Here is a 46,846-nt window from a genome sequence, read left to right on the forward strand (position 1 = left end):
TCACTCGCCGACTACCTCGCTAAACTCGCCCTCCGACCGCAAAACAAGCCAGTTACTTAAGATCGTAATTTTCGGCGCAGGATACTAGGATGCCTGAGTCCATGAAGCTAAGCAGCGGCCAGCTTGGATGGTGTCCCGCCACTACGCCCTCGGACCGGTCGCGTACTCATCGGTACCAGTCCCGCCACGTCCTCTCGCACGAGTCGCACTGAAAGCGGCGTACCCGCACCAGCAGGGTCGTGGGGCGGTGCACCGAGGTAAGATCACTCCGTTGATCTGGGGTTTTTGCGCTGGTTGGCATTGAAGCGCGCTTTCTTCTGACGATTCCCGCACGTGTTCATGTCACACCATTTGCGAGTGCGACTTTGGCTGGTGTCGAAGAAGGCGGCTTGGCAGGTTGGTGATGCACACAAGGCCAATTTTCCGTCTCGTTCGCCTGCGATGATGCTGATCGCGTCCGCGGCGATCACGCTGAGGGCATCTTCCACGCAGGAAGCCGAGCTGAGCCGCCAGCGCCGCTTGCCCTCGGGCGTCAGGATCGCTGCGGCCCGACCCTGAGCGCTGCAGTCATTGATGACTTGGACAGCAGATGCAGGGAGAGCTTCCTGGATCGCGGCCGCTGTCGCGACGGCGTGAATCGACTCCCTCAGTTCCCGAGCGAGGTCGAGCTGGGCAGTGGTGCAGGAGTCCACGGCGAGGCCGTTCACTGCCAGCCAGTCGACGAGTCGGTGCGGCGTGGGAATGCGCTCCACAGTGTTGCCATGACGCTCCGACAGGGTCCCCGTGAAGCTGGTCGCCAGCACGTTGCCAAGGCGGAAGTCAGGGAACGCAGCACGCATGGAACCACCTTAGCCGGTTGCAGCGTCGCTCGGAGAACTGCTAGAACCGTCTTAGCCGGTTCGCGATAGGTCGTAGCCGGTTCCACGATGGCCAGGAGGTCTCATGCCCCGTCCAACCAGCGACGTGCAAGCCTTTGAAGCCCAGGCGACTGACGCTGACCTCGGCGATCTGCGCGCGCGACTGGCCGCGGCGCGGCTACCGGAGGCTGAGACGGTCTATCGCGCCGCGCCCGACCCTCGCCGATGGGAACAGGGCGTTCCTCTCGCCGACCTCGTCGATGTCGTGAACTACTGGCGCACCGGGTACAACTGGCGGTCGTTCGAAGAGCGCCTCAACCGGATCGGCCAGTTCCGCACGACCATTGATGATCTGGGAATCCACTTCCTGCACCGCCGATCCGCGCGCGCAGATGCCACTCCTCTGATCTTGACGCACGGCTGGCCAGACAGCATTGCTCGGTTCATCGATGTAGTAGACGAGCTGGCAGATCCGAAAGATGCAGACGCGCCGGCGTTCCACGTCGTGGTCCCGTCGCTACCAGGCTTTGGTTACAGCGACAAGCCGGCCACCACCGGGTGGGGAACCGAAAAGATCGCGGCCGCATGGGTGGAACTGATGGGAAGGCTCGGCTACAGCAAGTTCGCAGCCCACGGCGGCGACTGGGGAGGGAACATCACCACGGTTCTCGGCGGCAGGTTCCCGGCGCACGTTCTCGGCATCCACACAACGTTCGCGGAGGGACCGCCCGGGTTGACAACGGACGGGCTGACGGCGGTCGAGCGCAAGTGGACCGAGGAAACCCGCGATTTCTGGCGCCACCGCGCGGCGTACGCGAAGCAGCAGGCGACCCGACCGCAGACCATCGGCTACTCGCTCGTCGACTCACCGGTCGGGCTTCTTGCCTGGATCCTTGACAAGTTCGCCGAGTGGTCAGATACCGAAGACAGCCCGTTCGAGACGATTTCCAGAGACCGCGTTCTTGACGACGTCACCCTGTATTGGCTGACGCGGACCGGCGCATCGGCGGCCCGCATCTACTACGAAAGCCACAACTCGCTGGACCCCGAACTTCGGGTCGACGTCCCGTCAGCACTCACTATGTATCCCCGCGACGTCGAGAAGTGTCCGCGCCCCTGGGCACAGGAGCGGTACCGGCACATCGTCCGATGGAGGTCCCCCGAAACCGGGGGACATTTCCCGTCGCTGGAGGTTCCCGAGTATTTCGTCAAAGATCTGCAAGAAGGCCTCGCCGCAGTGCTGGCCGCTAATCGGTGAACGCGGCTCGGCGACCCGGCACTCGATCACCGCCTGACCCGGCTCAAGGCGTTGCCCAACGGCTTCCAGACCGAGTTCATCGAGACGGCAGAACGTGGTCGGACAGGGCGCGGCGAAGATGGCGTGGAGCATGTCGAGGTCTTTCGGATGGGCGAACCCGACGAACGTCGAGGAAGTTTTTATGTCCTCCCAGTGGTTGCCGACCCATTGGCCCCACGCTGGAGCTCGGTTGCCGAAGATGCCGTCTTTCTTGCGACGTTCGGCTTCTGCGGCCTTGGCTCGGGCGATGGCCTGGGCCTTGGCTCGTGCTTCGGCCTGCGCTATGGCTCCGGCGACGGCACCGTCACCGACGCCTCCGGTACGGCCAGCAGCGTCCCCTGGAGCGGAGTCACTCACCGGGGTGACTGGACCGGAGACGGCTACGAGGACCTCATCGCCCCGCGCGACGACACCACGGCGTACACCGACCGGCTGTGGTCCACCCCAACAATGGTTACGGCTTGGCCTGCGGTGACTGCCGCTCGTCGCGGCCTCCCCTGCATCGCTGCACGCGGGGGAGCCCCCTTACTGCCCACGTGTCCTGACGAGCTTGAGTTCCTTCCCTCTCAACGCTCGCATGGTGGACTCCGCGCCCCCGCGCCGGGACCGCCCGGTAGGCTGATCGCGGGCCGTGACTGGCGTGCTGGGATGGGAGCGACCATCGGGGAGCGGCCCCTGGACCCTCTGTCCAGCGACGCCGGGCCTCGCGTCCGGCACCGAGTGCCGTGCGCCTGGGCCGTACCGTGAACGCTGAACGCAACGTCCGGAGGTCCGTTTCCATGTCAGCCGAGCCCCTGTCCACCGCTTCCACCGCCTACCGTGCCGCCCTCGACGTGATCCGCGCCGTCGAGCCGCGCGTGGCCGACGCCATCGGCCAGGAGGTCGCCGACCAGCGCGAGATGCTCAAGCTGATCGCCTCCGAGAACTACGCCTCCCCGGCCACGCTCCTGGCCATGGGCAACTGGTTCAGCGACAAGTACGCCGAGGGCACCATCGGCCGCCGCTTCTACGCCGGCTGCCGCAACGTCGACACCGTCGAGTCGCTGGCCGCGGAGCACGCCAAGGAGCTCTTCGGCGCCCGCCACGCCTACGTCCAGCCGCACTCCGGCATCGACGCCAACCTCGTCGCCTTCTGGTCCGTCCTCGCCCAGCGCGTCGAGGCCCCCGCCCTGGAGAAGGCCGGTGTCCGCCAGGTCAACGACCTCTCCGAGGCCGACTGGGCCGAGCTGCGCCGCGCCTTCGGCAACCAGCGGATGCTCGGCATGTCCCTGGACGCCGGCGGCCACCTCACCCACGGCTTCCGCCCGAACATCTCCGGCAAGATGTTCGACCAGCGCTCCTACGGCACCGACCCGGCCACGGGCCTGATCGACTACGAGGCCCTGCGCGCCTCCGCCCGCGAGTTCAAGCCGCTGATCATCGTCGCCGGCTACTCGGCGTACCCCCGTCTGGTGAACTTCCGGATCATGCGCGAGATTGCCGACGAGGTCGGGGCGACCTTGATGGTGGACATGGCGCACTTCGCCGGCCTGGTGGCCGGCAAGGTCCTCACCGGCGACTTCGACCCGGTCCCGCACGCCCAGATCGTCACGACCACCACCCACAAGTCGCTGCGCGGCCCGCGCGGCGGCATGGTCCTGTGCGACGACTCCCTCAAGGACCAGGTCGACCGCGGCTGCCCGATGGTCCTCGGCGGTCCCCTCCCGCACGTCATGGCCGCCAAGGCCGTCGCCCTGGCCGAGGCCCGGCAGCCCGCCTTCCAGGACTACGCCCAGCGCATCGTCGACAACTCCCGTGCCCTCGCCGAGGGCCTGACGCGCCGCGGCGCCACCCTGGTCACCGGCGGCACCGACAACCACCTCAACCTGATCGACGTCGCCACCTCCTACGGCCTCACCGGCCGCCAGGCCGAGGCCGCCCTGCTGGACTCCGGCATCGTCACCAACCGCAACGCCATCCCGGCCGACCCCAACGGCGCCTGGTACACCTCCGGCATCCGCATCGGCACCCCCGCCCTGACCACCCGGGGCCTGGGCACCGCCGAGATGGACGAGATCGCCGCCCTCATCGACCGCGTCCTGACCACCGCCGAGCCCGGCACCACCAGCAAGGGCACCAAGTCCAAGGCCCAGCACGTCCTGGATGCGAAGATCGCCGACGAGATCGCCCACCGCGCCACCGACCTCCTCCAGGGCTTCCCGCTCTACCCGGAGATCGACCTGGGCTGACGCTCCCCTCGCCGAGCGGGCCTACGGCCCGATCAGTTCCTGCCGTGGCGGCCCGGTTCCTCGTCGGGCCGCCACGCGCAGGAGGCCCTGGCTCCGAGAGCAGCCGAACCCCTGTTACACCGCCGGAGACGGATCGGTTCCCACCTGTTTCCGACTCGTTCCGGAGCGGTCCGGGGGACCTGAGAGAATGGGCAGCATGGCCTCTGACCGCCCACCCGTCGCCCACCACCGCCCTCAGGGGAATGGCTCCGCCATGCAGCGTCGTCCGCGCGTGCTCTCCGGCATCCAGCCCACCGCCGGCTCGTTCCACCTCGGCAACTACCTCGGCGCCGTCCGCCAGTGGGTGGCCCTGCAGGAGACCCACGACGCGTTCTACATGGTCGTCGACCTGCACGCGATCACGCTGCCGCAGGACCCGACGGACCTGCGCGCCAACACCCGCCTGGCCGCCGCCCAGCTGCTGGCCGCCGGCCTCGACCCGGAGCGCTGCACGCTCTTCGTCCAGAGCCACGTCCCCGAGCACGCCCAGCTCGCCTGGGTCATGAACTGCCTCACCGGCTTCGGCGAGGCCTCCCGCATGACCCAGTTCAAGGACAAGTCCGCCAAGCAGGGTGCGGACCGGGCCTCCGTCGGCCTGTTCACGTACCCGATCCTCCAGGTCGCGGACATCCTGCTCTACCAGGCCAACGAGGTCCCGGTGGGCGAGGACCAGCGCCAGCACATCGAGCTGACCCGCGACCTCGCCGAGCGCTTCAACGGCCGCTTCGGCCAGACCTTCACCGTCCCGAAGCCGTACATCCTCAGGGAGACGGCGAAGATCTACGACCTCCAGGACCCGTCGATCAAGATGAGCAAGTCGGCGTCCACGCCGAAGGGCCTCATCAACCTCCTCGACGATCCCAAGGCCACCGCGAAGAAGGTCAAGAGCGCGGTCACCGACACCGAGACCGTCATCCGCTACGACGTCGAGAACAAGCCCGGCGTCAGCAACCTGCTCACCATCTACTCCACCCTCACCGGGGCAGGTGTCGCCGAGCTGGAGCAGAAGTACGACGGCAAGGGCTACGGTGCGCTCAAGACGGACCTCGCCGAGGTCATGGTCGAGTTCGTGACGCCCTTCCGGGAGCGCACCCAGCAGTACCTGGACGACCCGGAGACGCTGGACTCGATCCTGGCCAAGGGCGCGGAGAAGGCGCGTGCCGTCGCCGCGGAGACCCTCTCCCAGGCGTACGAGAGGGTGGGCTTCCTGCCCGCCAAGCACTGACCCCGGGCCACGGCGACGGGCCGTACCACCACACAGCGCTGCACATCACTCCGGTTGCGCCTGCCCGCAGCAGGGCCGTGGCCGTACAGTCGATAACCGGGTGGCCGCAACCGCGGCCACTCCTGATCACCAACCGGACGAGCTTCACCAACTGAAACGACAGGAGACGACGTGGGGACCGTAACGATCGGTGTCTCGATCGCGGTCCCGGAGCCTCACGGCAGCGAGCTCCAGCAGCTGCGCGCGGGCTTCGGCGACGCCGCGGCACACGGCATCCCCACCCACGTCACCCTGCTGCCACCGACCGAGCTCGACGACGCGGCGCTGGCGGCCGTCGAGGCGCACCTGACCGAGGTGGCCGCGGCCGGCCGGCCGTTCCCGATGCGGCTGCGCGGCAGCGGCACCTTCCGGCCGCTGTCGCCGGTGGTTTTCGTGCAGGTCGTCGAGGGCGCCGAGGCCTGCACCTGGCTGCAGAAGGAGGTCCGCGACGCCTCCGGGCCCGTCGCACGCGAACTGCAGTTCCCCTACCACCCGCACGTCACCGTGGCGCACGGCATCGACGAGGCGGCGATGGACCGCGCGTACGAGGAGCTCGCCGACTACGAGGCGGACTGGTCCTGCACCGGCTTCGCCCTCTACGAGCAGGGTGCTGACGGAGTGTGGCGCAAGCTGCGGGAGTTCCCGTTCGGCAGCGCGGTGGTGCCGCCGCAGGCGGGGCATGCGGAGCGCGGGTCGCTGCCGGCGCGGTGAGCGCACGCCCCGGTGATCACAGGGGCAGCCGCCGGAACACCCCTCGCGGCAGGTGCCGCAGCGCCGACATCACCATGCGCAGCGCGCCGGGCACCCACACGGTCTCCGAGCGGCGGCGCAGGCCCAGTTCGACGGCCGTGGCGACCGCTTCCGGGGTCGTGGCGAAGGGGGATCCGTCCAGGCCGGCGGTCATCTTGGAGCGGACGAAGCCGGGGCGTACGACCATGACGTGGACGCCGGTGCCGTGCAGTGCGTCGCCCAGGCCCTGGGCGAAGGCGTCCAGGCCGGCCTTGCTGGAGCCGTAGATGAAGTCGGCGCGGCGGGCCCGCTCGCCGGCGACGGAGGACAGCACGACCAGGGAGCCGTGGCCCTGGGACTGGAGCGCGCGGGCGCAGACCAGGCCCGCCGAAACCGCGCCGGTGTAGTTGGTCTGCGCGACCCGTACGGCGGCCTGCGGCTCCCGCTCGTCGTGGGCCTGGTCGCCGAGGATGCCGAAGGCGAGCAGCACCATGTCGATGTCGCCCTCCGCGAAGACCTTGCCGAGCACCGCCTCGTGGGACGCGGCGTCGAGGGCGTCGAAGGCGACGGTGTGCACCTCGGCGCCCAGTCCGCGCAGGTGCCCGGCCGCCTCGTCCAGGGCGGGGGAGGGGCGGCCCGCGAGCCAGACGGTGCGGGTGCGGCGCGCGATCAGGCGGCGCGTGGTGGCCAGCGCGATCTCGGACGTACCGCCGAGGACGAGCAGGGACTGGGGGAGGCCGAAGGCGTCCTTCACGACAGCTCCTTGAGGGTGGGGCGACAAGGTCTGGAGTCCGAGGTCACCGTCAGAGTCCGAGGCGCCGGGACAGGTCGGACGTGAACACCCCGCGTGGGTCCAGTTCCGCGCGCAGCGCGCGGAAGTCGTCCAGCCGGGGGTACATCGCGGCGAGCAGGTCCGGGCGCAGGCGGGAGTCCTTGGCGAGGGACACGCGGCCGCCGGCCGTGGCGACCTCCTCGTCCAGTTCGTCGAGGAAGGCGCCGAGACCGGGCAGGTTCGCCGGGACGTCCAGAGCCAGGCTCCAGCCGGGCACGGGGAAGGACAGCCAGCCCGGGTCGGCCTCCCCGAGCCGTTTGAGGACGGCCAGGAACGACGGGCAGCGGCGTTCGGAGACGCGCCGCACGATCCGGCGCAGGGCGTCCTCCCGGCCGTGTCCGACGACGAACTGGTACTGCACGAAGCCGCCGCGGCCGTAGACGCGGTTCCAGTGGGGCACGCCGTCCAGGGGGTGGAAGAACCTGGCCAGCTTCTGGAGTTCGCCGGTACGCGCGCGTGGTGCCTTGCGGTACCAGAGCTCGTTGAACAGGCCCACGGTCGTGCGGGTCAGCAGGCCCTCCGGTACGAACGCGGGGGCGGCCGGGAGGCGGGAGGTACGGAAGGCCAGCGGGTCCCTACGCGCGCGCGTGCCGTCGGGCAGGCCCTGAAGGGGTGCGTGGTCGCCGCGGGTCAGGACCGCGCGGCCGGTCGCCGCGCCGCGCGCGAGCAGGTCGATCCAGGCGACCGAGTAGCGGTAGCGGTGGTCGGTGGCCGCGAGGCGGGCCAGCAGGTCGTCGAGGTCCGTGGTGCGTTCGGTGTCGACCGACATCAGGGACGTCTCGACCGGCAGCAGCCGGATCGTGGCGGTGAGGATCACGCCGGTCAGGCCCAGGCCGCCGGTGGTCGCGTCGAACAGGGGCGTGCCGGGGCGTACGGTGCGGATCTCGCCGTCGGCGGTGAGCAGTTCGAACGACAGCACGTGCCGGGAGAACGAGCCGGACACATGGTGGTTCTTGCCGTGGATGTCCGCGCCGATCGCCCCGCCGACGGTCACCTGGTTCGTGCCGGGCGTCACCGGCAGGAACCAGCCGAGCGGCAGCAGCACCTCCGTCAGCCGGTGCAGCGAGATCCCCGCGTCGCACAGCACCGTGCCGCCGTCGGCGTCGATGGCGTGCACCCGGTCCAGGCCGGTCATGTCGAACACGGCACCGCCTGCGTTCTGCGCCGCGTCCCCGTACGCCCGTCCCAGGCCTCTGGGGATGCCGCCGCGCGCCCCGCACTCCCGGACGGCGGCCAGTGCCTCCTCGTACGTGCGCGGGCGGATCAGCCGGGCGGCGGTGGGGGCGGTGCGGCCCCAGCCGGTGACGGAAACGGTGTCGGCAGACATGGCGGTGACCGTATCGCCGTTATGTGGGCGATTCATTATGAAACATTCGATTACTCACCGAAACGGGTGATTAGTGGGATGTCGCTCTATAGTGCCGGGTGTCGACGGTGGCCACACTCTGCTCTTCCGGGGCACTCGGACATGGGTCTTCCATAGCGAGGGCAGGGACGGATCATGGACTGGCTGAAAAAGCTCCCTGTCGTAGGGCCGGCGCTCGCGCGGCTGATGGCCACGCACGCGTGGCGGTCGTACGAGCGGCTGGACCGCGTGAAGTGGACGCGGCTGGCCGCCGCGATGACCTTCACCAGCTTTGTCGCGCTGTTCCCGCTGCTGACCATGGCCACCGCGATCGCCGCCGCGACGCTCAGCACCGAGCGGCAGAACGAGCTGCAGGACAAGATCGCCGAGCAGGTGCCCGGCATCTCCGACCAGCTGAACATCGACGGCCTGGTGCAGAACGCCGGCACTGTCGGCCTCATCGCGGGCGCTGTCCTGCTGGTCACCGGCATCGGCTGGGCCGGCGCCACGCGCGAGTGCCTGCGCGCGGTGTGGGAGCTGCCGGACGACGAGGGCAACCCCGTCCTGCGCAAGGTCAAGGACGCGGGCATCCTCGTCGGCCTCGGCGGCGCCGTCCTGGTCACGATCGCCGCCTCCGCCGTCGCCTCCGCGATGGTCGGCTGGATCACCCGGCAGCTCGGCATCAGCGAGGGCGGCTGGGGCGGCGCCCTGCTGTACGTCGCCGCGTTCACCATCGCTGCCCTCGCGGACTTCCTGCTCCTGCTGTACGTCCTGACCCTGCTGCCCGGCGTCGAGCCGCCGCGCCGGCGCCTGGTCGTCGCGGCGCTGACCGGCGCGGTCGGCTTCGAACTGCTCAAACTGCTGCTCAGCGGCTATATACAGGGTGTGGCCGCGAAGAGCATGTACGGCGCGTTCGGTGTCCCCGTCGCCCTGCTGCTGTGGATCAACTTCACCGCGAAGCTGGTCCTGTTCTGCGCCGCGTGGACGGCGACGGGGAGCAAGGCGGCCGAGCTCACGGACGAGTCCGGCGGCGCACCAGATCGGGCAGCGGCCAGCGACGGTTGACCAGGAACGCACCGGCCCCGAGCAGCACCAGCACCCCGCCGGTGATGCCGAGCGCGACCCCGATGCCGCTGGCGCCGTCCCCGGCCGCCGAGCTGGCCACCGGCTTCGACCCGGTCTCCGCACCGCCGCTGCCCCCGGCGCCCCCGGCCTCGCCCGAGGCGTTCGAACCCGGCTGGGAGCCCGCCTCCTCGGCGCCCTTCGGCGGCACCAGGTCGCCCACCGGCTGCGCCTTCCCGGCCGCCTTGAATCCCCAGTCGAACAGCCGCGCGGTCTCCTTGTAGACCTCGTTGTGCTCCTTCTTCTCCGGGTGCATGACCGTGACGAGCAGCACCCTGCCGTTCCGCTCGGCCACGCCGGTGAAGGTCGCGCCCGCGTTGGTGGTGTTGCCGTTCTTGACGCCCGCGATGCCCTGGTAGACCGGCAGGTCGGAGTCGCCGGACAGCAGCCGGTTGGTGTTCTGGATCTCGAAGGACTTACGGACCGTCTTGCCCTTCTTGTCCTTCTTCGTCCCGCCCGGGAACTTGGCCGTGACCGTCGAGCAGTACTCGCGGAAGTCCTTCTTCTGCAGCCCGGACCGGGCGATCAGCGTCAGGTCGTACGCGGACGACACCTGCCCCGCGGCGTCGTAGCCGTCGGGGCTGACCGCGTGCGTGTCGAGGGCCTGGAGTTCCTCGGCGTGCTCGTTCATCTCCTTGACGGTGGCCTCGGCGCCGCCGTTCATCGCGGACAGCACGCGCACGGCGTCGTTGCCGGAGCGCAGGAAGACCCCGAGCCACAGGTCGTGCACGGTGTACGTCTCGTCCTCCTTTATCCCGACCAGGCTGGAGCCGGAACCGAGGCCGGCCAGGTCGGAGGGGACCACCTTGTGCTTGAGGGTCCTGGGGAACTTCGGCAGCACCGTGTCCGCGAACAGCATCTTCAGCGTGCTCGCCGGGGCCAGCCGCCAGTGCGCGTTGTGCGCGGCGATCACCTCGCCGGACTCGGCGTCGGCGACGACCCACGAGCGGGCGGTGACGTCCTTGGGCAGCACCGGCACGCCGCCGGCGAGATTGACCTGCGTGCCCGGCAGTCCGAGCCGGGCGCCGCCCACGGTCGACATCTTCGCCGGGGGCGTGGCCGGCGGACTGGCCGGCGGGCTCGGCTTGGCGGCGGCGACGGGCGCGGTCAGCGCGAGGGACGAGACGACGGCGGATGCGACCAGCAGGGATCGCCTGGAGAGCTTCTGAGGTGCGGGCACGATCGAGAACGTACATGCCGTTCGGTCGGAATGCTCGCCTCCGCCCCCACCCCGGACACGGAACCAGAGAGGTGGCGGTGATACTGAACCTATGAAACTCAGCCGCCCCCTCTCCTGGTTCCTGCTCGCCTTCGGGGTGTGGAGCTGGGTCATCTGGATCACTTTCGTCAAGAACCTCGTCAAGGACAGCAGCGGGCTCGCGTTCGACGACGGACACCCCACCGCGTACTTCTGGGTGCACCTGCTGCTCGCCGTCGTTTCCTTCGTATTGGGGACGGTCATCGGGGCCATCGGGTTGCGCGGACTGCGCGCACTGCGCCGGACGTCATAACACCAACCAGGGGGACCCTCATCGTGGCCATCGTCTTCGTGCTCGTCGCCCTGCTCGCCGTGGGCGTGCTGGTGGTGAGCAACTGGTACGTCTGGCGCCGGCTGTTCCGGGACACGACCCGGGGCCCGGGCCTCGCGCGGCGCGCGGGGGCGGTGCTCATCGCCGGCGGCTGGGCGCTCGCGGTCGGCGCGCTGGTCGCCGAACGGACCGGTGCGCCCTTCTGGCTCCAGCAGGTGCTGGCCTGGCCGGGCTTCATGTGGCTGGCCGTGTCGATCTACCTGCTCATGGCCGTGGCGGCGGGCGAGGTCGTACGACCGCTGCTGCTGCGGTTCCTGCGGCGGCGCGGGTCCGCCGAGGAGCCCGTGGCGGAGCCGGCGCCGATACCGGCGGCGGCCGGGGCGGCGAAGGGAGCGGGGACGGAGCCGGCGATGCCCGGAACGCCCCAGGAGCCGTCCGCCGCGGAGGAGCCGCAGCGGCCGCTCCAGGAACCCTCCCGCCGCCTGTTCGTCTCCCGCGTCGTCGCGGGTGCCGCCGCCGCGGCAGCCGTCGGGACCGTCGGCTACGGCACGTACGGCGTGCTGCGCGGCCCGCAGGTGAAGGGGGTCACCGTGCCGCTGGCCAAGCTCCCGCGCGCGGCGCACGGCTACCGCATCGCGGTGGTCAGCGACATCCACCTCGGGCCGGTCCTCGGCCGGGGCTTCACGCAGAAGGTCGTCGACACGATCAACTCGACGCAGCCCGACCTCATCGCCGTCGTCGGCGACCTGGTGGACGGCAGCGTGCAGGACCTGCGCCCGGCGGTGGCGCCCCTGGCCCAGCTGAAGGCCCGGCAGGGCTCCTTCTTCGTCACCGGCAACCACGAGTACTTCTCCGGCGCCGAGCAGTGGGTCGAGGAGGTGCGCCGCCTGGGGCTGCGCCCGCTGGAGAACGCCCGCACGGAACTGGCGCACTTCGACCTGGCCGGCGTGAACGACGTGTCCGGCGAGGACCAGGGCGAGGGCCCCGACTATGCCAGGGCACTCGGGGACCGGGACCCGGCACGCGCGTGCGTGCTCCTCGCCCACCAGCCGGTCCAGATTCACGAGGCGGTCGACTACGACGTCGACCTCCAGCTCTCCGGCCACACCCACGGTGGCCAGATGTTCCCGTTCAACTTCATCGCGGGGGCGGCCAACCCGACCCTCGCGGGCCTGGAGCGCTACGGCGACACCCAGCTGTACGTCAGCCGCGGCGCCGGCGCCTGGGGGCCGCCCACGCGGGTGGGCGCACCGTCGGACATCACGGTGATCGAACTGGCGTCACGGCAGGCGTGAGCGGATCGCGACACCGTACGGCCCTCGTACGCCCCGCCTGACCGTGGCGGACGGGCCGCTGGTGTACGACGTCGAGCTGGCGGAGAGCAGCGAGGTGGGACGCGGTCAACTGACCGGACTGTCCCAGGACTTCCTGCCGGGATCCGGCAACACGTTCGTCATCCCCGGCAGGAAGTCCGTGAACAGCTCGTGCACCTCCCGTACGAGGGGCCGCAGCACCCGGAACCGGGCCAGCGCGACCCCGCGCGCGGTGAGTCGGGCGCCCCGCTCGGCCAGCCGGTAACTGCGCTCGCGGCCCTCCGTGCGGTCGAAGATCCAGTACAGGACGAGCCCCATCTGGGCCAGCCACATCAACTCGGGCAGGATGTCCCGCAGTTCCTCCGGCACCTTGGTCTTCACGCCGGCCAGCACCTGCCGCTGGATGCCGATGGCCTCCACGCGCGCGTGTTCCGACTCGGGCGAGAAGGGGCTGAGCGGGCTGTCCGGGTCGGCGGCGTTCTTGAAGAACTGCACCGCGAACTCGTGGTACGGCGCGGCGATGTCCAGCCACGTCGTGAGCACCCCCGCGAGCCGCGCCTCCAGGTCGGTCTCGCGGGCCAGGACCTCGCGGACCGCCACCTGGTGCTCGGCGGCGATCCGGTCGTAGAAGCCCTGGATCAGGTGCTCCTTGCCGTCGAAGTAGTAGTACGCGTTGCCGACGGAGACCCCGGCCTCCTTGGCGATGGCCCGCATCGTGGTCTTGTCGTAGCCGCGTTCCTGGAACAGCCGCATGGCGGTCTCCAGGATCAGTGCGCGGGTCTGCTCGGACTTGCTGGGAGGGGCGCCGTCGCCGGGGCCGTCGTTCTTCGCGGGCACGGAAAGAGAGCCTAACGAGTGGCGCAGGCGCCGCCGTCACAGCCCGGCGGGCTGTAGGTCCAGCCGAGGCTGGGGCCGTAGGACCACCCGTCGGAGCTCCGGTAGACCCGCCCGCTCCACCCCGGCGACCCGGCCTGCTGCGCCCCGCGCCACTTGGCGGCGGCCAGCACCGCGCCCTTGGCGAGCTTCGCGCCGGCCGGGGTGCTCAGGCGATGGGCGAGCGGCCGGTGTTCACGCAGGGCCCACAGGGTGACGACCCAGGCGGCGGAGCCCCGGTAGACCTGCCCGGCGTCCCCGACGACCGTGATCTCGTCGAGTGTGGCGCTGTGGTCCAGGGCTCGGAAGCGGCGCCGGGCCTCCTCTGAGGCGGCCGGGACCAGGTCCAGCGGCACCAGCTGGCGTTGGCGCAGCAGCCAGTCGCGCAGGAAGGTGCACAGCGAGCACTCGGCGTCGTACAGGACGGTGAGCCCGCGGACCGGGACGCGCTCGGCGTCCCGGTCCGCACGCGTGCGCGTGCCCGTCACGTCGCTCACGCCCCGGCCGACGGGGCGACCCAGTCCTGCGGCGCGACCGGCGGCAGCTGCTCCCGCTCCATCGCCCCGCGCCGCCGGATCCGGCTGAGCACGTACACGTTGCCCAGGTGCATCACGCCGAGCACCAGCAGCACGACGCCGAGCTTGGTCGACAGGGCCTCGAAGACCCCGCGCGTGTCGGCGATCGTGTCGTCGCCGCTCAGGTACAGCGCGACGAAGCCGAGGTTGACGAGGTAGAAGCCGACCACCAGGAGGTGGTTCACGGCGTCCGCGAGCTTCTCGTTGCCGTGCAGCACGTCGGCGAGGAAGATCCGGCCGTTCTGGCTGAGCGTGCGGGCCACCCAGACGGTCAGGGCGATGCTGACGACCAGATAGATGACGTAGGCGATGACCGTGCGGTCCATGCCCCACCCCTTCTTTGAACGCGTTCAAAACGCTGACAGGGAAGACTCTAGACCTGTTTTTGAACGCGTTCAAGCAGGGGGTGTGGGGCGTGCGTCACGTACGCCGGCCGAGCTCCGGCCGTTTGGAGTAGTCCGTGAGGCCGAGGACGTTGCCCCACGGGTCGGTCAGCTCGACGGTCCAGCCGGTGGCCACGGGGAAGGGCTCGTCGAGCGGCTCGATGCCCGCCCGGCGCAGCGCACCGGCCGCGGCCCGCGCGTCCGGCACCTCCAGCCAGACGCGCGGGGAGGGCCACGGCGGGGGACGGTGGCCCAGTTCCTCCTCCTGGCGCAGGAGGAGGCCGGGAGTCTCGCCGCCGACCTCCAGCAGCGCGATCCCGGCCTCGTCGAGCCGGAAGGCCAGCGGGAATCCGGCCCTGTCGTAGAAGCGCACGGCCTCGTCGAGGTCGCCGACGGGCAGCAGTACGTTGTCGAACCCGAGCAGTTCGTAGGACTCGTCATCTGACATACCGTCAGAGTAGGTCGATCGTCGGCCGCAGCCGGTGATTGTCAGCTCCCGCAGCCGAGCACTTGGGCCCCGCCCCGGCGCGAGACCGGGAAACGGGGCCCTCAGTGACGTACCGACGCGACCGTCAGTAGCGGCGCGTGATCAGCGCGCGCTTCACCTCGGCGATGGCCTTCGTGACCTCGATACCGCGCGGGCAGGCGTCCGTGCAGTTGAAGGTCGTACGGCAGCGCCAGACGCCGTCGCGGTCGTTGAGGATCTCCAGGCGCTGCTCGCCCGCCTCGTCACGCGAGTCGAAGATGAAGCGGTGCGCGTTCACGATGGCCGCCGGGCCGAAGTACTGGCCGTCGTTCCAGAACACCGGGCACGAGGACGTGCACGCGGCGCACAGGATGCACTTCGTCGTGTCGTCGAAGCGCTCGCGGTCCTCGGCCGACTGCAGCCGCTCGCGCGTGGGCTCGTTCGTGTCCTTCGTGATCAGGAAGGGCATGACGTCCCGGTACGCCTGGAAGAACGGCTCCATGTCCACGACGAGGTCCTTCAGGACCGTCATGCCCTTGATGGGCTCGACCGTGATCGGCTTCTCGGGGCTGATGTCCTTGATCAGCGTCTTGCACGCCAGGCGGTTCTTGCCGTTGATCCGCATGGCGTCGGAGCCGCAGATGCCGTGGGCGCAGGAGCGGCGGAAGGTCAGCGTGCCGTCCAGATCCCACTTGATCTTGTGCAGGGCGTCGAGGACGCGCTCCTTGGGGTCGATCTCCAGCTGGAAGTCTTCCCAGGTCGCCTCCGCCGAGACCTCCGGGTTGAAGCGGCGGACGCGGAACGTGGCCGTGATGTACGGGGAGTCGGCGAAGCCGGGCTCCGGCTTCGCGTCCGCCTTGTCCAGGGTCGGGGTAGCCATCAGTACTTTCGCTCCATCGGCTGGTAGCGGGTCTGGACGACCGGCTTGTAGTCGAGACGGACGGACTCGGTGCCGTCGGCGCCGACCTCGCGGTACGCCATGGTGTGGCGCATGAAGTTGACGTCGTCGCGGTTCGGGTAGTCCTCGCGGTAGTGACCGCCGCGGGACTCCTTGCGGGCCAGCGCGGAGACGGCCATGACCTCGGCCAGGTCGAGCAGGTTGCCCAGCTCGATGGCCTCCAGCAGGTCGGTGTTGAACCGCTTGCCCTTGTCCTGGATCGCGACGTTCTTGAAGCGCTCGCGCAGCTCGCTGATCTTCTCGACGGCCGTCTTGATCGTCTGCTCGGTGCGGAACACCATGACGTTCGCGTCCATGGTCTCCTGCAGCTCGCGCCGCAGGGTCGAGACCCGCTCGGTACCGGTGGAGTCGCGCAGCCGCTCCACCTCGTCGATCACGAACTGCGCCGGGTTCTCCGGCAGCTCGACGAAGTCCGCCGACTGCGCGTACCCGGCCGCCGCGATGCCGGCCCGCTTGCCGAACACGTTGATGTCCAGCAGGGAGTTCGTGCCGAGACGGTTCGCACCGTGCACCGACACGCACGCGACCTCGCCGGCCGCGTACAGGCCCGGGACGACCGTGGTGTTGTCGGCGAGGACCTCGCCCTCGACGTTCGTCGGGATGCCGCCCATCGCGTAGTGCGCGGTCGGCTGGATCGGGATCGGGTCCGTGTACGGCTCGATGCCGAGGTACGTACGCGCGAACTCGGTGATGTCCGGGAGCTTGGCGTCCAGCTGCTCCGGCGGCAGGTGGGTCAGGTCCAGGTAGACGTGGTCGCCCTCGGGACCGCAGCCGCGGCCCTCGCGGATCTCCGTGTAGATGGACCGGGAGACGACGTCACGCGATGCCAGGTCCTTCATGACCGGCGCGTACTTCTCCATGAAGCGCTCGCCGTCCTTGTTGCGGAGGATGCCGCCCTCACCGCGGGCGCCCTCCGTCAGCAGGATGCCCATGCGCCAGATGCCGGTCGGGTGGAACTGGAAGAACTCCATGTCCTCCAGCGGCAGACCCCGGCGGAATACGGCGGCCTGGCCGTCGCCCGTCAGCGTGTGCGCGTTCGACGTCACCTTGAAGAACTTGCCGCAGCCGCCGGAGGCGTATATCACGGACTTCGCCTGGAAGACGTGGATCTCACCGGTCGCCAGCTCGAACGCCACGACACCGGCCGACTTCTTGACGCCGTCGACCTCGGTGATCAGCTGGTCCAGGACGTAGAACTCGTTGAAGAACTCCACGCCGTGCTTGACGCAGTTCTGGTACAGCGTCTGCAGGATCATGTGGCCGGTGCGGTCGGCCGCGTAGCAGGACCGGCGGACCGGGGCCTCGCCGTGGTTGCGGCTGTGGCCGCCGAAGCGGCGCTGGTCGATCGTGCCGTTCGGGGTGCGGTTGAACGGCAGGCCCATCTTCTCCAGGTCGAGGACCGAGTCGATGGCCTCCTTCGCCAGGATCTCGGCGGCGTCCTGGTCGACCAGGTAGTCACCGCCCTTGACCGTGTCGAAGGTGTGCCACTCCCAGTTGTCCTCCTCCACGTTGGCCAGCGCGGCGGCCATGCCACCCTGCGCGGCGCCCGTGTGGGAGCGGGTGGGGTAGAGCTTGGTGAGCACGGCGGTGCGGCTGCGCTTCGTGGACTCGATGGCCGCGCGCATGCCCGCGCCACCGGCGCCGACGATGACGGTGTCGTACTTGTGGATCTTCATGATTCTCGCAGCCCCGTGCCTAGCGGATGTTCGGGTCGAAGGTGAAGATCACCAGCGTGCCCAGCAGGATGGTGAACACCGTGGCGGTGTAGAGCAGGCCCTTGAGCCACAGCCGGGTGTTCGCGCGCTCCGCGTAGTCGTTGATGACCGTGCGCAGGCCGTTGGCGCCGTGCAGCATGGCGAGCCACAGCATGAGCAGGTCCCAGACCTGCCAGAACGGCGAGGCCCAGCGGCCCGCCACGAACGCGAAGCCGATCTTGGAGACGCCGCCGTCGAGGACGAGCTGGATCAGCAGGTGGCCGATCACCAGCACGACCAGCACGATGCCGGACAGGCGCATGAACAGCCACGCGGCCATCTCGAAGTTGCCCCGGGTGGTCTTCGGGGTCTTCTTGGTGCGCTGGCGCGGGGGCTCGATGAAGGGCGCCGGGTTGTCGACGGAGTAGCCGGTCTCGCCCTCGACGGGGCCGATACCGGCAGCGGTCTTTTCAGTCGTGGACATGTGCGTCAGCTCCCGAACAGTTCACGAGCGGCGTGGCCGAGGACGGGGTAGACCGCCCCGAGCATCAGCACGGCCCACAGGGCGACGACGGTCCACAGCATCTGCTTCTGGTACCGGGCGCCCTTGATCCAGAAGTCGACGGCGATGACACGCAGACCGTTGAGCGCGTGGAAGAGGATGGCGGCGACGAGGCCGTACTCCAGCAGCGCGACGATCGGCGTCTTGTACGTGGCCACGACGTTGTCGTAGGCCTCGGGGGAGACCCGCACGAGGGCGGTGTCCAGTACGTGAACGAACAGGAAGAAGAAGATGAGGACGCCGGTGACTCGGTGAGCCACCCAGGACCACATTCCTTCCCGGCCGCGGTACAGCGTTCCAGCCGGCACGGAAGTTTCCTCCGGGAGCGGGGATTGGGGCCGCGCCGGCTTGTCGTGTCGGTCGGGCCCGGCCGGGTACGGTCCACCGGCCCCCAGCATCGTAGCGAGACGCGTGCGGTGGCCTTCGGCCGGGTCCGGGGGTGTGATCAAACTGGCATGTTGAAAGGCACGGGTGGGCTATTGCGGCTGGTGGGGTGGGGGGTTTGTGCTGTTTGCCGGGTTCGGGTGGTCAGTGGCTTGTCGCGCCCACGCGGCGGAGCCGCGAATTGTTACAGCCCCGCGCCCCTGAGGTGGGCCACCAACCGTCCCCTTGCAAGGCGGCGGAGTTGTTCGGCCGCGACGAGGCGTTCCTCTTCCGGATCGTTTGTCAATCGTGACCGGATGGCTTCCAGGGCGTGGTCCAGGGCCTCTTCCGGAGGGACGTCGTCCAGGCAGATGACGAAGAGGTGGCCGAAGCGGGACTCGTAGGCCGCGTGGGCCGCGCTTAACGCTGTGTGGGCGGCGCCGTATGTGTCCGGGGGCAGGGAGGGCAGCGTTTCGCTCGCCAAGGCCTCGGTCAGGTCCCCCGGTGTCAGGTCGTACGCCGCCTCGTCGGCTGCCGCGAGGAGGGCTGCCAGGTCTGGGTACGGGCGGTGGGCGGCCACTCGTTCGGCCCAGCGGTGGCTGTGGAGGCAGGAGAGGAGCGTGAGTTCTGTCTCATCGGCGGAGGCCGTGTTGAAGTGCTCCACCGGTATGGCGTGGTGGCCGGAGAGATCGGGGAGGGGATGCGCAGGCAGCGTGGGTCCTCGTGGGCGTCACGTGTGTGTCGGCAGGGGATGCTGTGAGAGGCGTCGTCACGTTATCGAGTGAAGCCCGGATGCGTCCGGCGGATGCCCGAATTTCACACGGACGAGAGAGTTTCGGAGTGTGCGATGGACAGCGGACTTCATCCTTGGGCCTTAGGTTGGCGGCGTGAGTGGGCACAGGCGCCGGGCGCCGGCGACGAAGGTGAAGCAGAAACGAGCGCTGGCCGTCGGGGCGGCGTTCGCCGTGACGGTCGCGCTCGGAGTGAGCCTCGGGCTGTGGGCCTCGGCCGGGGACGGCGAGTCCGCGGGGTCGGCGCAGAGCGCGTCGGGCGACCGGTCCGCGGTCCGGCCCACGGAGCCGGACGCGGGGCGCGGGACCCCCAGTCCCAGCCGCTCCTACCCGCTGTCCAAGGCCCCCCGCACGATTCCCGCGGTGCGTGAGCACACCCCGGCGCGCGGGCCCGGCTGGCGCCCCGAGCGCGGCGACCGCGTGGTGGTGAACGACGCCGAGCTCGCCGACGAGGGGCGGCTGATCGCCGGTGAGCTGGGGCTGACGTACGCGGGGGAGAAGAACGACGTGCGGGCCGGGGACGTGCGGCTGGCGCTGAGCGGGGACGAGGGGGCGGATCCCGAGTCGTACGCCATGACCGTGCGCGGCGGGCGGGTGAACATCAGCGGGCCCGCCGACGCGGGGGTCTTCTACGGCACCCGCACGCTCAAGCAGGAGGTGCGCGGCGACGGTGCGGCGCCCGAGGGCGTGGTGCGGGACGAGCCGGCCAAGCCGGTGCGCGGGTTCATGCTGGACATCGCGCGCAAGCCCTTCACGGCGGGCTGGATCGAGGACCGGGTGCGGGAGCTGGGGGATCTCAAGTACAACCAGCTCGGGCTGCACTTCTCCGACGACCAGGGGTTCCGGATCGAGTCCGACACCCATCCGGAGATCGTGTCCAAGGATCACCTGACCAAGGCGCAGGTGAAGAAGATCGTCGATCTTGCCGCCAGCCGGCACATCACCGTCGTGCCGGAGATCGACTCGCCCGGCCATCTGGGCGCGGTGATCGCCGCGCATCCCGACCTCCAGCTGCGCAGCGCGCGGGGTACGGCGGTGCGCGGGGCCATCGACATCTCCAAGGCCGAGTCGGGGAAGATCGTCGACGATTTGCTGAACGAGTACGCCGGACTGTTCCCCGGCGGGCAGTGGCACCTGGGCGGCGACGAGTACCAGGCGCTTACGTACTCCGACCCGCAGGCCTCCTTCCCGCAACTGGCCGCCGCCGCGCGGGAGAGGTACGGCTCCGGGGCCGGCGTCGCCGACCTCGCCACCGGGTGGCTCAACGACCGCGCCGACACGGTCCGCGCCCACGACCGCACGCCGCGCGCCTGGAACGACGGCTTCTTCCGGGGCGCGTCCGTGCAGCCCGCCAAGGACATCCAGGTCGCCTACTGGACCGGCAAGGAGATCGGCGCACGGCAGCCGGTGGAGTACCTGAAGGCCGGCCGGCAGGTGATCAACTACAACGACGAGTTCCTGTACTACGTCCTCGGCGAGCCGCAGACCTTCGTCTACCCGACGGGGCAGCGGATCTACGAGCAGTGGACGCCGCGCGTGCTGCGCGGGACCACGGCCGTGCCGTCGCAGTACGACGGCCAGATCCTCGGCGGCTCCTTCGCGGTGTGGTGCGACCTCGCGAACTCCCAGACCCAGGACCAGGTCGCGGCCGGGATCCGGATGCCGCTGCGGGCCACGGTCCAGAAGCTGTGGGACCCGGAGCGGCCGCAGCTGTCCTGGGCGCAGTTCAGGGCGCTGGCGCACGAGCTGGACTGATCACACCGTACGCGCGCCCGTTTCACGGGTCTGATGCTGCGGGCGTCGGCGCCGGGCGGGTGGCAGCTGTGGGAGTACCCGAGCAGCGACGGCGACGTCGGGAGCAGGCACGCCCGCGCCCGGGAGACCGGGGCGCCCGCCCTCTTCGGATACGTCATGGACAGCGACTGCGTGGTCTTGGAGGCGGCGGCGCCCGAGAACGGGGCGTGGACGACGTGCCTGGCGCGGGCCGCGATGGCCGGGCACACCGTGAACGCCGGTGACCTGCTGGACGTACTGAACGCAGACCCCGGCCAGGTGGCCGAAAACTTGTTCTTCCGGTTCCTCGACCGGCTGGGCGTGGTGCCTCTGTGACACTCCGGCACCGTCGCACGCAGTAAGGGGAAGTGCGGGTTCCGTGACTGCGGACGGGCCGAAGCGGCACGAACAGGGAGGCGTGGATGAGCCTGGTGGAACTGATCGCGCAGGCCGACGAGCGCGGGCTGGCCGCGAGCGGTTTGGCTTGTCTGGATCGGTGCGTACCCCTGCTGGGCGGTGACGACGAGATCCTGCGCCCCCTGTGGGCGAGCCTCGCGGACGACCCCGCTGACTGGGGCCCGCGCCTCGAGCAGGCGCGCGGCACGCTCACCGGGCCGGAGATGGCGGACGAGTCCGTCGAGGACGGGGCCGCGCTGCTGGCCCGCCGGATGCTGGCCGCCGCTCCGGCCGACCGGTCCCCCGGCGAGGTGCGGGTGTGGGCCGACGCCTGCTCGGTCGCCTCCCTCCAGATCCACCGGTTCCTGGATCCGGCCGAGGACGAGGCCGCCGATGTCGACACTCGCCGCGAGGGCCGTACGGACGGCATGTCGCCGCTCGTCGCCGCCGAGCTGCGCCGCCAGATCACCGTGCTGGAACTGCTCGCCGGGCACGGACCGGCCGGGCTGCGCGGGGCGCTGGAGGTGTCGACCGAGGGGCGGCGCGTGCTGCGGGCGGTGGTGTCGCGGCGGGCGCGCGGGCGGGTGTGAGCCGGGACCTGTCGCGCCGGGCGGGGGTGCGCGGCACCAGGGGTTCAGGACACCAGCCACTTCACGACGGCGTCCCCGTAGTGCGCCGTCTGCGCGTAGAACGCGGTCAGGTCCCGGTGCGTCGCCGCGAAGACGCCGCGGGCTTCCGGCTCCGCGTCCTCGCCGCCGTACTGCGGCAGCACCTCGTCGCGTGCGCGCCGCCACAGTGAGTCGAAGTCGGCCGAGGTGAGGAACGCGGCGACCTGGGTGACCTGGGCGGCGGTCAGCAGGAGGAAGGGCGGCTCGTCGGGGTCGGGCGGGTCCACCGGGCGGCCACCGCGCACCACGTCGGCGCCAGTGTCCTGCCCCGCGGGGTGCGGGCAAGGGCCGCCGGTGTAGAGCAGCTCGTAGCGGAGATAGCCCGGGTCCAGCACCTCCTCCCGGTGCCGGCCGATCCGTTCCCGCACCGTGGTCCAGTCGTCCTGGAACAGGCGGTGCAGCCAGGTCGTGCTGTTGCGCAGCGCCGAGGGCGGCACCGCGCGGAGATGAAAGTACGGGGTCATCAGTGAAAGGAGCGCACGGGAGCGGCCGATCGTCACTCCCGGGTGGATGCCTGCACGTGGGACGGTCCTGTGACCGCCGTGGGGCGGAGCTGGGGTAGTCCTGCGCCGGTTGCGGAAAGGCTCCCGGTCGCCGGTGACGAAACGCTTCGCCTGAGCGCTGTTCCGGATGTGACGACGACTCAGCAGCAGACCAGGCCCTCGGCTGCGGCGAAGCCGGTGCGGTGGGCGGCGGACGCGGTGGCGGCGATGCGGGAGGGGGCGCGGCTGCGGCTCGACTACACGGCGCAGAGCCTGTGGAGCGTCGACCGGATGATCGAGGAAGTACGGCGGGAGGGGACGCCGTATCCGGCCGTGGAGGTGCTGCTGCGGGGGTTCGGGGCGTACGCCGGTGAGGTGATCGCCCGTCAGACGGGCGCGGAGTGGTGGCTGACCGGCGGTGACCACTGGATCCGTACGCCCGACGGGCGGTTGTGGGATCCGCTCGACGAGGCCCGCCGGTGCTTCACCGGGGACGGGTCGCTGCGGTTGCTGTGCCGGGATGCGACCAGGAAGTAGCCGGTGTCCGGGGCTTGCGGTTGGGTTTGGCGCCGCCGGGCTCCGCCGTCGTGGTTGTTCGCCGTTGCGGCGGACAGACACGGTGCGGCGGAGCCCGGCGAGAGGGTTCAGGTCGGGTTACGGCGTCAGGGTCTGGCCCAGGTGGGCGTCCGTCGGGGTGCCCAGGGTGGACTTGCTGTAGATGACCGAGTCGGCGAAGCCGAGACCCGTGCTGTTGCTCGGGAGGTGCACGAGTATGCCGTCGGTGCCGTTCTCGCCCTCCGCGCCGAAGGTGAGATCGGCGCGGCCGTAGCCGGACAGGTCCGTCAGAGACACCGCCGAGCCCATGAGGTCGCCGCTCTCGCCGGCGCCGGGGACGCCGGAGGTGTCCTGTGAGACGCCGACCGAGCCGGAGCCGGTGAGGCCGGAGGAGGTGCCCTTGAGCAGGGTCGCGTTACCGGCGTTGACGCGGTTCACGCCGCCGGTGGGCCAGTCCTCGCCGGGGACGCCCACGAGGGCGTCCGCGTAGCCGTCGGCGTTGTAGTCGCCGACCGAGACCGAGGAGCCGAAGGCGTCGCCGGACTCGTTGGCGCCGGGGACGTACGCCGTGTTCTGGTGGACGACCCTCATGCCGGTCGTGGTGAACCCGGTGGACGTGCCCAGGAGCATGGTGACCTGGCCGGCGCTCGTGCCGCCGGACTCGGAGGCGTACGGCTGGCCGATGACGATGTCGTCGTAGCCGTTGCCGTTGATGTCGCCCGCGGCGATCGACCGGCCGCCCTTGACCGAGATGACCCCGGCCTTGGTCAGGCCGCTCGCCGAGCCCGCGAAGCGGACCACGCGGGCGATGCCGCCGGCGTCGCGGTAGTTGAGGGCGACGTCCGCGTAGCCGTCCCGGTTGAAGTCGCCGGTCGCGGCGTCCAGGTAGGCGATCGAACCGGTGGCGCCGGTCAGCGTGCCGTACTTTGTGGTGCCGTCGGTGTGCCGGGCGTTCCAGTTGCCGCCCCGGCCGGTGCCGGCCGAGAAGACGTCCGCCTTGCTGTCACCGTTGAAGTCGCCGACGGCGACGGTGGAGCCGAGCCGTGCTCCGGACGCCGTGACGCCCGAGGTGGTGTACATGACGCCGGAGTTGAGGCCGGGCCCGTACAGCACCGTCACCGCGCCGCGGTTGGAGTAGCCGGAGAGGTCCTCGCCGGGGGAGCCGATGGCGAGGTCCGCGTAGCCGTCGCCGTTGACGTCGCCCCACGCGGTGGACGCGCCGAAGTTGTCGCCGGACTCGTTGCCGCCGGGGACGCCGGCGCTGTTCTGGTTGAGCGAGCGCCTCGCGGAGGTGACCGGCCCGTCCATGCCGCCCGGTACGACGGTGAGGCTGCCGGCGCCGCTCAGTGTCCGGGGCGTGCCCGCGACCAGGTCGCTGATGCCGTCGCGGTTGTAGTCCGAGGTGGCCAGGGCGTGCGAGATGCCCGGGGTCTTGGCGAGCGAGGCGATCTGCGGCAGCTTCGGGTAGAGGTTCTTGCCGGGGCAGGCCGTGGCGTTGGTGTCGCGGTGCCCGAAGACGCGCGGCAGCGTGATCGACGTGCCCTTCTCGACGAGGTTGCCGTCCTGGCCCTTCGGGCTGCCGGAGGTCATCGTCACCTTGCCGGTCGGGTCGATGCCGTACATCCCGAACTTCCAGGCGACGATCCGCGCCATCGCGTCGAGCGCGGCGCGGCTCGGCTGGACCTTCTCGAAGTTGCCCAGGTAGGAGATGCCGACCGTGTCGGTGTTGAAGCCGATGTCGTGCGCGCCGACCACCGGCAGGTCCATGCCGCCGCTGCGGCCCTCGAAGATCTGGCCGCAGCGGTCGACGAGGAAGTTGTAGCCGATGTCGTAGTAGCCGCGGGCGAAGTGCTCCTGCTGGATGGAACGCAGCCGGGCCCGGGACTGGGCGCAGGAGACCGCGTTGTCGCTGTCGATGCCGGTGTGGTGGATGACGGCGGCCTTGATCTCGGTGCCGTAGCTCGGCGTGCCGTCGTAGTCCGTCGAGGCGCCCCACTCGGCCTGCGTGATGACCGGCGGCTTCACGACCGTGGAGGGGCGGGGCGCGGGGACGGTGGGGGTGGGGGAGGCCGACTGGCTGGGCGACTCGGTCGGCGTGGGCGACTCGGTGGGCGTCGCGGGCTCGGTCGTGGTCGGCGTCGTCGGCTCCGTCGTGGCGGGGGCCGTGGCCGGGTCGGTCGTCACAGCCGGGTCGGTCGTCGCGGCCGGGTCCGTGGTCTCCGCCGCGTACGCTGCCGGCTGGACGGCGGTGCCCTTCGGGTCCGTGCCCGGGTCGAGCAGCCGGACGTCCATGCCGGCCGGCTGGCCGCCCGCCTCGGTGCCGTTCGCGGTCACGAACCGGACCTCGACGCCGTCGGAGTCGCCGGTCCACACCGAGGCGGTGCCGCCGCGCAGGGCGGAGCGCTCGGCCTCGGCGCCGTCGGCCTGCTGCGGCTCGGCCTCAAGCGGCTGCCAGCCGGACCACTTGCCGGTCGTCAGGTCCCGGGCCCGTACCTCGGGTGTGCCCTTCGCCTTGGCGTCGGGGTCGTTCCAGGTCACCAGCACCGCACTGAAGCGGTCCGTGTCCCGCTTGGCCAGGCCCTTGCGGCCGCCGCCCCTGTCCTGGAGCTTCAGCGTGTGGACGGCCGGCTTGCGGCTCTGCCCCTTGCCGGCGGACTGCGCCGACGGATCGGCCATCGCGTACGTCACAATGCCCGCGGCGCTCAGGACGACGGCGCCGGTCGTCAGCCACGCTCTGCGTCTGAGGCTCAGCGGTCTGTACGTCCGGGACATACGGGACGCACGGGTCTTGCGAGGACTCAACTACCCCACCCCTGAAATGGTCACGGAAGCACCACCTGTCACACAGGTAGTACTCACTCAGCGCACAGGTGTGGCCAGACGTCACCCGTAACCGCCCTGTGACGTGGGACGACGCACGAGACGCGAAAAGGTTGTACTGGGGCTGCGCGAAGTATGTGTGGCAATCGACACGCCGTCGGCACGTGATGTCCATGGCAGTGCGCGCGCTGAATCAGCCGGGGCGGCGTGTACCGGAGGACTCGTCCCGGCCGAGTGAAGGGGTGGGGCGGCATGGAGAAGGCGGACGCGCAGGTGCCGTGCGCGAGGGGGATGCGTGCCGCTGCGGCGGCGTTCGTGGCCCGCGTCACCGCCCGCAACCGGCTGCCGCTCGACTACTCCGTGGCCAGCCTGCGGGTCGTCGACTTCCTGATCGACGGGCTGCGCAAGGGCGGCGCGGACCGGGAGCGGGCGCAGGGCACGCTGCTGGCGCTCGGCGCGTACGTCGGTGAGGTGCTCGTGCGGCGCGCCGGGGCGGAGTGGGTGGACCTGGACGCCGGCCAGCGCGCGTGTTTCGGCCAGCCGTCCGGTGTACGGATGCCGGACGGGCGGGTCTGGAACCCGCTCGGCAAGGTCGTCAACCGGTTCGAGTCCGGGGCGCCGGAGGAGTCGCTGTGGACGTTCTATCTGACGCTGCACGGGAGGGCGCGGCGGGTGGTGGCGTGAGGGGCGCGGTGGCGATGCGCGGCGATGCTCGGCGGGGGTGACCGACGGCCGGCCCTGTGGGTGACTGACGTGCTGTGACACTTCTGCGCGGCGCGGCGCTGATGACGGTGGGGGACGAGGGCGCCGACGGTGGCGTCGCCCACCGTGGATTCACTATGGATCGCTACGGAACGCTACGAACTCGGTACGGACGAGGACTGTTCTTGGGCCAGCGAGGGGAACCCCGCCGCGTGCAGGCGTACGACGGGGAATTGGGCGCGGCCGTCGAGGGGGCCCAGGAGGGGGACGACGCGGCGTTCGCGGTCGCCTACCGGCTCGTGCAGCCCGGGCTGCTGGGCTATCTGCGCGGGCTGGTCGGGGACGACGCGGAGGACGTGGCGTCGGACGCGTGGCTGGAGATCGCGCGGGATCTGGGGCGGTTCAAGGGCGACGGGGCGGGGTTCCGGGGCTGGACGGCGACCATCGCCCGGCACCGGGCGCTGGACCATCTGCGCCGGCAGCGGGTGCGGCCGCGGTCGTCGGCGCTCGAACAGGACGTACTGGACCTGCCAGGACCGCACAGCACCCACGACCAGGCCCTGGAGTCCATCTCCACGGGCCAGGCCCTGAAACTGGTCCGCGCCCTGCCCCGCGATCAGGCCGAGGCGGTCCTGCTGCGGGTGGTCGTCGGCCTGGACGGCCCCGCCGCGGCCCGTGTCCTCGGCAAGCGCGCGGGCGCGGTACGCACCGCCGCGTACCGGGGCCTGAAGCGCCTGGCCAGGCAACTGGGCGCCGAGGGTGTGACGGATGACGCCCACCGGACGCTGGGGGAGTCGAAATGAACGGATCCGGCCCCCACGGCGTAGATGAACATGGGGCGCCTGGCGAGCAGAGCTACGGATGGCTTGGCCGTCCGGGGCGGCTGGGCTGGTCGGGCCGATCGGGCTGGCACGATCGGCCGGGTCGCACGGTCGTGGTCGGAGCGGCCCAACCGGGCGGTTCGAGTGTGCCGGCCGGATCGGCGGGCTGGTCGGGTCGGCCGGAACGGCTGAGTCGGGCGGGCCGGTGAGGGTCGTCGGAGCGGCCGGGTCGGTCGGATATGGCGGATCGGCTGGGCCTGACGGGTCTGCTGGGTCGGTCGGACTCGTGGTTCGGCAGGGCCCGGCGGGTCGGCTGGATTGGTCGGTTCGATGGGATCAGGCAGGTCGGCTGGAACGGTCGGTTCGAGTGGTCCGGTCGGGCCGGTAGGTATGGGTCGGGAACCGGAGAGGTTCCATGGGCCGGGGTGGTTCGCTGGGGCGGGCCGGTTCGGCGGGTCGGACAGGGCGAGCAGGGACGGAAGCGGACATGGGTGAACGGCAGAGCGGCGGCGGGTTTCCCGGCCGTCGGCGTGTGCACCCTGAGGGCACCGCGTCCGGCGCCGACGGGCCGGTCGGCCCCGACAGGGCGGTCTCCGGTCACAACTCGTTCTCCGGTCACGGGTCCGGCTCCGAATCCGGCGCGCCGGCCGGTCACTCCTCGTTCCCCGAATCCGGATCGGCGGCCGGACACGGCTCCGCAACCGGGCGCGTGCTCGACGGCGCCCGGCTGGAGGCGCTGCTCGCGGCCTCGCTGCGTGTGGACGGTGTAGATGCCGAGGGGGAGCGGCGGGCCGTGGCCGCGTTCCGGGCCGCTCGGGAGGCGGGCGCCCACCGGGCGCGTACCCGGCGCCGCGACGACTGGCGGCCCCGTGAGCAGCGGCGTGCCGGACGTCCGGTGAAGGTCACGTTCTCCGTGGTGTTCGCGAGCCTCACTCTGGGCGGTGTCGCCGTAGCGGCGATCGGCGTGGGCGATTCGTCCCCGGACCGGTCCGGGGAGGGCGGCGGGGGACGGCCGCAGGTGTCGGCCACCGCCCCCGGCGCGTCGGCCGGGAATTCCTCCGCGCCGCAGTCCGGCCCCGGCTCCGCTGCGGCGGACCGACCTGGCACCGCCCGGGACACCGAGGCCCACTGCCGCGCCTACGAGAAGGTCGAGAAGCGCGGCCGGGCCCTGGACGGGACGGCCTGGCAGCGCCTCGTCAAGGAGGCGGGCGGCGCGGCGAACGTCCCCGCGTACTGCGCCGAGCAGCTGGACCGGGCGACCGACGGGCCCGCCAAACCCGCCAAGCCGAGCAACCCCGACAACTCGGGTGGCTCCAGCAGCTCTGGCGGGACGGAGAAGGGCTCCTCGGGTTCTCGCGGTTCCGCCGGCGACACGGGGGACACGGGGAATTCCGACAACACCGTCGGCTCCGGGGGCACCGTCAGCGGTAGCGGCCAGGGCCAGAGCAGCCGGGCCAACGGCAAGACTCGCTGATCGCAGCAGCTGTAACGGCAGGGCAGGGTTCGTTGGTCGCAGCAGCCGTAACGGCAGGATTCGTTGATCGCTCGCGCCCAACGGCACGGCCCTCGCAGCAAAAAACGGCAACGGCCGGGGCCGCCACCCCCCACAGGAGAGGCCCCGGCCGCCGCGCGGCACGGGCCGCGTGGCGGCCCGTACTACCTACAGCGCCAAGGGTGCGTTTTCTGTCACACCCCACCGTGTCACGGCTTAGCTGCATCCTGGACGGACATGGACGAGGAGAGGTTTCAGGTCGTAACGTGCCTTTCGCGCCAGACCGCGGAGGACAGATGACTACAGCAACCACCCGCGGCCCGGAGACCGCAACCATCCATTGAGCAACCACGACGGCGAGTAACCCGGTCCGCGAGAGCGGCGCCGGCTTAGGCGCAAAGAAAGGCGCGCGCGGTGCTGGGGGACGACGCGGAGCTGACGGCCGCGGTGTGTGCGGCACAGGACGGAGACGAGACCGCGTTCCGGACGGTGTACCGCACGGTGCACCCGCGGCTGCTCGGCTATGTGCGGACGCTGGTCGGTGACCCCGACGCCGAGGACGTGACGTCGGAGGCCTGGCTGCAGATAGCCCGCGACCTGGAACGGTTCAGCGGGGACGCCGACCGGTTCCGGGGCTGGGCCGCCCGTATCGCCCGCAACCGCGCGCTCGACCACATACGGATGCGCGGGCGCCGGCCCATGATCGGCGGAGACGAGACCGAGCTGACCGGCCGGGCCGCCGAGTCGGACACCGCCGGCGAGGCCATCGAGGCGCTGGCCACCGACGGCACGTTCTCCCTCATCTCCCGGCTGCCGCAGGACCAGGCCGAGGCCGTCGTACTGCGCGTGGTCGTGGGCCTGGACGCCAAGACCGCCGCCGAGACGCTCGGCAAGCGTCCGGGCGCCGTACGTACCGCCGCCCACCGGGGCCTGAAGCGGCTCGCGGAACTGCTCGGCGAGGATCCGGAATCGGCCGGTGTGCTCGACGCCCTGCCGCCCCAGAGAGAACCGCGTGGTCGCGCGGTGACGTCCGCCACTGTGACGCATACGCGCGCGCGGACGCAGAAGGACATGTGATGGCCGACGAGCAGTACAGGTGGCTGGACCGTGAAACGGCGGAGTGTTTGCTGCGCGGAGAGTCACTGAATGCTGTCGACCCCGCTGCCCGGGACCAAGCGGAACGGCTCGCCGAGACGCTCGGCGCGCTGACCGAGCCGGCCCCGCTGACCAGCGATGAACTGCCCGGCGAGGCCGCCGCGTTGGCCGCCTTCCGCAAGGCGCGCGAGGAGCGGGCCGGTGCCCCGGCCGCCTCCGCCCGCCGCGCCGACGGTGCTGCCTCCAACGCCGGTCTGGTCCGTATCGGCCGCCGCGGCGTCAGACCGGGTCGCCCCCGCTGGGCCCGCCCGGTGCGCCTCGGACTCGCCGCCGCCCTGACCGTCGGCATGGTCGGCGGCGTCGCGGTCGCGGCCGGAACCGGAGTCCTGCGGACACCGTTCGGCGGCGGCGAACCGGAACCGGGCGCCTCGGTCCCGGCCCCCGAGACCCCCAACCGCCCGCTGATCACGCCCTCTCCGGACGCCCCCACACCCGACGGCTCCGCAGGGAACACCACGAGGGGTGCCAAGGGCGCCGCGGGAGGCCCGAACGGCACCGGACACGGCGCCGGCAAGGACAGCGGCTCCGCCGCGAAGCCCGGCGCCGGACGCGACGAGTCCGGCGGCTCCCGGAAGGGCTCCGACGCCTGGCGCAAGGGCGTCGCCTCGGCCTGCCGCGACATGCACGCCGGCAAGGCGCTGACCGCCGACCGCAAGCGCGTCCTGGAGGGCGCGGCCGGCGGTTCCGCCCGCGTGTGGACGTACTGCAAGAACGTCCTGACCTCGGCCGACGGCGGCACCAGGAGCGACGGGCAGGACACGGACGGCGCCGGCGGCCAGAGCGAGCGGACCGGCCAGGGCGACCAGGGCAGCAGCAAGAGCGGCGACGACGACAGCGGAAACAAGGGCGGCGCCGACGAGGGCACAGGCAAGAGCCGCGACGACGAGAGCGGTCGCACGGACCGCGGCGGCGCGGACACAGGCAGGGCCCGCGCCGACCGCCAGACCCCCGCCGCCGCACCCCACACGTCCCGCGGGCCGGCCACGTCTCCGGAGCTGGTGCCCGGCCCCACGTATAGCGCGCCCTGAGCACACTGCGCGGCGTGCGGTCTGCCCGGGCACCTCACGTGCCCCGCAGGTGCCCGCCATGCCCCCGAAGCTGTCGCCCGGCGCCACCCACAGCGCGCCCTGAGCACACCGTGCGGCCTGCCCAGCCACTCGCCCCCTTCAGGGGCGTCCCCTGCGCCTGGTAGGGGCCGAGCGCCTCCAGTTCGTGGCCGGGGTGCTCGGCCCTCGGCCACCCTGCTCGCCCCACGCGCCCCGCAGGACGATTGCGTCCCCCGGCCCCCGACAGCGCGCCGTGAGCCCGCCAAGCGGCACACCGCCCGCCCACGCCCCCCACACGTCCCGCGGGCCGGCCACGTTTCCTGAGCTGTCGCCCCGCCCCACCCGCAGCGCGCCGAGAGCACGCCGCGCCGCATACCGTCGTACCGCCTCTGACCTGCTCTTTCGCTGCCCGGGGAAATTTCTTCGCGGAGGGTGTGACGTTTTCGCGGGCCCAGCCGCAGTACTGAGTGAGCCGACTGGTCATCGGCCGTCGCACAGAGCCGGGGTTCCCCCCGTACCCACGGCTCGTGCATATGGCGCGGGTGGGACACGTTCCCCCGGTCCCACCCGCGCCCCATCTCCCTCCGGCGCTCGTCCTCACCAGTGCACGACGACCTTGTCGCCGTTCTTCACCTGGGCGTACAGCGCAGCGATCGCCGCCTCGTCCCGGACGTTGACACAGCCGTGCGAGGCCCCGGCGTACCCGCGGGCCGCGAAGTCCGACGAGAAGTGCACGGCCTGGCCTCCGCTGAAGAACATCGCGTACGGCATGGGCACGTCGTAGAGGGTCGACCAGTGGTGGCGGGACTTCCAGTAGACGCGGAAGGCGCCCTCCCGCGTGGGCGTGTACCGCGAGCCGAACCGCACCTCCGTCGTCGACACCGTCCGCCCGTCGACCATCCAGCGCAACGTCCGGCTCGACTTGTCGATACACAGCACCCGCCCGGTCAGGCAGCGCGGATCCGGCGCGGCGGGCGGCTGGCCGCCCATCAGGTACAGCTCCCACTTGCCCGGCTCACGCGTCATGTTCCGCAGCCGCTGCCAGGTGACGGTGTCGGTCTGCCCGGTCCGCGGCAGCCCGCGCTTGCCCTGGAAGCCCCGGACGGCCTTCTCCGTCAGGTCGTCGTACGCCCCCGTCGGCCCGTCGTACAGCCATGCCACCTGCCGCAGCCGGGCCTGGAGTTCGCGCACGGCGAGCCCGGAGTCGCCGCGGGACCACAGCACGGCGGGGCGGGGTGCGGACGGGGTGGCCGGCCGGTCATCGGCGTCCGGCTCCGAGGGGCCGGCGGCCTTCGGCGTACCGCTCGGGATCTCGATGTGAACCGGCGAGCGGCGCTTCCCGTCCGGGCCGGCGGGCTGCACCGTACAGCCCGTCACCGCGGCCAGCGCCACGAGAACGGCGATCGACCTCCCCCTGCGCATCGGTCTCCCCATGCCCGTAGTACGCATCACGCCCCCCGTCGTCTCACCACCGGAGCCCCTCACCGGCTCCCGTGCGCCTTGGCGCCCTTCGATATGTCTCCCCCCGGATGACGGGGCCGGAACGGCGCGGCATCGTTGTGACCGGGACCGCAAAAGGGCTGTGAGCAAGGTCCCAGCGTGCTCCCCTCCACCGGGTGCACGCCCACCGCTACAGTCCGTCGAAGGGTCGGTCCGTACCAGCTGGTAACTGGCGAAGAACTGCTCAGCGGGAGGCATCACACCATGGCGCGCGAGTCGGAGTCCGGTCTGCCCATCGACCCGGTCTACGGTCCCGAGGCTCTTGCGGGCTGGGACCCGGCGGTGCAGCTGGGTGAGCCGGGTGCGTACCCGTTCACGCGGGGCGTGTACCCGACGATGTACACGGGCCGTCCCTGGACGATGCGCCAGTACGCCGGCTTCGGCACCGCGACGGAGTCCAACGCCCGCTACAAGGAGCTCATCGCGCACGGCACGATGGGCCTGTCGGTCGCCTTCGACCTGCCCACCCAGATGGGCCACGACTCGGACGCCCCGATCGCGCACGGCGAGGTGGGCAAGGTGGGCGTGGCGATCGACTCGGTCGAGGACATGCGGTTGCTGTTCGGCGGCATCCCGCTGGACAAGGTGTCCACGTCGATGACGATCAACGCGCCCGCGGCCCTGCTGCTGCTCCTGTACCAACTGGTGGCGGAGGAGCAGGGCGTCAGCGCCGGCATGCTGACCGGCACGATCCAGAACGACGTGCTGAAGGAGTACATCGCGCGCGGGACGTACATCTTCCCGCCCAAGCCGTCTCTGCGGCTGATCGCGGACATCTTCAGGTACTGCAAGGCCGAGATCCCGAAGTGGAACACGATCTCGATCTCCGGCTACCACATGGCCGAGGCGGGCGCCTCGCCCGCGCAGGAGATCGCCTTCACCCTGGCCGACGGCATCGAGTACGTCCGTACGGCGGTCGCGGCCGGCATGGACGTCGACGACTTCGCGCCCCGCCTGTCCTTCTTCTTCGTCGCCCGTACGACGATCCTGGAGGAGGTCGCCAAGTTCCGTGCCGCGCGGCGGATCTGGGCGCGGGTGATGAAGGAGGAGTTCGGCGCGAAGAACCCCAAGTCGCTGATGCTGCGCTTCCACACGCAGACGGCCGGCGTGCAGCTGACGGCACAGCAGCCGGAGGTCAACCTGGTCCGCGTCGCGGTCCAGGGCCTGGCGGCGGTGCTCGGCGGCACGCAGTCCCTGCACACCAACTCCTTCGACGAGGCGATCGCGCTGCCGACCGACAAGAGCGCGCGGCTCGCCCTGCGTACGCAGCAGGTCCTCGCCTACGAGACGGACGTGACCGCGACGGTGGACCCGTTCGCCGGCTCCTACGTCATCGAGAAGATGACCGACGACGTCGAGGGGGCGGCGGTCGAGCTGATGGCCAAGGTCGAGGACCTGGGTGGCGCGGTCAACGCCATCGAGCACGGCTTCCAGAAGAACGAGATCGAGCGCAACGCCTACCGGATCGCCCAGGAGACCGACGCCGGCGAGCGGGTGGTGGTCGGCGTCAACCGCTTCCAGCTCGACGAGGAGGAGCCGTACGAGCCCCTCCGGGTGGACCCGGCGATCGAGGCCCAGCAGGCGGAACGGCTCGCGAAGCTGCGGGCGGAGCGGGACCAGCCGGCGGTGGATGCGGCCCTGGCTGCGCTGAAGAAGGCGGCCGAGGGCGAGCACAACGTCCTGTACCCGATGAAGGAGGCGCTGCGGGCCCGGGCCACGGTCGGCGAGGTGTGCAACGCCCTTCGGGAGGTTTGGGGGACTTATGTGCCCTCGGATGCGTTCTGAGCTGGGTGAGTCACATCGCCAGGGAGCTGGACGTCAAGGCGCCCGCCCTCTACTGGCACTTCAAGCGCAAGCAGGCGATGCTGGACGAGATGGCCACGGAGATGTACCGGCGGATGGTCGCCGACAGCCTCCTCGACCCCGGCGACACCTGGCAGGAGCGGCTGCTGAAGGCCGACCGGGGACTGCGGGCGGCGCTGCTCGGCTACCGCGACGGAGCGAAGGTGTTCAGCGGCTCACGCTTCACCGGCATCGAGCACGCCGGGCAGATGGAGGACACCCTGCGCCTGTTCACGGCCGCCGGCTTCACCCTCGCCCAGGCGGTATGCGCGACCTCGACGACGTACCTCTACACGCTCGGGTTCGTCACCGAGGAACAGGGCGTGAAGCCCCTGCCGGACGAGCGCCGCGAGGGCTACGACATCGAGGAACGCGCCCGCCTCATGGCCGACTTCCCGCTGTCGGCCCGGGCGGGCGCGGAGATCTTCGAGGACCACGACCGGCACTTCGCGGAGGGCCTGGCGCTGGTGATCGCGGGGATCGAGGCGCGGTACGGGATCCGGTGAGCCCCGGCCGGTGGTTCAGGCGCGGTTGGTGCGCGCCTTGCGGACGGCTCGGGTGACCACCGGGGGCAGCAGGTCGGCGGCGAGGCGGCGGGCACGGGAGCGGGAGCGGGCGGGGCGCGTGGACTGCGGCCGGGGTGCCGGGGCGGCGGCCTGCGGGGCAGGTGCCGGCTTCGGGGCCGGCGCCTTGTAGTGCCGCGAGCGCGGGAACGGCGGCGGCTTGATGCCCTTGGAGCGGGTGCGGACCAGCCGGTGCCCGGCCGCCCACTGCACGCTCAGCCCGAAGTCCGAGCGGCTCCGGACCATTTCGAGCAGCTCCTCCTGGATGGGCTCCGGATCGCCCCAGGTGCCGTACAGCTTCTGCGTGCTGAGGCAGACCGGGCGCAGCCCACGGTTGAGCACGGCCTCCCACGTGGCGACGGAGACGCCCGGTGTGTGTTCGGAGCGGAAGTCGTCGAGGACCACGATGCCCTCGGGCTTGAGGATGTCCCGGGCCGCGCCGATGTCGCCGTGCACGTGCTCGTACAGGTGCGAGGCGTCGATGTGCACGAAACGGCAGGTGCCGGGCTCGACCTCCTTCTCGACCACCGAGCTGGGCGCCTGGATCACCCGCGGCAGGGCGTCGTGGAAGGAGAGGTAGTTCCGCTCGAAGGCCTGCTGCGTGAGGGAGGAGTACGACTTCGTGCTCTCGGCTTTGTTGTGCTCGTCCGGGGCGTCGCTCTCGAACAGGTCGCAGACCGTGAACTTCTCGCCGTCCTGCAGGTGGTGGCCCAGCAGGATGGCGCTCTTGCCCATGTAGGCGCCGAGCTCCAGGAGATCTCCCTCCATTCCCTGCTTCTCCTGCCGCTCGAGGAACCAGGTGAACAGCACCTGGTCCAGCGGCGGGAACCAGCCGGGAACGTCGCTCAGTTCGCCGGGGTACGTGTCCGTGGGTTGTGGGTTGGCCATGCCACGAGCCTGCTCCCTGGAAGCAGCTCAAACTGACGCCTGGCTGAACGCCCCGTGAACAGACACAGCCCGCCGGGGAAAGTGATCAGTTCCGAATCCGAAGCGATGCCAGGTGTACGACTTGCCCGGCTCGTGCGTCAGGGCGAGACCACACCAACCCGGCCCACGAAACACTCCCCGCCCCCGTCCGCTGCACGCGAGGCCAGACCGTCCCCGTCCCGGAATCCGTCGGCGTCACCCTCGAACTCTGCGTGGGCCCCCTCCTCGACGGGGACGACTGATCCGTCCCGCCTCCGGAACGACCTCCGGTGGCGGCCAACCGGTATCGGAGGGTACCGGCTACGTCACGGACGCGCCCGCAGATACCCGGAGTTCGCCACCTGGCCCAGGAACGTGAAGCGGGTGTCCGTGCTCATGTGGTGATCGAAGGCCTCCTTGATGCCGGGCCACTTGGGGTGCCCGAAGTCGTCGAGGACGACTATGCCGCCGGGCGCGACGATCTGCTCCGCCCACTCCAGGTCCGCGGCGACACCGGCGGCGGAGTGGTCGCCGTCGACGATGATCGCGCCGTAGGAGCGGTCGGAGACCTTGGCGCGCAGTTCGGTGTCCTCAGAGAAACCCTGCTCGATCCGCGCGGCGGAGCCTGCCTCGCCCGCGAGGGCCAGGTTGGCGCGTACCGCGGCCATCCGCACGGGCGTGCCCGTCGGGTCGGCCCCCTCGGTGGTGCCGGGCTGGAGCTGCAGGCCCGCGAGCGGGTCGACGATCGTCAGGTGCGGATCGCGTCCCGCGCGCTGCATCATGCGGATCAGCGCCGCGCCGAACATCCCGTACAGCGTGCCGATCTCCAGGATCTCGTCGTTCGGCGGATCGAGCAGCGGTACCGCGGAGAGCTTGCCGCAGATGTTCATGGTGCCGCCCGCGATCCGGCCGACCCCCAGCGCCTCCAGCGCGATGAGCAGTCGGAACGCCTGGGCGATATTGCGCTCGGCACCGACCCGGTCCCCGGTCACCTTCGCCAACTCGTCGATGGCGCGGTTGAGATGGGCGTCGGCCGGAAGCCGGGACACACCGCGTCCGGTTCCGTCGAGCAGCAGCTCCAGCGGGCGCTGGCGGTTGCGCAGTGTGGTCAGCTCGCGCCGCAGTGCGCTGTCGGAGCCGTCTCCGACGGAGCCGTTTCCGACGGAGCTGTCTCCGAGGGAGCGGCGCAGTTGCCGCTCGATGCGCTGATCGATGAGATCAGCGAGAGGGCGCAGGGCGCGCCGGGCTGTCCTTGTTTTCAGTAACGTTCGCACTGGTTCGTGACCCTCGCAGGTATAGGGGAACTGCTGCGTACGCGTGGGGGAGAGTGGTGAGTGTGCATGTCAAGGTATCCGCCACGGGACCAAGCGGAGTGACAGCGGGGGGTGATGGGTCCTTGGACGTTAGGCCCTGGGGTTCCCACAGTTCAAGCAAAAACAACAACGGTGCCCTTGAGGGCAAGTCAAGGTGAATCTCCGGTGGCGAGGGGTTAGCGATTGCATTCGACCCTCCGCCGGCGCTGGCCCACCCGGCCACCCACTCCCACCGCCCCGCCGCACCGTGCGGCGGGGCTTCGGGGCACCGCCCCACGGGCGTATGTGCCGGCACCTTGGTCTGCGAAGGGGCGGCCCTGCAGGTGGCCTCAGCGTCTGGCCGTGCCGCCCCGCCGGAGCGCCCGTGCCCGGCGTACGACACGGCGTACGGTCGCGTTGCGCGGGATGAAGGCAAGCTGGGTGGGCACGGCGCCGGGCAGCGCCAGGGAAGTGAGACGACGACGCTTGAAGTAGCGCCAGGTCTGCTGGTTCAGATGCTTCCTCAGGTACTGCTCGGCCGCCGGACGCAGGTCCGGGTAGATCTTCGACTGCATGGCGTAGCCGACGGTCCGCAGGAGCTCGGTGAGCCGGTCCACCTCCATGCCCTGGCGCTGGTCGGCCACCGCCGCCCGGTCCGTCACCTCGGGCAGCAGCGCGTCGACGATCGTGACGGGGACGCGGTTGCTGTTCTCGAACGGCGTCAGGCGTTCCAGCAGCAGGTCCGTGCCGACGCGGGCGACCGGCAGGCCGTACAGCGCGCTCGCGGTGAGCAGGCCCGTGGAGAAGCAGCCGACGACCAGCGCGGGACGCATCCGCTGGTACAGCACCTCCGCGAGCACCGGCGTGTCCACGACCGTCAGGTTCGCGCCGAGCCGCTCGGCCTCCTGCTCCAGCTTGCGGGTGAAGCGGGCCGGTGCCGACGGGTGCGGCTTGAACAGCACGCGGGTACGGCCGAGTCCGACGGCACCCCGCAGCATCCGCACATGCAGGTTCTCCTCCTCCTCGGCGGAGAGGATGCCCAGCGCGGACAGGTACTGGCCGAGCAGCAGCGCGGGCTCCTCGGACTCCTCCACATGCGGCAACTCGGCGCCGGTGTCGACGAGTTCGGCCAGCACCTTGATGAAGTCGGCGGTCGGCACCAGCTCCGGCTCCACATCGAACTCGGTGAGCAGCAGCGGCTTCAGGCCCGGCACCAGGTCCAGATGGAGCAGCCGCTCCACGCGCGTGCCGACCAGCGGGTCGATCTTGTTGCGGGTGGGGCCGTAGCTCATCAGGCCGTCCGCGTACACCGTGATGGGCGCGCCGGTGAAGATCTGTGCAACGCCGAGCGCCGGGTTGACCTGGATCGACTCCACGGCGAGCGCCACGTCGTCCTCGCCGAGGTCCCAGAGCATCCGCACGTACCGCTCCCACAGGGGGACGTCGTCCTTGCGCGGCGACCAACCCCCCGGGTGGAAGGGGAAGATGGCCTCGTTCCACGACACAACGTCGTCGAACCGGTCGCGCAGTTGCTCGAACCCGGGCATCTCGTCCACGGCCGGCGCGGTCTCGGGCGTCGCCGCGTTGTTGGAGACCAGCAGGATCCGCCGGTCCGCGGAGTCGAAGCAGCCGGCGTCCAGGGCGGCGGCCAGGGTGGCCGTGCCGTACAGCGTGGACGCCATGAAGATCTGCGTGGTCACGCGGCCACCTCCGCGGCCGGCACCGCGCGGCGGCGCAGCCGGCGCAGGCGCGTGGCGCGCTCGGCGTCCATCGAGCCGAGCACCTCGTCGAGCGCGCCCTGCGGCATGCGCCGCAGCGCCGCCGCGCTCATCGACTTCAGTTTCCTGGCCACGGGAGGCTCGAACCTTTCGATGGATCCAAGATGGTGGGAAATGATGGCGCAGTACGTGCGCACGGCCTTCGGCAGCAGCTGTGCCGCGTCCGGGTCCTCAGCGGTCTCAGTGACGACCTGGTCGAAGGCGCGGATGAAGTCGAGCTGGCGGACATCCCCGATCTGGGTGAGCGAGGACGCCACCCCGCGCCGGTAGAAGACGCCGAGCAGCCCGGACACCGCGAACGACTCCGCCTCGCGGTGCAGCTTCCAGACCCACGGCCGGTCCTCGGCGGTGCGCAGCCCGTCGGTGAAGTGCAGCAGGCCCTTGTCGACCAGCCGACGGTGGTAGATGCCGGCCCAGGCGAAGGCGTAGTCGACGGAGGTGGAGCGGTGTGCGGGCAGGATCACGTCACGCGGCCGCAGCACCGAACCCCGCCGCCCGTGCGGCACGCGGTGCACGGAGCGGGCCCGCGCGGTGCACTGCACATGGTCGGTGCGCAGGAAGTCGCAGCCCAGCTCCTCGATTTGGGCGACGAGCTTCGGGTAGTAGCCCGGCGCGAGCCAGTCGTCGCCGTCCAGGAACGTGAGGTACTCGCCGCGCGCCCGGTCGATACCGGTGTTGCGGGCGGTCGCGAGGCCGCCGTTCACCTCGTGTCTGACCAGCACGGCACCCGGCAGCTCGCGCTCCGCGCGCGCGAGAATGTCCGGTGTCTCGTCCTTGGAGCAGTCGTCGACGAGAATGAATTCGAAGTCGTCCCGCGCGTTCGCGCGCAGACTCTTCAAGGTGTCCGGGGCGTATTGCTGCACGTTGTAGAACGGCACGATGACGGAGAGCTTGAGCACGTCAGCGACGTTAGGCGGCGACCCGGCCCGCGTCTTTACCTTCGGTTTGATGGCCGGTGAACGCCACGTGGCGATGCGGTGAAGCGAACGCCCAACTTGGCGCCACACGACTGGATTCGCCATTCGGCGATGTGCTGTTAACCGTTTGTTGCGTTCGGGTTGGGCAGATCCTAGAAATGCCTTCCTAGCGTCTGTGACGTGCCAGTAAGTGCAACGAAGGCCCTGCGGGTGGCCGTTCTCGCGGATTCCGACACCCGGTGGAAATGGGGCTCGCTCACCGCGAACCGCATTGCGCCGGAACAAGCCGGTAATGCCGCTGATACGGAAAATCCAGACATTCGTCTGGACGGTTACCTGCTGCGCGGCCGAGCCACCCCGACCCCCCGCCAGCTCCAGGAAGTCGGCGTCCGCGCGGACTCCCTCCGCGAGGTCACCGCCGTCGAGTTCCTGCGGACCATGGCCGAGGAGTCGTACGACGTCCTCGTGCTGTCCCTGGTCGGTGGCGGCGTGCAGGCCATGCTGCACGGGCTGGGGCGGGTGTGGGAGGACCGCGCTTCGCGTCCCGTGGTCGTCACCGGCTACGTCGGCGTCGTCTACGAGAAGCTCGCCGACGGCCTGCTGCTGCGGCACGGCGCGGACCTCGTCCTCGCCAACTCCCGCCAGGACGCGGACCGTTTCCGTGGCGTGTACGACGGCGTCGGAGCCGACTCCTCCGCGGTGACCGAGGTGGCACTGCCGTTCCTCGGCGGCACCCCCTACACCGGCGAGCACGACCCCTACACGGTCGTCTTCGCCGCGCAGCCCTCCGTCCCGGACAGCCGCAAGGACCGTACGTACCTGCTGAACCGGCTCGTGCAGCACGCGCGGCTGCACCCCGGGCGCGACGTGCTGCTCAAGCTGCGCTCCAAGCCCGGCGAACACACCACGCACATTGAGGAACTGCCGTACCAGAAGCTGATGCAGCGGCTCGACCCGCCGGCCAACTTCCGCCTGGTGTACGGGAACATGGGTGAGGTCCTCGACCGCACCGACCTGCTGGTCACGATCAGCTCCACGGCCGCGCTGGAGTCGCTGCACCGCCGTATCCCCACCGTCGTCCTCACCGACCTCGGTGTGCGCGAGACGCTCGGCAACCACCACTTCGTCGGCTCCGGCTGCCTCGCCTCCTGGGACCAGCTCGACGCGCGGCACCGGCCGGTGCCCGACGCGGAGTGGGTCGCCCGGCAGGGCGTGGTCCCCGACGGGTCGTACGACACCGCCTTCGACGCGGCCCGCGAACGCATCGCCAAGCTGCTCGACCGCCCCGGCGGGCTGCCCCCGCTGACCCCCTACTACACGCCCGTCACCGCCCCCGGCTATCTGCCCGGCATCCTCGCCCGCCACCACCTCGGCCCCGACGGCACCCCGCTGCCGGGCGCCCCGGCCGCCGACAGGGAGCCCGGACCGGTGCGGCAGATCGTGCGGCGCGCGGCGCGCGGCGCCTATCGGCACGGAGTGCAGCGGGTCGCGCCCGTCATCCGGCGGATGGGGGAGCTGTGAGCCGCCCCGTCCCTTCGCAAGAAGCCCTAGGAGTTCCCATGTCCAACCCGGTAGCGGGCCAAGGCGCGTCGGTGCGCCGCGTGCTCGCGGTGATCCCCGCGCGGGGCGGCTCCAAGGGCGTGCCCGCGAAGAACCTCGCCCCGGTGGGCGGCGTACCGCTGGTGGCCCGCGCCGTGCGCGAGTGCCGTGCCTCCCGGCTGGTGACGGACGTCGTCGTCTCCACCGACGACCAGGCCATCGCCGCCGCCGCCCGGCAGGCCGGCGCCGAGGTCGTGCTGCGGCCCGCCGCCATCGCCGGCGACACCGCCACCTCCGAGGCGGCCGTGCTGCACGCCATGGACGCCCACGAGGCAATGCACGGCGCGCAGGTCGACGTGGTGCTGTTCGTGCAGTGCACCAGCCCCTTCATCGTCCGTGAGGACGTGGACGGCGTCGTCGGCGCCATCGCCGAGAACGGTGCCGACAGCGCGCTGACCGTCGCGCCCTTCCACGGGTTCGTGTGGCGCGACGCAGACACCGAGGCCACCGCGGCGGCCACCGCGGCGCGGACGCAGGTCATGGACGGCGGCTACGGCGTCAACCACGACAAGTCCTTCCGCCCGCGCCGCCAGGACCGCCCCCAGGACTTCCTGGAGACCGGCGCCGTCTACGGCATGGACGCGGCCGGCTTCCGCAAGGCGGGCCACCGCTTCTTCGGCCGTACGGAACTCGTGCGCACCGACCCCGCGCGCGTGCTGGAGATCGACGACCCGCACGACCTCGCCCGGGCCCGGGCCCTCGCGCCGCTGTTCGACGCCGCGCGCCCCGGCGCCCTCCCGACCGCCGACGACATCGACGCGGTCGTACTGGACTTCGACGGCACCCAGACCGACGACCGGGTGCTGATCGATGCCGATGGACGGGAGTTCGTCTCCGTGCACCGCGGAGACGGACTCGGCGTCGCGGCCCTGCGCAGGAGCGGGCTGAAGATGCTGATCCTTTCCACGGAGCAGAACCCGGTCGTCGCCGCACGGGCCCGGAAGCTGAAGATCTCGGTCCTGCACGGCATCGACCGGAAGGACCTCGCGCTGAAGCAGTGGTGCGAGGAGCAGGGCATAGCGCCTGAGCGCGTGCTCTACGTCGGCAACGACGTCAACGACCTCCCGTGCTTCGCCCTCGTGGGCTGGCCCGTGGCGGTCGCGAGCGCCCACGACGTCGTGCGCGGCGCCGCACGCGCGGTCACCACCGCCCCCGGCGGCGACGGCGCGATCCGAGAGATCGCCAGCTGGATCCTCGGCCCCTCTCTCGATTCCCTCACCAAGTAAGGACATCTTCTGCCATGAGCACCAACTCCCGTCTGCGCCAGTTCGGTTCGCGCGAGGTCGGCCCGGGCCATCCGGTCTACGTCTGCGGCGAGATCGGCATCAACCACAACGGCGAGCTGGAGAACGCCTTCAAGCTGATCGACGTGGCCGCCGAGGCCGGCTGCGATGCCGTGAAGTTCCAGAAGCGCACGCCGGAGATCTGCACCCCGCGCGACCAGTGGGACATCGAGCGCGACACCCCCTGGGGCCGGATGACCTACATCGACTACCGCCACCGCGTGGAGTTCGGCGAGGACGAGTACCGCCAGATCGACGAGTACTGCAAGAGCAAGAACATCGCCTGGTTCGCCTCCCCGTGGGACACCGAGGCCGTCGCCTTCCTGGAGAAGTTCGACGTTCCGGCGCACAAGGTGGCGTCCGCGTCCCTCACGGACGACGAACTCCTGCGCGCCCTCCGCGCGACGGGCCGCACGGTGATTCTCTCCACCGGCATGTCGACCCCGAAGCAGATCCGCCACGCGGTCGAGGTCCTCGGCTCCGACAACATCCTCATGTGCCACGCCACCTCGACCTACCCGGCGAAGGCCGAGGAGCTGAACCTCCGCGTGATCAACACGCTGGAGAAGGAGTACCCGAACGTCCCGATCGGCTACTCCGGCCACGAGACGGGCCTGCAGACCACCCTGGCCGCGGTCGCCCTCGGCGCCGCCTTCGTCGAGCGCCACATCACCCTCGACCGCGCCATGTGGGGCTCCGACCAGGCCGCCTCCGTGGAGCCGCAGGGCCTCACCCGCCTCGTCCGCGACATCCGCACCATCGAGGCCTCCCTCGGTGACGGCGTCAAGAAGGTCTACGAGTCCGAGCTGGGCCCGATGAAGAAGCTGCGCCGCGTCGCCGGTGTGGTCGCCGAGGCGGAGATCGCCACGGCGGCGGGCGAGCCGGTGACCGTCTGACCGCACTGAACCACCCCCCACAACCCCCATACGACGGGACGGTCGTACGCCGATGAGCCCCCGCGCCGGGAATGCCGGCCCTCACACTCTCGCGTTCGTCGAGAGTCCGGTACAGCTGCTGAACGTGCTGGAGTGGGCGCATGCGCATGCGCCCGGCGTGGGGCTCACCCTCGTGGTGCTCTCCCCGATCGACCCGATGACCCGAGGCCAGCTGCGGCGCATGTCCGAGCTGGCCCGCGAGGAGGGGTACGAGGTCCGCTGGGAGGAGGCGCGGGGCGGCGCGGCGGCGCCGTTCCAGACCATCGGCGGCCTGGCGGGCCTGCTGCGCAGGGCGTCCCGGATCGTGCTGGGCGACCCCTTCTCCCGCTATGTACAACTGCTGCTCACCATCACCCGCGCCCGCGACCTGGTCGTCGTCGACGACGGCACGGCCACCATGGAGTTCGTCGGCCAACTGGCCCGCGGCGAGCGCCTGGTGCGCTGGCACCGCAAGGGCGGCCGGCCCGCCCCGCGGGACCTGATCTTCGCGCCGGTGTCGTCCTCGGCACGGCGCAAGCTGACGCCCGGCGAGCGCCGCCGGGTGGAGATCTTCTCCTCCATGCCGATCGCCGACACCCCCGAGGGCGTCACGGTCACCACCAACGACTTCGGCTGGACCCGCGCCCGCTTCGGCCCGCCCCGCATCACCAAGGGCGCCGACATGGTGGGCACGTCCCTGGTGGAGACCGGCGTCGTGGACGGCGACCGCTATCTGGAGGCGGTCCAGTCCCTGGCCAGGACCCACGGCGCGACCCGCTACTTCGCACACCGCAGGGAGACTGTCGAAAAACTCCACCGGCTGGCCGTGGAGACGGGCCTGGAGGTCGTCCGGCCCGACCTCCCGCTCGAACTGATCGCCCGCCGCGGCCCCGTCGGCCGCACCATCCTCAGCTTCCCGTCCACGGTCGTCCACACCCTGCCCCTGGCCCTGGCAGGCACCGAGGTGCGGGTCGCCGTGTGCGACATCGACCCGGCCTGGCTGACCCAGGGGGCGTCCCCGCGGGCGTCGGGCTTCCTGTCGGGGGTGACGGGGACCGCGCGGGGCGTGCACCGGCTGTCGGCGGTGAGCCTGGCGTAGGCGTCGCCTCTGGGACGAAGGGGCGGGAGCGTCAGAGCTGCGCGGTACAGTCCGTTCCTCCGACTGGGGAGGGCTCGTGGCGGCCAAGTGGAGCTTGACGATCGACTGCGCGTACCCGGCGAAGCTGGCCGCGTTCTGGGCGCTGGCGTTGGGCTATGCGGAGAAGCCCGCGCCCGCAGGGTTCGGGAGCTGGGAGGAGTGGTTCTCGCATCATGGGGTTCCGGAGGACGAGTGGGATGACGGGGCGTACCTCTCGGATCCGGACGGCGTAGGCCCCACGTTGTCCTTCCTGAAGGTGCCGGAGCCGAAGGTGGTGAAGAACCGGCTGCATATCGACGTGCAAGTCGGTGGCGGCCGTGAAACGCCGTGGGAGGTGCGCTGGCCGCGCGTGGTCGCGGCGGTGGAGCGGTTGACCGCTGCGGGCGCGACCGTGGTCCGTGAGGACGAGTTGCAGGGCAGGCCGGATCACGTGGTGATGGCAGACCCGGAGGGTAACGAGTTTTGCCTGGTCTGACTGCCCGGAGCGACGTTCAGCTCGGCGTACGGATGGCCCGGAGGAAGGAGGCGAAGGCATCGGTGGGGAAGGTCAGGGTGCCGGCGGAGGGGCCCTTGGAGTCGCGGACGGCTATGTGGGTGCGGCGGAGGGCGACCTCCACGCAGGCGTTGCCTTCGCCACCGCCGGAGTAGGACGACTTCCGCCAGGTGTCGGGGGTACTCACGTTGCGCCTCAGAGCTCCTTGGCCAGCTTGTGGATGAAGTCACGAGAACGCTCGGGGTCGAGCGACGTTGCTTCTATCCTACGGAAGAGTGTTCGAAAACGGCCGAGTTGGGCTTCGGCGTCGATGAAGAGCGTGCCGTGGGGGCCGTCGCGTACGACGGTGTCGAGCTGAGGGACGGGGCCACCCGCGTACACCATGGCGCTTCCGGCACCGGCAAAGGCGTCCAGGTCGAAGGGGATGACGCGTACGGTGATGTGAGGGGCTTCGGACAGTTCCAGAACGTGGGCGAGCTGGCCGGCCTGGTGGACACGGCGGAGCTGTTGGCGGCGGAGCTGGTCTCCAATGCCGTACGGCATACGAAGGGGCCGGCCGCGCTCAGGGTCCGCCGTACCGTGCAGGGCGTGGTGTGGATCGGGGCGTGGGACACCGACCCGGCGCCGCCGGATCCGCCTCGGCCGCTGGAACGGATGGAGCAGGCGGGGGAGTTGGAGGAGGGGCGAGGGCTGGGGCTGGTGCGGGCGTGCGCGGATCACTGGGGGTGGCAGCCGTCGGCGCGATTGGGGGACCGGGGGAAATACGTCTGGTGCCAGCTCGTGGCCGCGTGAGTGGGCCGCCCCGTCGCCGTCCTGGCGCAACGTCCGCGGCAGGCCTCTTGGTCGACCCCCGGAGTGTCCTCATAGAACGACGCGGTGAGTTCCCATCAGTTCACCAAACCGCGTGGCCTCCGCCTGCATAGCCGCCTCTTGGGTATCCATGTCCCAGCCGAGGACCTTTTGGACGGTCGCCTTCATCTCATCGACGGCCGCCTGCACTTCCTCCCCGGTCGCGGTGCCGGTTGGCTGGTTAGGCTCAGCGAGGTCCATCTGGACCTCGAGGCCCCTGAACTCGTCGAAGAAGGCGACGACCTCGCCGTTTTCGCTGACGTCGTACAGGAGGTCTTCGCCCATGGCCTGCGCGGAGTCGGGCCGGATCATGGCGTAGACGAGGACCGCAAAGGCGGTGATCCCGACGCTGATCAGCAGGATGGTTCGATTGCGTCGACGGCGATGGGTTCTGGCGGCAGGGACAGGGGGGACTGCGAACGTACTCATTCGGGTTTCTTCCTCCTGTGGTGAACCTTCCGTGCCCAGCACGTAATGAGCCTTTCCCAGTAAGCGCGCGTCACTGGCTGTGATCGCGATGTCAGCGCTGCGGCCCGCGTGGTCCCCAAGTCCAGGCAGGCGTAAGGCCCCTGATATTGCGTCCTGAACATGGAAGGAAGTTGGTTGTAGGGCAGCTTCTGAAAGTGGTGCTTTGCGGAAGAT

General features: G+C 70.7%; 46 protein-coding genes and 1 pseudogene. 24 read left to right on the plus strand and 23 right to left on the minus strand.

Going from position 1 to position 46,846, the window contains the following annotated elements; genetic code table 11:
* Positions 1–263: 263 nt before the first annotated feature.
* Complete coding sequence (locus H8R17_RS31245) at positions 264–839, minus strand: ABATE domain-containing protein (RefSeq protein ID WP_187826577.1); 576 nt, start codon at positions 837–839, stop codon at positions 264–266.
* A gap of 103 nt (positions 840–942) precedes the next feature.
* On the opposite strand from H8R17_RS31245, the gene H8R17_RS31250 reads away from it, so the two are divergent.
* The 4 genes from H8R17_RS31250 (at position 943) to H8R17_RS31265 (ending at position 6,396) form a co-directional block, all read left to right on the plus strand.
* Positions 943–2,115 carry an epoxide hydrolase family protein gene (locus tag H8R17_RS31250; protein ID WP_187826578.1) on the plus strand — a complete coding sequence of 391 codons (1,173 nt, stop codon included), beginning with the start codon at positions 943–945 and terminating at the stop codon, positions 2,113–2,115.
* Between the two features lie 818 nt (positions 2,116–2,933).
* Positions 2,934–4,382: a glycine hydroxymethyltransferase gene (locus H8R17_RS31255; RefSeq protein ID WP_187826579.1), complete on the plus strand. Its 1,449-nt coding sequence runs from the start codon at positions 2,934–2,936 to the stop codon at positions 4,380–4,382.
* Between the two features lie 253 nt (positions 4,383–4,635).
* A complete protein-coding gene (gene trpS, locus H8R17_RS31260) occupies positions 4,636–5,646 on the plus strand; it encodes a tryptophan--tRNA ligase (protein ID WP_187826580.1) in 1,011 nt (336 codons plus the stop codon).
* A 171-nt stretch (positions 5,647–5,817) separates the two neighbouring features.
* The gene (locus H8R17_RS31265) at positions 5,818–6,396 is read left to right on the plus strand and encodes a 2'-5' RNA ligase family protein (protein WP_187826581.1); all 579 of its coding nucleotides are present in this window, start codon (positions 5,818–5,820) and stop codon (positions 6,394–6,396) included.
* 16 nt (positions 6,397–6,412) lie between these two features.
* On the opposite strand, the gene H8R17_RS31270 is transcribed toward H8R17_RS31265, so the two are convergent.
* Together H8R17_RS31270 and H8R17_RS31275 are read right to left on the minus strand one after the other, a co-directional pair.
* Positions 6,413–7,168 carry a decaprenylphospho-beta-D-erythro-pentofuranosid-2-ulose 2-reductase gene (locus H8R17_RS31270; RefSeq protein ID WP_187826582.1) on the minus strand — a complete coding sequence of 252 codons (756 nt, stop codon included), beginning with the start codon at positions 7,166–7,168 and terminating at the stop codon, positions 6,413–6,415.
* Between the two features lie 49 nt (positions 7,169–7,217).
* Positions 7,218–8,573 (minus strand): FAD-binding oxidoreductase, encoded by a 1,356-nt coding sequence (locus H8R17_RS31275; protein WP_187826583.1) that lies wholly within the window; start codon positions 8,571–8,573, stop codon positions 7,218–7,220.
* Between the two features lie 174 nt (positions 8,574–8,747).
* On the opposite strand from H8R17_RS31275, the gene H8R17_RS31280 reads away from it, so the two are divergent.
* The gene (locus tag H8R17_RS31280) at positions 8,748–9,656 is read left to right on the plus strand and encodes a YihY/virulence factor BrkB family protein (protein WP_187826584.1); all 909 of its coding nucleotides are present in this window, start codon (positions 8,748–8,750) and stop codon (positions 9,654–9,656) included.
* Here H8R17_RS31280 and H8R17_RS31285 read toward each other — a convergent pair.
* On the minus strand, positions 9,604–10,893 hold the full coding sequence (locus H8R17_RS31285) for a D-alanyl-D-alanine carboxypeptidase (protein ID WP_316959577.1): 1,290 nt from the start codon (positions 10,891–10,893) through the stop codon (positions 9,604–9,606). The two genes, H8R17_RS31280 and H8R17_RS31285, sit on opposite strands and share 53 nt — an antisense overlap.
* A 91-nt stretch (positions 10,894–10,984) precedes the next feature.
* On the opposite strand from H8R17_RS31285, the gene H8R17_RS31290 reads away from it, so the two are divergent.
* Both H8R17_RS31290 and H8R17_RS31295 read left to right on the plus strand, forming a co-directional pair.
* Positions 10,985–11,224 carry an SCO4848 family membrane protein gene (locus H8R17_RS31290; protein WP_187826586.1) on the plus strand — a complete coding sequence of 80 codons (240 nt, stop codon included), beginning with the start codon at positions 10,985–10,987 and terminating at the stop codon, positions 11,222–11,224.
* Between the two features lie 23 nt (positions 11,225–11,247).
* Entirely contained in the window at positions 11,248–12,537 is a 1,290-nt protein-coding gene (locus H8R17_RS31295) for a metallophosphoesterase (RefSeq protein WP_187826587.1), read from the plus strand.
* A 105-nt stretch (positions 12,538–12,642) separates the two neighbouring features.
* On the opposite strand, the gene H8R17_RS31300 is transcribed toward H8R17_RS31295, so the two are convergent.
* The 9 genes from H8R17_RS31300 to H8R17_RS31340 all read right to left on the minus strand — a co-directional run bounded on the left by H8R17_RS31300 (position 12,643) and on the right by H8R17_RS31340 (position 19,093).
* Positions 12,643–13,392: a TetR family transcriptional regulator gene (locus tag H8R17_RS31300; protein WP_187826588.1), complete on the minus strand. Its 750-nt coding sequence runs from the start codon at positions 13,390–13,392 to the stop codon at positions 12,643–12,645.
* Between the two features lie 11 nt (positions 13,393–13,403).
* Positions 13,404–13,916, minus strand: a complete 513-nt coding sequence (locus tag H8R17_RS31305; RefSeq protein WP_187826614.1) for a DCC1-like thiol-disulfide oxidoreductase family protein — start codon at positions 13,914–13,916, stop codon at positions 13,404–13,406.
* 5 nt (positions 13,917–13,921) lie between these two features.
* On the minus strand, positions 13,922–14,329 hold the full coding sequence (locus H8R17_RS31310) for a hypothetical protein (RefSeq protein WP_187826589.1): 408 nt from the start codon (positions 14,327–14,329) through the stop codon (positions 13,922–13,924).
* Between the two features lie 94 nt (positions 14,330–14,423).
* On the minus strand, positions 14,424–14,834 hold the full coding sequence (locus H8R17_RS31315) for a VOC family protein (RefSeq protein ID WP_187826590.1): 411 nt from the start codon (positions 14,832–14,834) through the stop codon (positions 14,424–14,426).
* Positions 14,835–14,958: 124 nt separating this feature from the next.
* On the minus strand, positions 14,959–15,732 hold the full coding sequence (locus H8R17_RS31320) for a succinate dehydrogenase iron-sulfur subunit (protein WP_187826591.1): 774 nt from the start codon (positions 15,730–15,732) through the stop codon (positions 14,959–14,961).
* Positions 15,732–17,486, minus strand: coding sequence for a succinate dehydrogenase flavoprotein subunit (gene sdhA, locus H8R17_RS31325; RefSeq protein WP_187826592.1), 1,755 nt, complete (start codon positions 17,484–17,486; stop codon positions 15,732–15,734). The genes H8R17_RS31320 and sdhA overlap by 1 nt, the downstream gene beginning before the upstream one ends.
* 19 nt (positions 17,487–17,505) lie before the next feature.
* Positions 17,506–17,988 (minus strand): succinate dehydrogenase hydrophobic membrane anchor subunit, encoded by a 483-nt coding sequence (locus H8R17_RS31330; protein ID WP_187826593.1) that lies wholly within the window; start codon positions 17,986–17,988, stop codon positions 17,506–17,508.
* Between the two features lie 5 nt (positions 17,989–17,993).
* Entirely contained in the window at positions 17,994–18,374 is a 381-nt protein-coding gene (sdhC, locus tag H8R17_RS31335; RefSeq protein WP_187826594.1) for a succinate dehydrogenase, cytochrome b556 subunit, read from the minus strand.
* 260 nt (positions 18,375–18,634) lie between these two features.
* On the minus strand, positions 18,635–19,093 hold the full coding sequence (locus H8R17_RS31340) for a 2-oxo-4-hydroxy-4-carboxy-5-ureidoimidazoline decarboxylase (protein ID WP_187826595.1): 459 nt from the start codon (positions 19,091–19,093) through the stop codon (positions 18,635–18,637).
* A gap of 223 nt (positions 19,094–19,316) precedes the next feature.
* On the opposite strand from H8R17_RS31340, the gene H8R17_RS31345 reads away from it, so the two are divergent.
* The 3 genes and pseudogenes from H8R17_RS31345 (at position 19,317) to H8R17_RS31355 (ending at position 21,979) form a co-directional block, all read left to right on the plus strand.
* Positions 19,317–20,975 carry a family 20 glycosylhydrolase gene (locus tag H8R17_RS31345; protein WP_399477513.1) on the plus strand — a complete coding sequence of 553 codons (1,659 nt, stop codon included), beginning with the start codon at positions 19,317–19,319 and terminating at the stop codon, positions 20,973–20,975.
* A 27-nt stretch (positions 20,976–21,002) separates the two neighbouring features.
* A pseudogene (locus H8R17_RS31350) lies at positions 21,003–21,329 on the plus strand (hypothetical protein); the annotation flags it as partial.
* A gap of 86 nt (positions 21,330–21,415) precedes the next feature.
* Positions 21,416–21,979 carry a hypothetical protein gene (locus H8R17_RS31355; RefSeq protein ID WP_187826596.1) on the plus strand — a complete coding sequence of 188 codons (564 nt, stop codon included), beginning with the start codon at positions 21,416–21,418 and terminating at the stop codon, positions 21,977–21,979.
* Between the two features lie 44 nt (positions 21,980–22,023).
* On the opposite strand, the gene H8R17_RS31360 is transcribed toward H8R17_RS31355, so the two are convergent.
* Positions 22,024–22,521, minus strand: coding sequence for a DUF1877 family protein (locus tag H8R17_RS31360; protein ID WP_187826597.1), 498 nt, complete (start codon positions 22,519–22,521; stop codon positions 22,024–22,026).
* A 168-nt stretch (positions 22,522–22,689) separates the two neighbouring features.
* Between H8R17_RS31360 and H8R17_RS31365 the strand changes: the two genes are divergently transcribed.
* Complete coding sequence (locus H8R17_RS31365) at positions 22,690–23,076, plus strand: hypothetical protein (RefSeq protein WP_316959578.1); 387 nt, start codon at positions 22,690–22,692, stop codon at positions 23,074–23,076.
* Positions 23,077–23,193: 117 nt separating this feature from the next.
* On the opposite strand, the gene H8R17_RS31370 is transcribed toward H8R17_RS31365, so the two are convergent.
* Entirely contained in the window at positions 23,194–25,770 is a 2,577-nt protein-coding gene (locus tag H8R17_RS31370) for an N-acetylmuramoyl-L-alanine amidase (RefSeq protein WP_262505639.1), read from the minus strand.
* Between the two features lie 396 nt (positions 25,771–26,166).
* On the opposite strand from H8R17_RS31370, the gene H8R17_RS31375 reads away from it, so the two are divergent.
* The 5 genes from H8R17_RS31375 (at position 26,167) to H8R17_RS31395 (ending at position 31,112) form a co-directional block, all read left to right on the plus strand.
* Positions 26,167–26,598 (plus strand): hypothetical protein, encoded by a 432-nt coding sequence (locus H8R17_RS31375; protein WP_262505635.1) that lies wholly within the window; start codon positions 26,167–26,169, stop codon positions 26,596–26,598.
* Between the two features lie 203 nt (positions 26,599–26,801).
* Positions 26,802–27,419: an RNA polymerase sigma factor gene (locus H8R17_RS31380; protein WP_187826598.1), complete on the plus strand. Its 618-nt coding sequence runs from the start codon at positions 26,802–26,804 to the stop codon at positions 27,417–27,419.
* A gap of 505 nt (positions 27,420–27,924) precedes the next feature.
* Entirely contained in the window at positions 27,925–28,911 is a 987-nt protein-coding gene (locus tag H8R17_RS31385; RefSeq protein ID WP_223125694.1) for a hypothetical protein, read from the plus strand.
* A gap of 432 nt (positions 28,912–29,343) precedes the next feature.
* Positions 29,344–30,006, plus strand: a complete 663-nt coding sequence (locus H8R17_RS31390) for an RNA polymerase sigma factor (protein ID WP_187826599.1) — start codon at positions 29,344–29,346, stop codon at positions 30,004–30,006.
* Positions 30,006–31,112, plus strand: a complete 1,107-nt coding sequence (locus tag H8R17_RS31395; RefSeq protein WP_187826600.1) for a hypothetical protein — start codon at positions 30,006–30,008, stop codon at positions 31,110–31,112. The genes H8R17_RS31390 and H8R17_RS31395 overlap by 1 nt, the downstream gene beginning before the upstream one ends.
* Before the next feature lie 615 nt (positions 31,113–31,727).
* Here the strand turns inward: H8R17_RS31395 and H8R17_RS31400 are convergent.
* A complete protein-coding gene (locus H8R17_RS31400) occupies positions 31,728–32,552 on the minus strand; it encodes a L,D-transpeptidase family protein (protein ID WP_262505636.1) in 825 nt (274 codons plus the stop codon).
* A gap of 282 nt (positions 32,553–32,834) precedes the next feature.
* On the opposite strand from H8R17_RS31400, the gene H8R17_RS31405 reads away from it, so the two are divergent.
* Complete coding sequence (locus H8R17_RS31405; protein ID WP_187826601.1) at positions 32,835–34,415, plus strand: methylmalonyl-CoA mutase; 1,581 nt, start codon at positions 32,835–32,837, stop codon at positions 34,413–34,415.
* Positions 34,416–34,420: 5 nt separating this feature from the next.
* Positions 34,421–34,978: a TetR/AcrR family transcriptional regulator C-terminal domain-containing protein gene (locus tag H8R17_RS31410; protein ID WP_316959579.1), complete on the plus strand. Its 558-nt coding sequence runs from the start codon at positions 34,421–34,423 to the stop codon at positions 34,976–34,978.
* Positions 34,979–34,993: 15 nt separating this feature from the next.
* Here the strand turns inward: H8R17_RS31410 and H8R17_RS31415 are convergent, their stop codons facing one another.
* From H8R17_RS31415 to H8R17_RS31430, 4 genes are all read right to left on the minus strand, one after another.
* A complete protein-coding gene (locus H8R17_RS31415; protein ID WP_187826603.1) occupies positions 34,994–35,923 on the minus strand; it encodes a class I SAM-dependent methyltransferase in 930 nt (309 codons plus the stop codon).
* 344 nt (positions 35,924–36,267) lie between these two features.
* Complete coding sequence (locus H8R17_RS31420) at positions 36,268–37,215, minus strand: class I SAM-dependent methyltransferase (RefSeq protein WP_187826604.1); 948 nt, start codon at positions 37,213–37,215, stop codon at positions 36,268–36,270.
* Positions 37,216–37,583: 368 nt separating this feature from the next.
* A complete protein-coding gene (locus tag H8R17_RS31425; RefSeq protein ID WP_187826605.1) occupies positions 37,584–38,933 on the minus strand; it encodes a polysialyltransferase family glycosyltransferase in 1,350 nt (449 codons plus the stop codon).
* Positions 38,930–39,910 (minus strand): glycosyltransferase, encoded by a 981-nt coding sequence (locus tag H8R17_RS31430; protein WP_187826606.1) that lies wholly within the window; start codon positions 39,908–39,910, stop codon positions 38,930–38,932. The genes H8R17_RS31425 and H8R17_RS31430 overlap by 4 nt, the downstream gene beginning before the upstream one ends.
* Before the next feature lie 198 nt (positions 39,911–40,108).
* Here H8R17_RS31430 and H8R17_RS31435 point away from each other — a divergent pair, with 198 nt between their 5' ends.
* The 5 genes from H8R17_RS31435 (at position 40,109) to H8R17_RS31455 (ending at position 45,337) form a co-directional block, all read left to right on the plus strand.
* Positions 40,109–41,449: a DUF6716 putative glycosyltransferase gene (locus tag H8R17_RS31435; protein ID WP_187826607.1), complete on the plus strand. Its 1,341-nt coding sequence runs from the start codon at positions 40,109–40,111 to the stop codon at positions 41,447–41,449.
* 38 nt (positions 41,450–41,487) lie between these two features.
* Positions 41,488–42,753 (plus strand): N-acylneuraminate cytidylyltransferase, encoded by a 1,266-nt coding sequence (locus tag H8R17_RS31440; RefSeq protein ID WP_187826608.1) that lies wholly within the window; start codon positions 41,488–41,490, stop codon positions 42,751–42,753.
* A 14-nt stretch (positions 42,754–42,767) separates the two neighbouring features.
* Entirely contained in the window at positions 42,768–43,706 is a 939-nt protein-coding gene (locus H8R17_RS31445; RefSeq protein ID WP_187826609.1) for an N-acetylneuraminate synthase family protein, read from the plus strand.
* A 52-nt stretch (positions 43,707–43,758) separates the two neighbouring features.
* Positions 43,759–44,823 (plus strand): hypothetical protein, encoded by a 1,065-nt coding sequence (locus tag H8R17_RS31450; protein ID WP_187826610.1) that lies wholly within the window; start codon positions 43,759–43,761, stop codon positions 44,821–44,823.
* A 76-nt stretch (positions 44,824–44,899) separates the two neighbouring features.
* On the plus strand, positions 44,900–45,337 hold the full coding sequence (locus tag H8R17_RS31455; RefSeq protein WP_187826611.1) for a VOC family protein: 438 nt from the start codon (positions 44,900–44,902) through the stop codon (positions 45,335–45,337).
* Between the two features lie 16 nt (positions 45,338–45,353).
* Here H8R17_RS31455 and H8R17_RS31460 read toward each other — a convergent pair whose 3' ends face one another.
* Complete coding sequence (locus H8R17_RS31460; RefSeq protein ID WP_187826612.1) at positions 45,354–45,542, minus strand: DUF397 domain-containing protein; 189 nt, start codon at positions 45,540–45,542, stop codon at positions 45,354–45,356.
* An 8-nt stretch (positions 45,543–45,550) separates the two neighbouring features.
* Positions 45,551–45,820: a Scr1 family TA system antitoxin-like transcriptional regulator gene (locus tag H8R17_RS45885; protein ID WP_316959580.1), complete on the minus strand. Its 270-nt coding sequence runs from the start codon at positions 45,818–45,820 to the stop codon at positions 45,551–45,553.
* Here H8R17_RS45885 and H8R17_RS31465 point away from each other — a divergent pair.
* Entirely contained in the window at positions 45,710–46,147 is a 438-nt protein-coding gene (locus H8R17_RS31465; protein ID WP_262505640.1) for an ATP-binding protein, read from the plus strand. The genes H8R17_RS45885 and H8R17_RS31465 overlap by 111 nt on opposite strands.
* Positions 46,148–46,216: 69 nt before the next feature.
* Here H8R17_RS31465 and H8R17_RS31470 read toward each other — a convergent pair.
* A partial coding sequence (locus H8R17_RS31470) for a hypothetical protein (protein ID WP_223125697.1) occupies positions 46,217–46,846 on the minus strand: 630 nt, incomplete at its 5' end.

It is taken from the genome of Streptomyces sp. TRM68367, from assembly GCF_014495685.1.
Taxonomy (GTDB): domain Bacteria; phylum Actinomycetota; class Actinomycetes; order Streptomycetales; family Streptomycetaceae; genus Streptomyces.

Excerpts from the sequence above, each read along its gene's own strand:
- H8R17_RS31245 (WP_187826577.1), bottom strand. The coding sequence starts at position 839 with ATGCGTGCTGCGTTCCCTGACTTCCGCCTTGGCAACGTGCTGGCGACC.
- H8R17_RS31250 (WP_187826578.1), top strand. The coding sequence starts at position 943 with ATGCCCCGTCCAACCAGCGACGTGCAAGCCTTTGAAGCCCAGGCGACT.
- H8R17_RS31255 (WP_187826579.1), top strand. The coding sequence starts at position 2,934 with ATGTCAGCCGAGCCCCTGTCCACCGCTTCCACCGCCTACCGTGCCGCC.
- trpS (WP_187826580.1), top strand. The coding sequence starts at position 4,636 with ATGCAGCGTCGTCCGCGCGTGCTCTCCGGCATCCAGCCCACCGCCGGC.
- H8R17_RS31275 (WP_187826583.1), bottom strand. The coding sequence starts at position 8,573 with ATGTCTGCCGACACCGTTTCCGTCACCGGCTGGGGCCGCACCGCCCCC.
- H8R17_RS31280 (WP_187826584.1), top strand. The coding sequence starts at position 8,748 with ATGGACTGGCTGAAAAAGCTCCCTGTCGTAGGGCCGGCGCTCGCGCGG.
- H8R17_RS31290 (WP_187826586.1), top strand. The coding sequence starts at position 10,985 with ATGAAACTCAGCCGCCCCCTCTCCTGGTTCCTGCTCGCCTTCGGGGTG.
- H8R17_RS31310 (WP_187826589.1), bottom strand. The coding sequence starts at position 14,329 with ATGGACCGCACGGTCATCGCCTACGTCATCTATCTGGTCGTCAGCATC.
- H8R17_RS31315 (WP_187826590.1), bottom strand. The coding sequence starts at position 14,834 with ATGTCAGATGACGAGTCCTACGAACTGCTCGGGTTCGACAACGTACTG.
- H8R17_RS31320 (WP_187826591.1), bottom strand. The coding sequence starts at position 15,732 with ATGGCTACCCCGACCCTGGACAAGGCGGACGCGAAGCCGGAGCCCGGC.
- sdhA (WP_187826592.1), bottom strand. The coding sequence starts at position 17,486 with ATGAAGATCCACAAGTACGACACCGTCATCGTCGGCGCCGGTGGCGCG.
- H8R17_RS31330 (WP_187826593.1), bottom strand. The coding sequence starts at position 17,988 with ATGTCCACGACTGAAAAGACCGCTGCCGGTATCGGCCCCGTCGAGGGC.
- H8R17_RS31355 (WP_187826596.1), top strand. The coding sequence starts at position 21,416 with ATGAGCCTGGTGGAACTGATCGCGCAGGCCGACGAGCGCGGGCTGGCC.
- H8R17_RS31360 (WP_187826597.1), bottom strand. The coding sequence starts at position 22,521 with ATGACCCCGTACTTTCATCTCCGCGCGGTGCCGCCCTCGGCGCTGCGC.
- H8R17_RS31370 (WP_262505639.1), bottom strand. The coding sequence starts at position 25,770 with ATGGCCGATCCGTCGGCGCAGTCCGCCGGCAAGGGGCAGAGCCGCAAG.
- H8R17_RS31375 (WP_262505635.1), top strand. The coding sequence starts at position 26,167 with ATGGAGAAGGCGGACGCGCAGGTGCCGTGCGCGAGGGGGATGCGTGCC.
- H8R17_RS31385 (WP_223125694.1), top strand. The coding sequence starts at position 27,925 with ATGGGTGAACGGCAGAGCGGCGGCGGGTTTCCCGGCCGTCGGCGTGTG.
- H8R17_RS31395 (WP_187826600.1), top strand. The coding sequence starts at position 30,006 with ATGGCCGACGAGCAGTACAGGTGGCTGGACCGTGAAACGGCGGAGTGT.
- H8R17_RS31400 (WP_262505636.1), bottom strand. The coding sequence starts at position 32,552 with ATGCGCAGGGGGAGGTCGATCGCCGTTCTCGTGGCGCTGGCCGCGGTG.
- H8R17_RS31405 (WP_187826601.1), top strand. The coding sequence starts at position 32,835 with ATGGCGCGCGAGTCGGAGTCCGGTCTGCCCATCGACCCGGTCTACGGT.
- H8R17_RS31415 (WP_187826603.1), bottom strand. The coding sequence starts at position 35,923 with ATGGCCAACCCACAACCCACGGACACGTACCCCGGCGAACTGAGCGAC.
- H8R17_RS31440 (WP_187826608.1), top strand. The coding sequence starts at position 41,488 with ATGTCCAACCCGGTAGCGGGCCAAGGCGCGTCGGTGCGCCGCGTGCTC.
- H8R17_RS31445 (WP_187826609.1), top strand. The coding sequence starts at position 42,768 with ATGAGCACCAACTCCCGTCTGCGCCAGTTCGGTTCGCGCGAGGTCGGC.
- H8R17_RS31450 (WP_187826610.1), top strand. The coding sequence starts at position 43,759 with ATGAGCCCCCGCGCCGGGAATGCCGGCCCTCACACTCTCGCGTTCGTC.